The organism is Flavobacterium sp. NPDC079362 (assembly GCF_050267765.1).
Lineage (GTDB): Bacteria > Bacteroidota > Bacteroidia > Flavobacteriales > Flavobacteriaceae > Flavobacterium > Flavobacterium azizsancarii.
In genome coordinates this window covers 1-55,683 of the sequence record NZ_JBNNFM010000027.1, presented here as the reverse complement: position 1 = coordinate 55,683, position 55,683 = coordinate 1, and the positions used below count along the sequence as shown (strand labels likewise).

Annotated in this window: 58 protein-coding genes and 2 pseudogenes (1 of these 60 only partly in view); 33 read left to right on the top strand and 27 right to left on the bottom strand. The window is 40.5% G+C overall.

Going from position 1 to position 55,683, the window contains the following annotated elements; genetic code table 11:
• Positions 1-1,318, top strand: the 3' portion of a protein-coding gene (locus ACQKCJ_RS19200) for an ATP-dependent helicase (protein ID WP_427402716.1). The gene continues 110 nt to the left of window position 1, outside the view; 1,318 of the gene's 1,428 nt are visible here — the last part of the coding sequence; the start codon falls outside the window, past its left edge; the stop codon is at positions 1,316-1,318.
• A 209-nt stretch (positions 1,319-1,527) separates the two neighbouring features.
• On the opposite strand, the gene ACQKCJ_RS19195 is transcribed toward ACQKCJ_RS19200, so the two are convergent.
• The 3 genes from ACQKCJ_RS19195 to ACQKCJ_RS19185 form a co-directional block, all read right to left on the bottom strand.
• On the bottom strand, positions 1,528-1,776 hold the full coding sequence (locus ACQKCJ_RS19195; RefSeq protein WP_427402715.1) for a hypothetical protein: 249 nt from the start codon (positions 1,774-1,776) through the stop codon (positions 1,528-1,530).
• Positions 1,777-1,879: 103 nt separating this feature from the next.
• A complete protein-coding gene (gene xseB, locus ACQKCJ_RS19190) occupies positions 1,880-2,089 on the bottom strand; it encodes an exodeoxyribonuclease VII small subunit (RefSeq protein WP_427402714.1) in 210 nt (69 codons plus the stop codon).
• The gene (locus tag ACQKCJ_RS19185; protein ID WP_427402713.1) at positions 2,064-3,458 is read right to left on the bottom strand and encodes an exodeoxyribonuclease VII large subunit; all 1,395 of its coding nucleotides are present in this window, start codon (positions 3,456-3,458) and stop codon (positions 2,064-2,066) included. The genes xseB and ACQKCJ_RS19185 overlap by 26 nt, the downstream gene beginning before the upstream one ends.
• 465 nt (positions 3,459-3,923) lie before the next feature.
• Here ACQKCJ_RS19185 and ACQKCJ_RS19180 point away from each other — a divergent pair, with 465 nt between their 5' ends.
• Positions 3,924-4,340, top strand: a complete 417-nt coding sequence (locus ACQKCJ_RS19180) for a hypothetical protein (RefSeq protein ID WP_427402712.1) — start codon at positions 3,924-3,926, stop codon at positions 4,338-4,340.
• Positions 4,341-4,468: 128 nt separating this feature from the next.
• On the opposite strand, the gene ACQKCJ_RS19175 is transcribed toward ACQKCJ_RS19180, so the two are convergent.
• From ACQKCJ_RS19175 to ACQKCJ_RS19165, 3 genes are all read right to left on the bottom strand, one after another.
• The gene (locus tag ACQKCJ_RS19175) at positions 4,469-4,885 is read right to left on the bottom strand and encodes a hypothetical protein (protein ID WP_427402711.1); all 417 of its coding nucleotides are present in this window, start codon (positions 4,883-4,885) and stop codon (positions 4,469-4,471) included.
• Between the two features lie 205 nt (positions 4,886-5,090).
• Entirely contained in the window at positions 5,091-6,050 is a 960-nt protein-coding gene (locus tag ACQKCJ_RS19170) for a gluconolaconase (protein ID WP_427402710.1), read from the bottom strand.
• A 2-nt stretch (positions 6,051-6,052) separates the two neighbouring features.
• Positions 6,053-7,219: a PQQ-dependent sugar dehydrogenase gene (locus tag ACQKCJ_RS19165; RefSeq protein ID WP_427402709.1), complete on the bottom strand. Its 1,167-nt coding sequence runs from the start codon at positions 7,217-7,219 to the stop codon at positions 6,053-6,055.
• Positions 7,220-7,893: 674 nt separating this feature from the next.
• Between ACQKCJ_RS19165 and ACQKCJ_RS19160 the strand changes: the two genes are divergently transcribed.
• Both ACQKCJ_RS19160 and ACQKCJ_RS19155 read left to right on the top strand, forming a co-directional pair.
• Complete coding sequence (locus ACQKCJ_RS19160) at positions 7,894-8,274, top strand: response regulator (RefSeq protein ID WP_427402708.1); 381 nt, start codon at positions 7,894-7,896, stop codon at positions 8,272-8,274.
• Between the two features lie 5 nt (positions 8,275-8,279).
• Positions 8,280-10,274, top strand: coding sequence for a PAS domain-containing sensor histidine kinase (locus ACQKCJ_RS19155; protein ID WP_427402707.1), 1,995 nt, complete (start codon positions 8,280-8,282; stop codon positions 10,272-10,274).
• Positions 10,275-10,467: 193 nt separating this feature from the next.
• Here ACQKCJ_RS19155 and ACQKCJ_RS19150 read toward each other — a convergent pair whose 3' ends face one another.
• From ACQKCJ_RS19150 to ACQKCJ_RS19140, 3 genes are all read right to left on the bottom strand, one after another.
• Positions 10,468-11,052, bottom strand: coding sequence for a hypothetical protein (locus ACQKCJ_RS19150; RefSeq protein ID WP_427402706.1), 585 nt, complete (start codon positions 11,050-11,052; stop codon positions 10,468-10,470).
• 111 nt (positions 11,053-11,163) lie between these two features.
• Positions 11,164-11,631, bottom strand: coding sequence for a hypothetical protein (locus ACQKCJ_RS19145; protein WP_427402705.1), 468 nt, complete (start codon positions 11,629-11,631; stop codon positions 11,164-11,166).
• Positions 11,632-11,746: 115 nt separating this feature from the next.
• Complete coding sequence (locus ACQKCJ_RS19140) at positions 11,747-12,199, bottom strand: response regulator (RefSeq protein WP_427402704.1); 453 nt, start codon at positions 12,197-12,199, stop codon at positions 11,747-11,749.
• Between the two features lie 330 nt (positions 12,200-12,529).
• Between ACQKCJ_RS19140 and dinB the strand changes: the two genes are divergently transcribed.
• The 4 genes from dinB to ACQKCJ_RS19120 all read left to right on the top strand — a co-directional run bounded on the left by dinB (position 12,530) and on the right by ACQKCJ_RS19120 (position 17,952).
• Positions 12,530-13,711: a DNA polymerase IV gene (dinB, locus tag ACQKCJ_RS19135; protein WP_427402703.1), complete on the top strand. Its 1,182-nt coding sequence runs from the start codon at positions 12,530-12,532 to the stop codon at positions 13,709-13,711.
• A gap of 4 nt (positions 13,712-13,715) precedes the next feature.
• A complete protein-coding gene (locus ACQKCJ_RS19130) occupies positions 13,716-16,769 on the top strand; it encodes a DNA polymerase III subunit alpha (protein ID WP_427402702.1) in 3,054 nt (1,017 codons plus the stop codon).
• Between the two features lie 133 nt (positions 16,770-16,902).
• Positions 16,903-17,529 (top strand): SOS response-associated peptidase, encoded by a 627-nt coding sequence (locus ACQKCJ_RS19125; RefSeq protein WP_427402701.1) that lies wholly within the window; start codon positions 16,903-16,905, stop codon positions 17,527-17,529.
• A 9-nt stretch (positions 17,530-17,538) separates the two neighbouring features.
• Complete coding sequence (locus ACQKCJ_RS19120) at positions 17,539-17,952, top strand: hypothetical protein (protein WP_427402700.1); 414 nt, start codon at positions 17,539-17,541, stop codon at positions 17,950-17,952.
• Between the two features lie 39 nt (positions 17,953-17,991).
• Here ACQKCJ_RS19120 and ACQKCJ_RS19115 read toward each other — a convergent pair whose 3' ends face one another.
• The gene (locus ACQKCJ_RS19115; protein ID WP_427402699.1) at positions 17,992-18,321 is read right to left on the bottom strand and encodes a hypothetical protein; all 330 of its coding nucleotides are present in this window, start codon (positions 18,319-18,321) and stop codon (positions 17,992-17,994) included.
• Positions 18,322-18,526: 205 nt separating this feature from the next.
• Between ACQKCJ_RS19115 and ACQKCJ_RS19110 the strand changes: the two genes are divergently transcribed.
• From ACQKCJ_RS19110 to ACQKCJ_RS19095, 4 genes are all read left to right on the top strand, one after another.
• On the top strand, positions 18,527-18,748 hold the full coding sequence (locus ACQKCJ_RS19110; protein WP_427402698.1) for a hypothetical protein: 222 nt from the start codon (positions 18,527-18,529) through the stop codon (positions 18,746-18,748).
• Positions 18,749-18,786: 38 nt separating this feature from the next.
• Positions 18,787-18,969: a DUF3606 domain-containing protein gene (locus ACQKCJ_RS19105; RefSeq protein WP_427402697.1), complete on the top strand. Its 183-nt coding sequence runs from the start codon at positions 18,787-18,789 to the stop codon at positions 18,967-18,969.
• A gap of 167 nt (positions 18,970-19,136) precedes the next feature.
• Complete coding sequence (gene ligD / locus ACQKCJ_RS19100) at positions 19,137-21,176, top strand: DNA ligase D (RefSeq protein WP_427402696.1); 2,040 nt, start codon at positions 19,137-19,139, stop codon at positions 21,174-21,176.
• Between the two features lie 62 nt (positions 21,177-21,238).
• On the top strand, positions 21,239-21,547 hold the full coding sequence (locus ACQKCJ_RS19095; RefSeq protein ID WP_427402695.1) for a hypothetical protein: 309 nt from the start codon (positions 21,239-21,241) through the stop codon (positions 21,545-21,547).
• Positions 21,548-21,603: 56 nt separating this feature from the next.
• On the opposite strand, the gene ACQKCJ_RS19090 is transcribed toward ACQKCJ_RS19095, so the two are convergent.
• Positions 21,604-23,685: a PAS domain-containing protein gene (locus ACQKCJ_RS19090; protein ID WP_427402694.1), complete on the bottom strand. Its 2,082-nt coding sequence runs from the start codon at positions 23,683-23,685 to the stop codon at positions 21,604-21,606.
• A gap of 328 nt (positions 23,686-24,013) precedes the next feature.
• Here ACQKCJ_RS19090 and ACQKCJ_RS19085 point away from each other — a divergent pair, with 328 nt between their 5' ends.
• From ACQKCJ_RS19085 to ACQKCJ_RS19070, 4 genes are all read left to right on the top strand, one after another.
• Positions 24,014-24,193 (top strand): DUF3606 domain-containing protein, encoded by a 180-nt coding sequence (locus ACQKCJ_RS19085; RefSeq protein WP_078007641.1) that lies wholly within the window; start codon positions 24,014-24,016, stop codon positions 24,191-24,193.
• A 4-nt stretch (positions 24,194-24,197) separates the two neighbouring features.
• Entirely contained in the window at positions 24,198-24,404 is a 207-nt protein-coding gene (locus ACQKCJ_RS19080; RefSeq protein WP_427402693.1) for a hypothetical protein, read from the top strand.
• Positions 24,391-24,618 carry a hypothetical protein gene (locus ACQKCJ_RS19075; protein WP_427402692.1) on the top strand — a complete coding sequence of 76 codons (228 nt, stop codon included), beginning with the start codon at positions 24,391-24,393 and terminating at the stop codon, positions 24,616-24,618. Before ACQKCJ_RS19080 ends, ACQKCJ_RS19075 begins: the two co-directional genes overlap by 14 nt.
• A gap of 140 nt (positions 24,619-24,758) precedes the next feature.
• Positions 24,759-27,146 (top strand): ATP-dependent helicase, encoded by a 2,388-nt coding sequence (locus ACQKCJ_RS19070; protein ID WP_427402691.1) that lies wholly within the window; start codon positions 24,759-24,761, stop codon positions 27,144-27,146.
• A 305-nt stretch (positions 27,147-27,451) separates the two neighbouring features.
• On the opposite strand, the gene ACQKCJ_RS19065 is transcribed toward ACQKCJ_RS19070, so the two are convergent.
• On the bottom strand, positions 27,452-27,700 hold the full coding sequence (locus tag ACQKCJ_RS19065) for a hypothetical protein (RefSeq protein ID WP_427402690.1): 249 nt from the start codon (positions 27,698-27,700) through the stop codon (positions 27,452-27,454).
• 275 nt (positions 27,701-27,975) lie between these two features.
• On the opposite strand from ACQKCJ_RS19065, the gene ACQKCJ_RS19060 reads away from it, so the two are divergent.
• Together ACQKCJ_RS19060 and ACQKCJ_RS19055 are read left to right on the top strand one after the other, a co-directional pair.
• Positions 27,976-28,209, top strand: coding sequence for a hypothetical protein (locus tag ACQKCJ_RS19060; protein ID WP_427402689.1), 234 nt, complete (start codon positions 27,976-27,978; stop codon positions 28,207-28,209).
• A gap of 44 nt (positions 28,210-28,253) precedes the next feature.
• Positions 28,254-28,736 carry a CinA family protein gene (locus ACQKCJ_RS19055; protein WP_427402688.1) on the top strand — a complete coding sequence of 161 codons (483 nt, stop codon included), beginning with the start codon at positions 28,254-28,256 and terminating at the stop codon, positions 28,734-28,736.
• A gap of 89 nt (positions 28,737-28,825) precedes the next feature.
• Here the strand turns inward: ACQKCJ_RS19055 and ACQKCJ_RS19050 are convergent, their stop codons facing one another.
• Positions 28,826-29,989, bottom strand: coding sequence for a zinc-dependent alcohol dehydrogenase (locus ACQKCJ_RS19050; RefSeq protein WP_427402687.1), 1,164 nt, complete (start codon positions 29,987-29,989; stop codon positions 28,826-28,828).
• Between the two features lie 191 nt (positions 29,990-30,180).
• Positions 30,181-30,795: a ferritin-like domain-containing protein gene (locus tag ACQKCJ_RS19045; protein ID WP_427402686.1), complete on the bottom strand. Its 615-nt coding sequence runs from the start codon at positions 30,793-30,795 to the stop codon at positions 30,181-30,183.
• A gap of 246 nt (positions 30,796-31,041) precedes the next feature.
• On the opposite strand from ACQKCJ_RS19045, the gene ACQKCJ_RS19040 reads away from it, so the two are divergent.
• From ACQKCJ_RS19040 to ACQKCJ_RS19030, 3 genes are all read left to right on the top strand, one after another.
• A complete protein-coding gene (locus ACQKCJ_RS19040; protein WP_427402685.1) occupies positions 31,042-33,222 on the top strand; it encodes a hypothetical protein in 2,181 nt (726 codons plus the stop codon).
• 26 nt (positions 33,223-33,248) lie between these two features.
• A complete protein-coding gene (locus ACQKCJ_RS19035; RefSeq protein ID WP_395432406.1) occupies positions 33,249-34,007 on the top strand; it encodes an SDR family oxidoreductase in 759 nt (252 codons plus the stop codon).
• Between the two features lie 112 nt (positions 34,008-34,119).
• Positions 34,120-34,929, top strand: coding sequence for a mechanosensitive ion channel family protein (locus ACQKCJ_RS19030; RefSeq protein ID WP_427402684.1), 810 nt, complete (start codon positions 34,120-34,122; stop codon positions 34,927-34,929).
• A gap of 97 nt (positions 34,930-35,026) precedes the next feature.
• Here ACQKCJ_RS19030 and ACQKCJ_RS19025 read toward each other — a convergent pair whose 3' ends face one another.
• Together ACQKCJ_RS19025 and ACQKCJ_RS19020 are read right to left on the bottom strand one after the other, a co-directional pair.
• Positions 35,027-35,416, bottom strand: a complete 390-nt coding sequence (locus tag ACQKCJ_RS19025; RefSeq protein WP_395432404.1) for a VOC family protein — start codon at positions 35,414-35,416, stop codon at positions 35,027-35,029.
• Positions 35,417-35,448: 32 nt separating this feature from the next.
• Positions 35,449-36,198: a DUF6597 domain-containing transcriptional factor gene (locus ACQKCJ_RS19020; RefSeq protein WP_427402683.1), complete on the bottom strand. Its 750-nt coding sequence runs from the start codon at positions 36,196-36,198 to the stop codon at positions 35,449-35,451.
• 248 nt (positions 36,199-36,446) lie between these two features.
• Here ACQKCJ_RS19020 and ACQKCJ_RS19015 point away from each other — a divergent pair, with 248 nt between their 5' ends.
• On the top strand, positions 36,447-36,716 hold the full coding sequence (locus tag ACQKCJ_RS19015; protein WP_395432403.1) for a hypothetical protein: 270 nt from the start codon (positions 36,447-36,449) through the stop codon (positions 36,714-36,716).
• A gap of 88 nt (positions 36,717-36,804) precedes the next feature.
• Here ACQKCJ_RS19015 and ACQKCJ_RS19010 read toward each other — a convergent pair whose 3' ends face one another.
• On the bottom strand, positions 36,805-36,996 hold the full coding sequence (locus tag ACQKCJ_RS19010; RefSeq protein ID WP_395432402.1) for a cold-shock protein: 192 nt from the start codon (positions 36,994-36,996) through the stop codon (positions 36,805-36,807).
• Positions 36,997-37,776: 780 nt separating this feature from the next.
• Here ACQKCJ_RS19010 and ACQKCJ_RS19005 point away from each other — a divergent pair.
• A complete protein-coding gene (locus ACQKCJ_RS19005) occupies positions 37,777-38,589 on the top strand; it encodes an SDR family NAD(P)-dependent oxidoreductase (RefSeq protein WP_395432401.1) in 813 nt (270 codons plus the stop codon).
• Between the two features lie 107 nt (positions 38,590-38,696).
• Here the strand turns inward: ACQKCJ_RS19005 and ACQKCJ_RS19000 are convergent, their stop codons facing one another.
• Positions 38,697-39,089, bottom strand: a complete 393-nt coding sequence (locus tag ACQKCJ_RS19000; protein ID WP_395432400.1) for a response regulator — start codon at positions 39,087-39,089, stop codon at positions 38,697-38,699.
• A 195-nt stretch (positions 39,090-39,284) separates the two neighbouring features.
• Between ACQKCJ_RS19000 and ACQKCJ_RS18995 the strand changes: the two genes are divergently transcribed.
• From ACQKCJ_RS18995 to ACQKCJ_RS18985, 3 genes are read left to right on the top strand one after another with little or no spacing between them, the layout of a single operon-like run.
• Entirely contained in the window at positions 39,285-39,824 is a 540-nt protein-coding gene (locus tag ACQKCJ_RS18995; protein ID WP_427402682.1) for a hypothetical protein, read from the top strand.
• 38 nt (positions 39,825-39,862) lie between these two features.
• Positions 39,863-40,126 (top strand): helix-turn-helix domain-containing protein, encoded by a 264-nt coding sequence (locus ACQKCJ_RS18990; RefSeq protein WP_395432432.1) that lies wholly within the window; start codon positions 39,863-39,865, stop codon positions 40,124-40,126.
• A gap of 58 nt (positions 40,127-40,184) precedes the next feature.
• The gene (locus tag ACQKCJ_RS18985; protein ID WP_427402681.1) at positions 40,185-40,679 is read left to right on the top strand and encodes a DinB family protein; all 495 of its coding nucleotides are present in this window, start codon (positions 40,185-40,187) and stop codon (positions 40,677-40,679) included.
• A gap of 727 nt (positions 40,680-41,406) precedes the next feature.
• Here ACQKCJ_RS18985 and ACQKCJ_RS18980 read toward each other — a convergent pair.
• Together ACQKCJ_RS18980 and ACQKCJ_RS18975 are read right to left on the bottom strand one after the other, a co-directional pair.
• Entirely contained in the window at positions 41,407-41,811 is a 405-nt protein-coding gene (locus tag ACQKCJ_RS18980) for a DUF2141 domain-containing protein (RefSeq protein WP_427402680.1), read from the bottom strand.
• A 40-nt stretch (positions 41,812-41,851) separates the two neighbouring features.
• On the bottom strand, positions 41,852-42,910 hold the full coding sequence (locus tag ACQKCJ_RS18975; RefSeq protein WP_271336584.1) for an NAD-dependent epimerase/dehydratase family protein: 1,059 nt from the start codon (positions 42,908-42,910) through the stop codon (positions 41,852-41,854).
• 216 nt (positions 42,911-43,126) lie between these two features.
• Between ACQKCJ_RS18975 and ACQKCJ_RS18970 the strand changes: the two genes are divergently transcribed.
• Positions 43,127-43,675 (top strand): TetR/AcrR family transcriptional regulator, encoded by a 549-nt coding sequence (locus ACQKCJ_RS18970; protein ID WP_427402679.1) that lies wholly within the window; start codon positions 43,127-43,129, stop codon positions 43,673-43,675.
• A gap of 180 nt (positions 43,676-43,855) precedes the next feature.
• Here ACQKCJ_RS18970 and ACQKCJ_RS18965 read toward each other — a convergent pair whose 3' ends face one another.
• Positions 43,856-45,217 (bottom strand): HAMP domain-containing sensor histidine kinase, encoded by a 1,362-nt coding sequence (locus ACQKCJ_RS18965; protein ID WP_427402678.1) that lies wholly within the window; start codon positions 45,215-45,217, stop codon positions 43,856-43,858.
• The gene (locus ACQKCJ_RS18960) at positions 45,214-45,903 is read right to left on the bottom strand and encodes a response regulator transcription factor (RefSeq protein ID WP_427402677.1); all 690 of its coding nucleotides are present in this window, start codon (positions 45,901-45,903) and stop codon (positions 45,214-45,216) included. The genes ACQKCJ_RS18965 and ACQKCJ_RS18960 overlap by 4 nt, the downstream gene beginning before the upstream one ends.
• A 263-nt stretch (positions 45,904-46,166) precedes the next feature.
• Between ACQKCJ_RS18960 and ACQKCJ_RS18955 the strand changes: the two genes are divergently transcribed.
• From ACQKCJ_RS18955 to ACQKCJ_RS18945, 3 genes are read left to right on the top strand one after another with little or no spacing between them, the layout of a single operon-like run.
• The gene (locus ACQKCJ_RS18955) at positions 46,167-47,495 is read left to right on the top strand and encodes a hypothetical protein (RefSeq protein ID WP_271336581.1); all 1,329 of its coding nucleotides are present in this window, start codon (positions 46,167-46,169) and stop codon (positions 47,493-47,495) included.
• A gap of 12 nt (positions 47,496-47,507) precedes the next feature.
• Positions 47,508-47,939, top strand: coding sequence for a Dabb family protein (locus tag ACQKCJ_RS18950; RefSeq protein WP_427402676.1), 432 nt, complete (start codon positions 47,508-47,510; stop codon positions 47,937-47,939).
• Between the two features lie 26 nt (positions 47,940-47,965).
• Entirely contained in the window at positions 47,966-48,439 is a 474-nt protein-coding gene (locus ACQKCJ_RS18945) for a hypothetical protein (RefSeq protein WP_271336579.1), read from the top strand.
• A gap of 352 nt (positions 48,440-48,791) precedes the next feature.
• On the opposite strand, the pseudogene ACQKCJ_RS18940 reads toward ACQKCJ_RS18945, so the two are convergent.
• From ACQKCJ_RS18940 to ACQKCJ_RS18920, 5 genes and pseudogenes are all read right to left on the bottom strand, one after another.
• A pseudogene (locus ACQKCJ_RS18940) lies at positions 48,792-49,281 on the bottom strand (SDR family NAD(P)-dependent oxidoreductase); the annotation flags it as partial.
• Between the two features lie 451 nt (positions 49,282-49,732).
• Positions 49,733-50,815, bottom strand: a complete 1,083-nt coding sequence (locus ACQKCJ_RS18935; RefSeq protein WP_427402675.1) for an alpha/beta hydrolase — start codon at positions 50,813-50,815, stop codon at positions 49,733-49,735.
• Between the two features lie 7 nt (positions 50,816-50,822).
• Complete coding sequence (locus ACQKCJ_RS18930) at positions 50,823-51,278, bottom strand: cyclophilin-like fold protein (RefSeq protein ID WP_427402674.1); 456 nt, start codon at positions 51,276-51,278, stop codon at positions 50,823-50,825.
• A gap of 11 nt (positions 51,279-51,289) precedes the next feature.
• Complete coding sequence (locus ACQKCJ_RS18925) at positions 51,290-51,886, bottom strand: DapH/DapD/GlmU-related protein (protein ID WP_427402673.1); 597 nt, start codon at positions 51,884-51,886, stop codon at positions 51,290-51,292.
• Positions 51,887-51,970: 84 nt separating this feature from the next.
• Positions 51,971-52,849, bottom strand: coding sequence for a helix-turn-helix domain-containing protein (locus ACQKCJ_RS18920; RefSeq protein ID WP_271336575.1), 879 nt, complete (start codon positions 52,847-52,849; stop codon positions 51,971-51,973).
• A 303-nt stretch (positions 52,850-53,152) separates the two neighbouring features.
• Between ACQKCJ_RS18920 and ACQKCJ_RS18915 the strand changes: the two genes are divergently transcribed.
• The 3 genes and pseudogenes from ACQKCJ_RS18915 to ACQKCJ_RS18905 all read left to right on the top strand — a co-directional run.
• Entirely contained in the window at positions 53,153-54,601 is a 1,449-nt protein-coding gene (locus ACQKCJ_RS18915) for a serine hydrolase domain-containing protein (RefSeq protein ID WP_271336574.1), read from the top strand.
• A gap of 175 nt (positions 54,602-54,776) precedes the next feature.
• Positions 54,777-55,205 (top strand): hypothetical protein, encoded by a 429-nt coding sequence (locus tag ACQKCJ_RS18910; protein WP_427402672.1) that lies wholly within the window; start codon positions 54,777-54,779, stop codon positions 55,203-55,205.
• Positions 55,206-55,290: 85 nt separating this feature from the next.
• Positions 55,291-55,560: pseudogene (locus tag ACQKCJ_RS18905) on the top strand (XRE family transcriptional regulator); the annotation flags it as partial.
• Positions 55,561-55,683 lie beyond the last annotated feature (123 nt).

Genomic DNA, 55,683 nt, shown 5'->3' with positions numbered 1-55,683 from the left:
GTACCGTGCCAATCATATCTCCAGAAACATAGAGCAGTCCTTGATCAAGGAGAATATCCTCTATACGATTTTTGGAGGTGTTAAATTCTTTGAAAGAAAGGAAATTAAGGATGTTTTATCCCTTTTAAGGCTTATTGTGACCGGCGATAATATTTCATTTCTTCGCATGTTCAACCATCCCTCCCGCGGTCTTGGCAAGAAGTTTATAGAACGCCTGAGCTATCTGGGACGCGAGCAAAACCTTTCCCTTCTCAGTGCGCTTGAACAAAACATCGCCGATAAGGAATTGGCTAAAAAAGGGGCGGCTGAATTTTTGGATTTGATCGCCGAACTAAAAGAGATTGCCAAAACAAAATCCATATCGGATCTGGTCAAAGAGATTCTCGAGAGAAGCGGCCTGGCCGAGTTGTACCGCAAAGACGGTGATGAGGACCGATTGGAAAACATCAAGGAGCTGGTGAGTTCTATGCTCCTGCTTGAAAAAGAAAATAAAGAGCCCGTCAACGTAGAGGAATACCTGCAGGAAATTGCCCTGTACACGGATCTCGATACCCACAATGAAAATCAGGACAAGGTAAAACTGATGACCATACACATATCCAAAGGACTGGAATTTCCCTATGTTTTCCTTTGCGGTTTTACCGAAGGCGTGCTTCCAAGCGCACTGTCCATAAAAGAGCGAAGAAGCCGCGCGATTGAGGAAGAAAGAAGGCTTACCTATGTAGCGGTAACCCGGGCCGAGAAAAGATTTTACATCACCGATTCCGAAGGATATAATTTTACCACGGGGCTTAACAAATATCCATCGCGTTTTCTCTTTGAAATCAGCGAGGAGTTTTACATCCGTAAAGGAAAGCTTAGCCCTGAAATCCTGCAGGCCTATAAAGTGCCGTCTAGAAACTCCGATACTGAAAGTAAGGAACTTTTTGCTGTCGGGGATCTGGTCTTCCATGAGGTATTTAAAAAAGGAAGAATCAAGGCCCTCAACCTGGATAAAAACCAATATACAATTGACTTTTTTGAAATTGGCAAGGAAAAGCCAATAGACTTCAATTTCCGATTTATGAAGAGAATCACTGATGATTCCATTTTAGAATCGAATGAAGCAGATAATACTAATTCTGCCATTGATTTACAAACTCATTTGAAGTCCCAGAAAAATCCATTTGAAAAGGACTTCAATGAGTCTTCAGCTGAGGAATCTTTAGAGGATCAGCAATTCGGTAAAGATGAAAAAGCTGTTCCAGGCGAGAATTTAAGTTCAGGTATTGCTACCGATATAGCTAAGAACAAGAATAAAAAATGGTGGAAGTTCTAAAAGTAAAATTTCTATCGATAACTTGTTCCTTTAAAGCTCTGGCCAGCTGCGTCGGTTATTTGGTATACTTACAAAACGGGCTCCTCAGGAGCCCTAGCCCCGATAGAAGTGGAAATCCTTTTATGCCGGGTTTCGGCACAAAAGATTGGAACAAATAGCGGAAAAAGCTCCTGAAAAATAATATTAAATTAAAACTCAACTCAGCGCCATTAACTAAAAATAGATATACTGTCCTCAAGCTGCTCCCGGGCAATAAAAGCAGCAATAAATTCCTGCACCTCGCCGGCCGTTCCGCTCTCAATATCAAAGGAATTGATATGAAACTCCTCATCCTGATCCAAAATGTGTATGATCTGGGTGTAGCCCTTTGAGATCAGGCTCCCTTTTAATTTAATAATATTGGACTGCTGTTTGCCGTCAAGCTCTTTTCGAACCTTCAGTTTCATCCCCTTTTCCATTGCAATTAATTTAAATAATACAGATGCTGTTCAGCACCAAAAATAAAATTATTTACTGAATCCCAATTGAGGATCCTATAAAATAAATTGATAGCTCCATTATTTAGTTCTCAGTATTGTCCATCCTGCTGATGATTTTATTCACTTCCTCTTCTGTGTTTTTAAGCTTGGCCTGACAGAACTCGATAAGATCTGATGCCCTTTTGACTTTTGCAGCGAGCTGGTCCACTGATATTTCTTCGCTTTCTATTTCTTTTGAAATGGCTGTCAGCTCGGACTTTGCCGCCTCATAGGTCAGTTTCTCTTCCATCATATTGTGTTTTTTCTTTAACGGTACTTTTTAGTTTGGCGTCCCTGAGTATCACTTCTATCCCCTGGCCGGCCTCTATGTTCTGGGCGCTGCTGATAATTTTTCCACCCGACTTCACAATTGCATACCCTTTGCGAAGGATATTTTGCGGGGACATCATTTTAATGCTTTTCTGTTGGTAGTCCAACGTAAGCTTCTCATGGCGAAGATACTCACTCGCAGCGTTCTTTATGCTATTTTTTATATTCCCCAAGTCATTTTTCTGCTGCTGGAACAGCATTCTGGGCTCCTGCGCGAGTTGATGTGCAAGAAGGATAAGTTTTTTTTGGTGCCCGTACAGAACCGCCCTTGAACTGATTATAATCTGATGATAGGTGAGCGTGAGCTCTTCCCCGTGCAGCTGCATCAGTTCCCTTGCATTGCGGGAAATGGTGTTTTTAAGCTCATGCAATTCTTTGTGATGGACATGAAAAAGCTGCTGTGATTTGATGACAATATTTTGCTGGAGCGCGAGTATTGAAAGCTCAAAACTTCGGTTATGGGCAATGATAAACTCAGCGGCTTTGGTTGGGGTTTTGGTATGGGTATGGGCCATCAGGTCTGCTATACTGACATTTTTCTGGTGCCCTATCCCGGTGATAACCGGAATGGGAAACTTGGCCACTGCACGTCCGATATTGTAGTTGTCAAAAATCAAAAAATCAGACTGTGAGCCTCCGCCCCTGTTAATCACAACAGCATCGTATGGGATTCGAGTATTATAAATCTCAATGAGTTTATTCAAAAATAGTTTGGCGTTGTTATCTCCCTGTACAATGGTATAATAATCATCAATCTGGAAAACATACCCAAAATTATTATGCTGCATCGTATGGCGGAAATCCTCATTCCCTGCCGAGCTGCTCGAAGACAGCACCGCTACCCTCTGGATAACCGCCGCAAGCTGCAGACGACTGTTATAGGTCGAGTAACCATCTCCTGCTTTCTGGATATATTCATTTTCCCTTACCAGGCGCTCCAGGGTTGCATTTCGCTGCTGCTCGAGTATTCCAAGCATAAAATTGCTGTCGATATCCAGCACACTCACAGACAAACCGTACAAAGGATGATAATCAACACTCACCTGTACCAGCACATGCAGGTTATTGGTAAAGGCCTGCCCTGTGTTTTTTTCAAACTCTTCAATGCGAACGGCTCCCCCGCCCCATGATTTGCCCATCATTTTGGCGGTGATCGCATTGACGCTCTGCGCCTTTTCCACCAGCTCGAAATAATGGATCTTTTTATCAGCCTTATAGGAATGATTGGTGATATCGGCCAGTACCCAGAAACGCTCTCCCTCAAAACGCGCGTTTAGCGTATCTTGGATCATATCATTAAGGGTTGAGAGTCTGATATAGGGCCGGGGTTCCATTCTTGCGGATTTCTTTGTCTATGGCTAAGGTACTACTATTGCCCGGAATCTCAAAAAGGCTTTAAAAAAAGAGCGTCATTTTAAAGAAAAACCTAGACCGGATCCGATCCTTTGAAAATATACAGCAAGTGGATTCAAATACGCAGTAGTACAAGTACCAAACCTAGCCCGGCAGCCCTATCCCAGATAGAAGTGGAAATCCTTTTGTCCGGGCCGGGCACAAAAGATTGCTTAGCCAGTTCGCTAGCGCTAGGGTGGAACGCATAGCGGGAAGAGCTCGCAAAAAAAAATATTAAACCAAAAATAATTTATTTTATCCCAAAATATTAAATTGCAGTTTCTTAGTTTTACAAGTCGAATAATAGACCTCTCAAACCAAAATCATCTTAACATAATTACCAATTCAGTAAACTTCAATAAAGTATGGAAACTCAGACACCTTCCTATATAATCTACTTCCAGGAAAACATAAATGCTGTAGTGATGGAATGGAAAGGATATTCTACCAGCAGGGAATTCCGATCCGGTACCGAATTAATGCTAAACCTGCTTTTAAAGCACAATACATTTAAGGTTCTTGCCAATATTAAGGAAATGGTACTTATCGGGCTCGAGGACCAGGAGTGGCTCGACACGGAATTTCTACCGCGTGCTACCGAATTTGGATTTCATGTACTGGCCATTGTCACCCCCGATCACTATTTCAATAAAGTTGCCGTTGAAAGTATTTCGCAAAAAGCCGATAAGAATAAATTGGCCATTAAAACTTTTGAGAATTTAACTGATGCTGCGCATTGGCTGAGCCTGATTGATAATCCTGATAAAAACACGGCGCTTTAACAGCTTTAAAACTAAAAATTGCTGTAAATCAAGATGATTTCCATTGCTTGTTTTAATGGCATCACAAGTACTCTTTAGACAAAACATTAAAAGCACTTTACTGTTAACCAGGTCTATCCGTATAGGTTTTATCGTAAGCATAAAAAAAGAAACCCTCCGAGAAAATACAGCAGGACATCTATCGGGTCACCGGTATATCTGGCGTTAACCCCAGGCAGGTAATATTCAAAGTACACCGCATAATAGAGTGCCAGACCGGCGATAAAGGATTTGGAAAACTGAAAACTGCTGTCATTTTTCAGGTATCGAATTGTGGACAAAAGCAGACCTAAAACAAGCGGCATGCATAACAGGTCATTTAAATAATCATCAACGTACCAGGGCAGAAACAGCGTGGCGGACTGCCTGTAATATATGATTGCTGCCGTTATAACCATTAGCCAGTAAAGTATTCTGCCCTTGCAGAAAAGATTCCTTGCGATTAAATCTTTGAGCAGCACAGCAGCGGCGCTTTTTGGGATGTACCCGTTATTTAACGTTCCCATCTGTAGTAGTAGATTAAATGTTTTTAAAATCCTGAATATCCTTTCAACCTGCCGCAACAGCTATAACTGCTGCGTTAAGCGCTCCCACTACCATGGCACAAAAAAGCCATATGGCATTAAGAATACTGAAAAAATAACGTACAGCACTGTTTGGATGCCTTTCACCCCATCTCATAAATTTATTTCCAGCCGAGTGGATGATGATTTATTTCTTTACCGGACTAAATACCGCCTGCTGAAGCGAGAACTTTTTCGACGGCACATTGTTTCCTTCGGTAAGCTCGGAGAAATTCGCATTCATAATCCAGGTTTCACTGCCGGACACTGCTGCCGTTGACGGGAAAGCAAAACGGTCTTCAACCGATGTGGATTCCGATACCTCTGCCGTAGTCCAGTTATCTGTAGTTTTTAATCTGAATATTTTGTTCACCCCGCCATTCTGAACCAAGGTCAATGTACTAGTATCATTTAACAGCAGTCCGTCGGCGTTTGGAAAAAACTGGCCGATTTTAACCTTTGCCCCATTTTGCGGGCTCGCTAGGGGCAGTTTCACAAGAGCCCCTGTTCCATTGTTGGCCACAAGCAGAAACCCATCGGGATGATACACAATTCCGTTGGGCCCTACGCCTGCTGATTTCAACAGCTCGCTTTGGCTGAAAACCGAAGCTTTCCCTTCCGGGTCCACTTTATAGACCACATCGGCAAAACTGTCTGTAATGTACACATTGCCGTCCTTGTCAAAAGCCAGGTCATTGGGAAAATGTTCTCCGGCAACCACGCCCGACAAATCAACATCGGCCAGTTTTTTACCGGATTTGAGATCAATGGAAATAAGCCTTGCCATTTTCTTTTTGGTATCCGGCGTGCTGAATTTGCTGTAATTGGCATCGCCCGCGCAGACAAAAAGCCTTTTGCCATCGGGATGTACTTTCAGCCCGTAGGTGGACTTGAGGCTCTGGTCAGCGTATAATACGGAATACTTTCCATCCTTGGTTACTTTTCCAACAGTGCCGAGCCTGGCCGAGGATACATAAAATACATTGGCCGTTTTATCAAAAGCCACGCCTTCGGGATAGGCTTCGGGCGCTTCAAATTCAATTCTCTTGGTTGGTTCCTGTGCCCAGTTCAGCTGGGTTAACAGCAGCAATATGATATACTTTTTCATCTTTATTTTTCTTTAAGGGCATAAATAATTCCATTCGCATCGTCCGATACATACACTACGTCGCTGCCAATAGCCACGCCGGCTGGCCTTCCAAAGCGCTCGTTTCCAATCAGGAATCCGGTTAGAAAATCTTCGGATCCGGAAGGATTTCCTTTGCTGTCAAATTTGATGCGTTCTACTTTATATCCGCTGGGGTTCTGCCTGTTCCAGGATCCGTGCCAGCATACCAGCGCATCTCCTTTATTTTTTCCGCTGTCAAAAAAGGCAAAAGCTATCGGGGCGCTGTGCGCCGGAAATTCAAGTACCGAAGGCTGTGTGGGTTTAACCCATCCTTCCTTGGTATTGCCCACTGGGTCTTCCCTGCTCTGGTCCACGATGCGCTTGCCATAGGCAAAAGGAAACCCGTAATTGCCTCCCATGATAATTTTGTTTAATTCCTCAGGCGGCCAGTCGTCCCCTTTGGTATCCCCGCCATTGTCCACGCCCCACATTTCCTTGGTCCCGGGCTGCCAGTCAAATCCTATGGTGTTTCTAAGGCCCGAAGCAAACAGGGTCCTTTTCCAGGTCTGCGGATCGACCTGCAGCATCGTGGCGGTTTCCTTATCGCTTTCCTTGCAGTCATTGCAGACACTTCCCACGGAAATGTACAATTTGCCGTCAGGTCCGAAATCCATGGTTCGGTTGGCATGCTGTCCGCCGCTTGGCAGATCTTTGATTAAGGTGTCGGCAACCTTGCCCAAAGTTCCGTCGGCATTCAGCGCATAGCGCAGCACCTTATTGTTATTGCACAGGTACATATAATCATCTTTGGAAGTGATGCCGTGTACGCCGGGAAAATCCGCCACACGGATCATATCATCAAACTTGCCGTCTTTATCGGTATCGGTCAGCATCAGCACATCCCCTGCATCTCTGCGGGTCACGTACAGCTGGCCTTTTTTGCCGATGTACAGCATACGGGGTTTTCCAAGCCCGGTGGCCACTGGCGTGACTTTCCAGCCGTTGGCTGTTTTAAGTCCCGATGCAAGGGAGCTGCTGTATTCAAGATGGGTTGGGAAATTCGTGATGGTCACTTTTTTGGTATCCTCTTTTGGTGGGATGCCTTTTTGGCTGTAACCGTGCATTGCCAGAAAGCCCAGCAATGCCGATAGTGTGTATTTTGCCTTCATAGGAATGAATTTGTGGATTAATTTCAGTACAAAATCTTATTTCAATAACTATCAAATGTAGCTTTATACAGAAAAAATCCCTTACAAAATACGCGCTGATTTTTACAGGATTCTCAGCTGCATTTGTCACTTTGAATCGTTAAAAGCCTGCATTATAACTATATGGAAGAGATCCTGCACATGGGATTTTAAAAATTAATTCCGCAAAAACGAAAGGGTGCAAAACAGCTTCAATATTGCCTTATCTTTGCAGTGATTTCAGACCCGTTAAAACAGTTTGAACGTTATTTAAGGTGTACACAAAAATGTAATACTACTGCTGACAAGGGTATGAAAAAGTTTGACATAAAAAAAATAGACTCCGACAGCTGGCTGGTTTCCCATAATGAGCTCCCTAGGTTTACCTGCCGCTTTGAGGACAGGAAATTCAACTACAGCCGCACCATCACAGGACTTTCAGATCCTACAGCCGACCCGACAGAGATCCAGCTGCTCCAGAAAATGGAAAAATGGCTCGCCCGGTATCATATGGAGAAAATAAACGGCTGATTGCCTGATTAATAAATTTAGTTATGCCTGCGTTTTATAACTAATGGACCGAACCGCCCCCAGGCGTAAAATTTTTTTTTCTAGAAGGTATTTTTAAAATTGCGATAATTTATTAACTTGCTGTGATGGGACATATAAAAATTTTTCATATTGACGACGACAATGACGATATTGATTTCTTTGTGGAGGCTATCGGGTACCTATCAGAGCAGATAAGCTGTGTTTCGTTTACCAATGCCTCTACAGCACTTCAAAAACTTACAGGCGGTGAGCTGATTCCCGATGTTATTTTTCTGGACCTCAATATGCCCGTCATAAACGGACAGGAATTCCTTGGGATGTTAAAGGCAACGGCCGCCTTGAAGGATATTCCCGTAATTATTCTTTCCACATCCTCGGATTCGCTGACGGCGCGAAAGCTCAAAGCGGATGGGGCCAGTGCTTTTTTGACAAAACCCGCCAGTATCAAAGAACTTTCAAATCTTCTACGCCCCTATTTAATATAAATCGTATGAATATCGACAATCAGCAGGAACTCTATATATTGGTCATGAACGCTCCGGTGGGTATCTGTGTCCTGGACTCCCAGACCCTTAAGGCGGAAATTGTAAATGACAGCTTTACAGCCGTGGCCGGAAAACCCCGCGAGGCAATCCTCGGCAATTTTTACTGGGATACTTTCCCTGAGGCGCGCTCCACTTATGAAAATGCATTGGCGGCTGCTATTTCTGACGGGAACCCTTACACTGCCAGTGAAGCCGAACGCCAAGTGATCAGGCATGGTACGCAGCAAACTGTTTATATGACTTTAGTGTATGCCCCGCTGAAGGATACTGCCGGGGAGGTAAAAAAAGTAGCCGTATGGGTTATGGACCATACCATGAAGGTCAATCAAAGGCAGAAAGCGGAGGAAAGCGAAAAATTTGCGCGGACTATTTTTTATAATTCCCCTGTAGCCAAACTGGTCTATACAGGACCTGAAATGGTGCTGCGTGAGGCCAATGAGAAAATGCTTGAAATATTAGGCAGGGACCCTTCCATTATCGGCATGCCGATCATGGATGCTGTGCCCGAACTCAGAGAGACTCATCTGCCCGCGTGCTATCATAACGTTTTAACTTCCGGAGAAACCCATACCGAAAAGGCCTCGCGTATGATGTTTGTGAAGAATGGTTCGCCTTACTACGGTTACTATGATTTTACATATAAACCGTTGCATGATGCAAAAGGCAGTATTTATGGTGTCATATGTACGGCTATTGACGTTACGCAGGAGGTAATTGCGCGCAATATGCTGCAGGAGGCAGAGCAAAACATGAGAGGCGCTGTTGAGCTGGCACAGCTCGGCACCTGGAGCATTGATGTGGCTTCAAACGGGCTGACCTACTCGGACCGTCTAATTGAATGGTTTGGCTATGACCCTTCCGCCCAGCCTTACAATGAAGTTATACCGATCCTGCTGGAAGAAGACCGCCAGCGTGTAGCAAATGCCGTGGCATGGGGCCTTAATCCAGAATCAGGCGGTATCTATGATGAAATATATACTGTAATACATCCCACAACAGGAAAGAAAAGAATTCTGCATGCCCAGGGTAAAACTGTTTTTGATCACGAAGGCAATCCCGTACGTATGAACGGAACCGCCCAGGATATTACCATTCAGATGGAACTGCAGATTGAGCTGGAAGACCAGCTGCAGCAGCGTACCGAGGAGATCGCCGCTGTCATAGAGGAATTAACGGCCACAAATGAAGAACTGGAACAGACCAACGTGCAGCTGGTGCATTCCAATGGGGAACTGGAACAGTTTGCCTACATAGCCTCGCATGACCTGCAGGAACCGCTTCGCAAAATCAGCACCTTTGTGCAGCTGCTCGAGGGCAAAATATCAGAACATCTTGACCAAAAAGCACTGGGCTACATAGATAAAATAAAAGATGCCACAAGCCGTATGGCCAAACTTATACGCGATGTGCTGGCCTATTCTGCCCTGCCGAAAGATGATGCGAATTTTGTTGCGGTAAATCTTGAGGATACTGCCCGCAATGCGCTGGAAGATTATGATGTACTGATGGAGCGCACGGGGGCTAAAGTTAAATGGAACGAGCTGCCTGTTATCAAGGGCATTCCACTTCAGATGTCCCAGCTTTTTTTTAATCTCATTGGAAACGCGTTAAAATTTATACGCCCTGATGTGCAGCCTCAAATTCATATTCACTGCAGTACCGCCTCTCCCGAAGAAATTCGGTCAGCACATCTAAAGGAGGAGGTATCCTATTATAAAATTCAATTCAGCGATAACGGCATTGGCATGAAGCCAGAAGATACCCAGAAGATTTTCAACATATTCCAAAAGCTGCACGGTAAAAGTGAATTTGCAGGTACGGGAATCGGGCTGGCAATGTGCAAAAAAATTGTCCAGAACCATAATGGCGAAATCGATGCAGCTCAAAGCAATGAAAATGGGGCGGTATTTAATGTATACCTGCCAGTGAACAATTTATAATTTCTAGCGACAATAAATATACTTAATAGGAAACAAGGATACAAATTAGCCCTGCAGCTCCCCCTAGCCCGATTGCTTCGCCAGTTCGTGTGCCGTGAATTTTTTTTGCGAATGGGTCCGGAGCAAAAGTTGGAACCCATAACGGGAAGAGCTCCTAAAAAAGTAAAGTTTTCTGTGTTCTGGATATTTCTATCTACAGATCACTTTTTGCTTTTGTCTTGACAATACCGCTGTTTATTTTGTCTAAGTAGGACAGCAGGACATAACAGCGCGTTACGCTTTCGTGCTGGATGGATAACTGGATTTCTCCCTTGTCGGTTTTCCATAGAGAGAAATATTTGCAATTGTCAAACTTAACTTTGAACATCCTGGTATTATCGTCCCGCGGCGGTGAGGAAGAATCAAATTTTTCAACGACTTCTGACGGTCTGCCGTATTTTTCAGCCAGCATGTCTTTCAAATCGAAGTAATTTCCCGACAGCGCAGACCAGGTATCTTTCTCGGGAAATATAACGGCTATTTTGTATACCAGATCTTTCTGCTTCAAGGTTGAGACCCCGACAATACAGTCTTTGTAGCCTGCGAACTCTCCGTTGAGCACTGCAGTTCCATTTTCTGTTCCTTTATTTGTAAATCCCTCACGCTCCATTTTCAAAACATATTCACTAAGTGTGCCGTCTAGTGGAACGCCTTTAAAAACCAGATGTTCGGTCGACTGGCAGTAAGCAGCGCCGCCGAATGCCAGATAAGCCAGAAGCAGTAAAGTATTTTTTGTCATCCTATTTTAACTTTTAAATCGCTGTTGTTAATTTGCTCAGGTGCCGGTGATTATTCTTTGCAGCGTAAAGCAAAGCGACTTCGAAAGCCAATATAATTTGCGGCACTTTTACTATCGGTCCAGAATACCTTTCCCAAATATTTTCTCAACCTGAAATATATAGCTGTCTACTATCGGGGACGCTAAAAAAAAGCGGCTGACCGCGGCGGCATGCGCATCTGTTTTCTGATTGTCAAAGGAACGTTCCAGAAATGCCGCATAATCCCGAAGCTGGCCCTCATCTAATACTTTTCGCAGCTCCCTCTCGGTATTGACAAATGATTTTAACATGGGAAAATCATTATTGTTATCCTGCTCATACCGCTGCAGCCCCGATTTTATATCACGGAACTCCTTTTGGAATAAACTTTTTACTGCCGGTATATTTTGCGCATAAAAAATACCGGGAATCAGTCCGGCTTTATAATTTCCATAATGCTCTTCGGATGCTGCCGGACTCTGCAGGTACTTTTCAAAGGTTTGAATTCTGTACACATAATCTACATTAAAAAAATCAGCGTCTTGATAATCAATGTTCATAGTATAAAGTTATTGGAATTTAATAAAAAAGTATAGGCACAGTTAAAGGTAAATTTATATAAAAACAGCTGGATTTTTAAAATTGCAAGTAAAAAGTATGGCCTTCCGAAAAGAACTACTGCAGAAGGAATTTTCTCTTTTCTTCGATACTGCCCACAAGGTTCATGCTCAGCACATCTTCCAGCAGGGATTTGAGTTTTTCAAATGAACTGGGTTTGACAGCATAAAATGCAGCGCCTAGTTCCCTGGCCGTGCTGATATTATCCGGGTCGCTGCTCGTGGAGAGCATAATGACAGTAAGATCTTTTAAATTTTCATGACTGCTGATTTCTTCCAGACATTCCAGGCCTGTTTTGCGTGGCATGTTGATATCCAGAAAAATAAATTCAGGGAGCTCTGCCGGGTCAATTGCGAGGAGATCATCCATTAAATACATTCCGTCCTGAAATTGTTTCAGGACAACAGCAGGATCAGTTTCCAGCAGTGCGTCAGCAAAAAAGTCCCTGTCATCACTGTCGTCATCTGCCAGATAAATAAATTTCTGGGAATTGTGTTTTTCAAACGCCATTTTAATAAAATTTACATTTAACGATAAATACGAGACTGATTCGGTTTAACGAATTTAAGATTTACAATACATGTAAGTTCAAAACTGCAAAATGATATTTTAAATCGATCAAGGGAATGTAAAGATAAATCATAATTAGGAAAAAACACATTAAAAAATATTTTTTTACAATTTTAAATACAGAACCGGCTGACCATAATTTTCAGTATTTACAGGTACTGGCTCTGTTAGAAAATAATGCCTTAACAACTTTGTTAGTAATTATAACAATATATTTTTGAATTATGTTACAATCTGTAATAATTTTGTTCTGTATAAAATGAGAAGATTATGGAAAGGTCAGTTGTACACATCGACATGAATACGTTTTTTGTTTCCTGTGAGAGGCTCACGAATTCAGAATTAAACGGCATTCCGCTAATTATCGGCGGCGGTGAAAGAGGTGTCGTGGCTTCCTGCTCCTATGAAGCCAGAAGATTCGGCGTCCGCTCTGCCATGCCCATTCACATGGCAATGAAACTCTGCCCGCAGGCCAAAATTATGAAAGGCGACATGGAATTGTATTCGAGGCTCTCGCATGATATTACCGAGATTATTCAGGAAAGGGCGCCGGTGGTTGAAAAAGCCAGCATCGATGAATTTTATCTCGATATTACCGGGATGGATAAATTTTACGGCAGTTACAAGTGGACCACAGAGCTTGCCCAGAGAGTTACAAAGGAAACCGGCCTGCCCCTCACCTTTGCGCTGTCGATCAACAAAACGGTTTCCAAAATCGGGACCGGCGAGGGAAAGCAGAAACAGAACCTGTTAATCCCTGAAGCGCAGGTGCAGTCTTTTTTAAATCCGTTATCCATCCAGAAAATCCCCATGGTGGGCGAAAAAACTTTCCAGCTGCTCTCGCGCATCGGGATACGGACAATCGGCAAACTCTCTGAGATGCCATCCGATGCATTGGAGGACATGCTGGGCAAAAACGGCACCGAGCTGTGGAAAAAAGCAAACGGGATTGATAATAATCCCGTAGAGCCCTACAGGGAGAAAAAATCAATTTCCACCGAACATACTTTCCTTCAGGACACTATTGATTTTGAGCGTCTTAACAGGGTCCTGCTGGGCATGGTGGAAAAGCTCGCTTTCCAGCTGCGTTCCGAGGCATGGCTGACATCCACTGTAAGGGTAAAAATACGCTATGCCAATTTTGATACCGAAACCAAGCAGTGCCAGATACAGCATACTTCGGCCGACCACGTCCTGACCGAAACCGTACAGGCCCTTTTCGATAAATTATACCAGCGAAGAATGAGGCTCAGACTGATCGGTGTGACGTTCAGCGGACTTGTCCGAGGCACTTACCAGATCGATCTTTTTCAGGATACCGAGGAAATGCTGGCACTCTACCAGGCGATGGACAAAATGAAAAGCCGATATGGCTTTGATGCCGTGATGCGCTGCGCAGGCGCATCCTTCAAGCCCAACAACAAAAATGAAATTTTAAAACGCAAACCCTGATTCCATGTATCTCAACTGCCACTCCTTTCATTCCCTCCGCTATGGCACCATACCGCTGGAAGAACTGATACCGCAGGCGGTGTCCTGTGGTGTCAAAGCCATGGCACTTACCGACATCAATACGGTATCGGGCATTTATGACTTTATAAAAAACTGTGAGCAGGCAGATATAAAACCCCTTGTAGGCATGGAGTTCCGCTCAGATTACCGCCTGCGTTTTATCGGGCTGGCCAAAAACACATCGGGACTGGCGGAAATGAACCGCTATCTGACCCATCACAATTTCGAGAAAATACCCCTTCCACCGTTCGCTCCTGATTTTAAGGATGTTTTTACCATTTATCCACTGGAGAATTCTCCTGATGAGCTCAAAGAAAATGAATATATCGGCATACGGCCCGACCAGCTGCAAAAACTCGTTTTGTCCGCCTGGAGAGAAAGGCAGCATAAAATGGTGATCCTGCAGCCGGTTACCTTTCGCAGCGAGGAGGAGCATAAACTGCACCGTATTCTCTGCGCGGTTGACAGAAATATAGTGCTGACAAGGCTTAAGGAGGATGACTGCTGCGCCATTACTGATAAAATGATTCCTGTCGAATCGCTTCTTGCAAACTACCAGCATTATCCGCATATTATTTCCAATACTGAGAAAATAATTGAGGACTGCCATTTTGTGTATGATTTTGAATCACCTAAAAATAAAAAATATTATACGTCAAGCCGCAAAAGCGATATGAAGCTCCTCTGTTCCTTAGCCCGGCAGGGCTTGGTGTGGCGCTATGGTACCAAAAACATTCCCGCAAAAGAACGTATGGAAAAGGAGCTCAAGGTAATCGACCAGCTTGAATTCAGCGGCTATTTCCTGATTACGGCCGATATCATCCGCTTCAGCAACAGCCAGGGCTTCCTGCATATTGGCCGCGGAAGCGGCGCCAACAGCATCGTTGCGTACTGCCTGGGCATTACCGACATCTGCCCTTTGGAACTGGATCTTTATTTCGAGCGGTTTTTGAACGTCAACCGCAAAAGCCCTCCGGACTTCGATATTGACTGGAGCTGGCGCGACCGCGATGTGATACTCGAATATATCTTTAACCGGTATACCTATGAGCATGTGGCGTTCTGCGGGACAAATGTCGAGTTCAAGTACAAATCTATTTTCAGGGAGGTCGGCAAAGTATTCGGCCTTCCGAAGGAAGAACTTGACATGCTGGCCAAAAATCCGATGAAGTTTCATACCACAAATGATGTGGTCCGCGAAGTGCAGCACTACGGAATGATGCTCGAGAAATATCCCAACCAGAGAAGCATGCACTCCTGCGGCGTACTGATTTCCGAGGAGCCTATTACCAACTACACGCCGCTGGAAATGCCTCCCAAGGGTTTTCCTATTGCGCTTTTTGATATGCATGTGGCCGAATCCATCGGGTTTGAGAAATTCGATATCCTGAGCCAGCGCGGTATTGCCACTATTGATGAAAGTGTCAGGCTCATTGAAAGGAACCGCGGGATCAGGATCAATATCCGCGACACATCGATTTCAAAAAATGAGCACGCCGCAAACGGCTACCTTGCCCAGGGAAAGACAATCGGCTGTTTCTACATTGAGAGTCCCGCCATGCGCGGACTGCTGCGGCGTCTGAAATGCGACAACTATAAAACGTTAGTTGCCGCCTCCTCCATTATCCGTCCCGGCGTGGCACAGTCAGGAATGATGAAGGAATATATTTTCCGCCATAACCATCCCTCGAAATTCGAGTACTTTCATCCTGTGTTCCAGGAGCAGCTTGGAGAAACCTACGGCATTATGGTGTATCAGGAAGATGTGATCAAAATTGCGCTGCACTATGGCGGACTGCCGGCTGCTGACGGTGATGTGCTGCGACGCGCCATGTCCGGAAAAGGACGTTCGAAATCCGCGCTTCAGAAGGTTAAGGACAACTTTTTTGCCTGCGCCGCCCAGAAAGGACATCCAGCAGCACTCAGCGAGGAAATTTACCGCCAGATCGAATCATTTGCAGGATACTCCTTCTGTAAGGCGCACTCGGCTTCTTATGCCGTGGAAAGTTATCAGAGCCTTTATCTAAAGGTTCATTTTCCCATTGAATTTATGGTCGCGGCCATTAATAATGAAGGAGGGTTTTACAGGATTGAGGTCTATATACACGAAGCCAGGATGGCAGGCGCGGTTATCCACAATCCGTGCGTGAACAGCAGCCTTCCTTCGGCTGCACTCTACGGCTCTGATCTTTATCTTGGCTTTATGCATATCAAGGGCATGAAAATCGAGATGGCACAGTTTATCGTAACGGACAGAAAAAGGGCCGGTGAATACCGATCACTGGAGGATTTTATCAACCGTGTCCCGATGGGGATCGAAAGTGTGAAGAGCCTGATTTTTACGGGCGCTTTCCGCTTTACTGGCAAAGGCAAAAATCAGCTTCTGGTTATCGCAAGCATCCTTTTAAATAAGGTGAAGCCCGAAAACAGGGCGCCAATGCTGATCCAGGAGCCTGCCCGTGAATACAAGCTGCCCACTCTTGAAAGGTCTATTTTTGAAGATGCCTTTGATGAAATCGAGCTTCTGAGCTTCCCTGTTTCGTGCACTGTATTTGACCTGCTGCAGACCACGCACCGGGGCGATATCAAGGTCAGGGACCTGCCTTCGTGCCATAAAAAACAGGTACGCATGCTCGCCTATCTGGTTTCAACCAAGCAGGTGCCGACAAAAAGGGGCAATATGTATTTCGGAACCTGGATTGATAATGAAGGGGCGTATTTTGACACCGCGCATTTCCCAGACAGCCTTGCCTCTTATCCTTTTCAGGGAGGCGGCTGCTACCTTTTGAGGGGCATTGTAGAGATAGACTATCACTTTCCCACCATTACTATTCACAAAATGGCTAAAATGCCTTTTATGAAAGACCCCCGTTATATGGATGCTAAAGACCAGTATAAAACCCAGGCGCTCATCCGTGAGGACGTCAGTACCACGGAGCGCCAGCCTTATCCGCAGGAACATGAAATCAACCTGCCGAGGCACAAAATGAAAACATAAGACTGTAACATTTTTTTAGCAGACTCTTTTTTAGCGCTTTGAGAATAATTTATTAAATTTGGTAGGAGACCGCTTTTCACATTCTCAGTGGGGCTTATCATTAAATAAAAAACAGATACTAAATATACCGCCTATGTGCTATTACACACAGCAGATGTCTACCATTGACCAGGTAAAGAAACGTTTCCACATGGAAGTCGACAACGAGGCCACTTTCCTGCAGACCGACTTTATAAGCGGATTTGCCCACCCGAACCTGCCGATAATCTTAGATACCAGACCGGATCTGATCACGACCAATTATACGTGGGGTTTTCTTCCCAGCTGGGCAAAAGACAGGGATTTCCGAAAAAATACATTAAATGCGAGAATAGAAACCATTGATGAAAAGCCCTCCTTTAAAAACAGCACCGAACACAGATGCCTGATTATTGCAACGGCGTATTACGAATGGCACTGGCACGATGAAAAGGGAAAGTCCAAACAAAAATACCAGATCAATTCACAGCACGATGAAATATTTACCTTCGCCGGGCTTTATTCCACCTGGACAGATCCTGCAAACGGCGAGGAACTAAATACCTATACCATGCTGACAACCCAGGCAAATGAAATAATGCAGTATGTGCACAACCATAAAATGAGAATGCCCATTGTTCTGAACAAGGCCGACGAGGCGGCGTGGCTAGACCATTCAGTGGCTGTTTCCGAATTTGCCTATCCGTATGAAAGCAAAATTATTGCGCTCCCTTCCCTGTAAAATCCCAGTATGGACTTATTTAAAGAGGTTTCGATAGAAGATTTCAACACGCGGTTTTTCAATGAACTGAATGCCGTGCAGGAATTTGTACAGTATAACGACCCTGATGATTTTTTTGATCCCGAGAAGGAATATGGTGACCATATTATGCGCTGTCAGAAAAGTGAGCTGGATTTTATACGCAGTACGATGAAAGCCAATATGGCTTCCCGCGGAATTACATTAACCAGTGAAGAATTCACAGCGATTTTCCAATCCAAAAGGGAAGAAATAATCCGGTCCAGACCAGATGGAATTGAAAAGTATATTCAGGGCATTACTGTTAACTACATTGATCCTGAGGTCAATGAATGCCGGCACAAATATCTGCCGCTTTGCTGGCTGTGCAGGTTTTGGAAGTACTTGCAGTCTTTTAAAAAATAGGTACGGGAAGGCTTCCTTAATTTTTTTTCCTTGTCCTTCTTACAGATAAATGGTTATATCCTTTGAATCTGTCCTGATCTCCGCACGGCACTCCTGCAGCATATTTACCGTCAGGCTGTCCACCTCTGTTTCATTGAGCGAGTCGTACGCAATGCGCTGCTCGGAATCAAAGTGGATGTCAATATAGGTAATTTCACTGCTTACCTGCTGCATGTCATCGCTAATAATATCGCAGTGATTATCTATTTCAACCCCGAAATATTCTACCTGTGTCAGTCCGCGGTTTATCAAACCCGTGACAAATTCAACTGTAGTCACCTCAGGAAGGGCAACTTTTGCAGTTGACAGTACCATAGTATGAGCTTCCATATCAAATTATTTATAATGAAACCCTAATTTACAAATAATTAAGATCACTGCCGTATAAATTTTAATTCTCTGTGCAAAAGCCATTCAGTGCTTCCGGTAAAGGTAAATTGACATGAAAATTTAATAAAAGCCGGGCATTTTCCTGTAAGGCAAATGATCATCTATGTGGTTAATTTTAAACGTTTAACAATAAAATAAAAATGTCATGGAAAATTCAAACCAATACACATCAGAAGAACTGCAAAAATGTCCTTACCATAACAACCAGGCTGCCGCCGGACATGATGATCCAAGCGAGAATACAGGGGACTGGGGCGACCTTGATGAGAACGATGAGGCAGGAACCGATCCTGACCGCCACGAAGATGGAGGAAATGATAATTCAGGCGGCGCTGGAAGCAGCGGAAGCGCCGCAACAAACAGTTAAATACATTACAGCTTTACTAACCACACAATTTTATTATTATGAGCGACGATCTAAACAAAAAAGGATTTCAGGACAGAACCAGAATTAATATGAATGAAGCCCATGAAGTGGCTTACTGGACAGAAAAATTTGGTGTTTCAAAAGAGCAGCTTCACGCTGCTGTTGACAAAGCAGGCACGAGTTCTGCCGATGCCGTTGAAAAAGCATTAAAATCTTCTTAGGAAGGTTTTAATGCTTTTTTTATTAGTCCGACCTACATTATTTCATACAGCTACGGCATCTACAACTATAGCCTCACCCCAGCAATTTTACAGCGTGATAAGCAGGAATCAATCCTCACGGAAGATCTCAAAGCGAAATCAGTTGAACTGTTTTAATGAAAAAGATTATGAAGAAAAAAAAACTATCAGCAGCCGAAAAGAAAAATATTGCGGCCCTGCTGCAAAAAGGAAAACCCTCCAAAATACCGGTGAATATAAAACCAATGCTGGCAACACTTGTAAACGAGCCCTTCGACGATCCAGACTGGAGCTATGAAGTAAAGTGGGACGGTTACCGCGCACTCTGCTATCTCGATAGGGGAGAGGTTTCAATAGCGTCACGAAACAACAAGTCCTTTGCCGAGAAATACTACACGATAACCAATGCCCTTAAAAAATGGCCCATCGATGCGGTGCTCGACGGCGAGCTTGTCGTGGTAGGCACAGACGGCAAAGCCAATTTCAGTGCGCTGCAGAACTGGCGCAGCGAGGCTGACGGTGATCTTGTTTACTATGCTTTTGACCTTCTCTGGTACGACGGGGTTGATATTATGGGCCTGCCCTTATCCGAGAGACAGTCCATCCTTGATGCTGTGCTTCCCGCAGACGACGACCGCATCCGCCTCTCACAGGTATTTGCCAGCGGCGGGATCGATTTTTTTCAGGCGGCAAAAAAAATGGGACTGGAAGGAATTATGGCCAAAAGGATGACCTCGCTCTATACGCCCGATGCGCGTAACAGGGAATGGCTGAAAATCAAGGTCAACCTGAGACAGGAAGTGGTCATTGGCGGTTTTACAAGAAATGAAGGCTCTTCCAAACTGTTCAGCTCCCTATTGCTGGGTGTTTATGAAAATGGACGTTTTGAGTATGTGGGCAAAGTCGGCACGGGTTTCAGTGACAAACTGCAGAAAGAGATGATGAAAGAGTTTACGCCTATAATTACCAAAAAGATTCCCTTTGCATCGGAACCCGACATCAACAAACCCTCACGCTTTCGTCCGAACCCTCCCAATGCAGCTGCAACGTGGCTTAAGCCGTCCCTGGTCTGCGAGGTAAGTTTCGCGGAAGTTACCACCGACGGTGTTTTCCGCCATCCTTCTTTTGAAGGAATGCGCTCCGATAAAAAAGCGGCCGATGTAGTACGGGAGACTGCCTCGCCCGCGGCAGAAACCGTTTTAATAGCCGAAAAAAACAACGGTCTTGTAAAAGGTGCCGAACATTCCGGCAGCAAAACACTGCTAAACCCGACAGAGGAAACACAGACCAAGAAGATAAAAGGCCACAGCCTCACTTTCTCCCATCTGAGCAAAGTGTACTGGCCAGAGGACGGCTACACCAAACGCGATATGTTCAATTACTATTACCAGGCAGCGGAATTTATACTTCCTTACCTTAAAGACCGCCCCCTTTCGCTCAACCGTTTTCCAGGGGGCATACATGGAAAGAGTTTCTACCAGAAGGATGTGAAGGGAAAAGCGCCGGACTGGGCCAAAACCTTCCCCTACACCACAAGCGACGGGGAGGACAAGGAATTTCTGGTTGGGGGCGACGAGGCGACACTGCTGTATATGGCATCACTTGGATGTATTGAAATGAATCCGTGGTTCAGCACCATAAAACATCCCGATAACCCCGATTACTGTGTCATTGACCTTGACCCTGACAAAAGCAACACTTTCGAGCAGGTAATTACAGCCGCCCAGGAGGTTAAAAAAATTCTCGATGCCATGGAGATAACCGGGTATGTCAAGACATCAGGGTCAACGGGTATTCATATTTACATTCCCCTTGGCGCGAAATATTCGTATGACCAGTCCCAGATGTTTGGCAGGCTCATCGTAACGATCGTACAGGACCAGCTACCGGACTTCACCAGTACAGAGCGCCAGATAAAAAACAGAAACGGCAAAATGTATCTGGATTTTCTTCAAAACCGACCGGGGGCAACCATTGCCTGCCCTTACTCATTACGTCCAAAAATTGGAGCCACTGTTTCCATGCCGCTCCACTGGGAAGAAATTAAAAAAGGACTATCGATGAAAGATTTTAATATTGAGAATTCCATCGCCCGCATGAAGGCAGAAGGAGACCTGTTCAAAGGCGCACTTCAGAAAGGCATAGATATGAAAAAAGCCCTCGCCAAAGCCCAGAGCATTTTCTTCTGACAATCCTTTTAGTCATATCCCAGCAGTGTTGTATACAGCAATCTTTACCCTAAATGAAATCTATGACTTTAGCATACTTTCTTACCGGCTCTTACAAGGATCAGGACAATGATTTTGAACTTACCATTTCGATCCCTGAACAATCTTCAGGGAAATCGCAGTTTGTTTTAGAACTAAATGATCTGTCCTCTCTAGATACGTTATCATGGCAGACCGAAAAGCCAACTTTTTTGCTGGGCCTTGATGCGCTTGACGAATTTTTAATGGAAAATAATATAATACTCTACAGCAAAATCCTCACCACGGAATTTCGTGACCAGTCCGTTGACAAGGAACTTGAAGGATTTATATTAAACAGGCTGGAATATTGAGCAGTGTTGACGGCTTAATGACAAATCCAGAGGACCAGTTTACAGCTGTATCGGCATTACTTCGCGCTTTTCAGCGGCAGGTAAATATTAAACCGTGCTCCATTCTCCGAACTGCCCTGTGCGGAGATCAGTCCGTGGTGGTTTTCAACAATTTTCATGCAGATTGAAAGGCCTATACCGGTACCTTCAAATTCCGTCTTGCTGTGCAGCCTCTGGAACAGTTCAAAAATTTTATCGGCCTGTTCTTCTTTAAAGCCAATCCCCTTATCACTCACTATAATCCTGACAAAATCCACTGCAGTGTCAAGGCTTAGTGCTGTTTTTTCCTCATCAGGGACCTCGAACGCTTCCACGCTTATCTGCGGGACGGACCCCGGACGATGAAACTTCAGCGAATTGCCGATAAGGTTGCTCAGCAGCTGGGTGAGCTGATGGGGCTGTCCCGGAACTGTGGGAAGTCTGGCGACAGTTATAACAGCATCTTTCTGTTCGATGAGCAGTTCCATATCTGATAAAATTCCTTCAACGATTTGGTTAAGATCTACACTGACAATTTCTCCTGCTGCATTGTTCAGCTGGGAATACGCAAGGACATCTTTTACCAGGGCCTGCATCCTCTCTGAGGATTCCTTTATTTTTTTGAGCTGTCCCTGCGATTTTGCATCAAGGGAACCGCCAACATTGGCTTCGAGCATCTGTGAAAAAATGCTGATTTTTCGCAGCGGCTCCTGCAGGTCATGCGACGCGATATAGGCAAATTCAGCCAGCTGGGAATTAGATCGGCTCAGGCTCTCATTGGCCGATTCAAGCTGCTGGGTTCTCTGCTGAACAATTTCTTCAATTCTTCTCATTGCCAGCACCTGTTTTGTGACATCGTTTGATATCGCAATAACACCTAAAATTGCACCGCTTGCATCCCTGTAGGGTTCATAAATAAAATTCTGATAGACAATATCAGGATTTCCGAAGCGGATCAGGTGTACCGGCATCTCATTGGCTGTAAAGGTCTCGCCTGTTTTGTATACATGGTCCAGAAGCGCTTCGAGTCCCTGCTCCTTTGCGTCGGGCAGAGCCTCAAAAATCGGCCTGTTCATCACATCCCGCTCTTCCTTTCCCCAAAGGTTAATCATACATTCATTTACTACCTCCACTCTATGGGAAGGTCCAAGCAGCAGACACATACAGACAGGCGCCTGAAGTATGAGGTTTTTGAAATCCTGCTGTGTCTGTTCCACTTTGACCTTTGCAAGGTTAAGGTCCGTAACATCCGCAGCTGTGTTCAATACGCCGTATACCTGGCCTTCCTTGTCAAATAACGGAGTAAAACTGTAGTTGAAGTAGAATGGCTGAAGATTTCCCTGCACCATAAGGTCCACTCGCTGATTACGTGCGCTAAAGGGCCTGCCTTCAGTAAACACTTCGAGCAGTCTTGGGTAAATATCCTGAGTTTCCAGTTCGGGAAGCGCATCAAAATAAGTTTTACCTACCATGTTACTGCCCTTCCCCCAGACATCGATGATAGCCTGATTGGCCATAGCGATGCGCATTTCCCTGCCTTCGTAGACACCGATTGGAAAAGGTGCGCTGTCCACAAGTGATCTGATTTGCTGCTCGTTATGCTTTACAGCGCTAATATCGGCGCAAATGCCCAGCACTCCCTCAACTTCTCCCGTATCCCCAAATAGAGGACTATAGGAGAAACAGAAAAACTGCTGCGCTTCCTTTTCATTTTCAGCTTCCGTAAAGCTGACCGGCTGGTCCTGGAAATTAACTGCTTCCCCGCTCTGCATTACTTTTTGTATAACTGGACCCGTGAGATGCCAGGTGCCCGACCAGTTATCATCTGCCGGTTTTCCCGCCGCCTGCATTTTTCCGATACCGGAGAGAAGCGGCACCGAGGCATCATTATGAAATTGAATCAGTTCGCTTCCCCACCAGAGAATCATTGGGAATTTTGATGACAGGACCATTGCCACGGCATTTCGCAGGCTGATGGACCAATTTTCCGGAACGCCCAAAACATGCTGCGACCAGTTGGTTTGACGCAGGGTCGTGCTCATTTGATCAGAACCGTTTAGAAAATAATGATTATTTCCTGATTCAGAATTATAATTATTATTATTATTATGAAAGTTCATACCTGAAAGAATGCTAAAATTTTAAATATTTAAACGCCACTGCATGGCGTTCTCTCAAAGATAATTTTTTTTCAGTAAAAAATAAAGCAATTGCAGATCAAAATATCAGTTTAATATTATAAAATTATATGGAGCTTTTCATTAAAAATAAGAGCTAAAACTATAAGCTTCTGCGGTTTGTAATTTTTTCCAAACAAACCTGACAGCCGTTCATAGGGCTCATAAATCACTAGTAATCATAACAATCCTATAACAATCGTACATTATGATATAACAAAAAAAGTCATCTGATAAAGTAACTTTGGGTAAACTATTAAATTTAAAAATCATGGATGATAAAACGAAAACCGGAAAAGCAGATGATTCGCAGATTAATATAAACGAATCCTATGAGGTGCAGTATTGGTCTGAAAAGTTCAATGTGCCGCAGGAAACATTAAAAACCGCTGTAAGGGCCGCCGGCACCAGAGTGGATGACGTCAGGGATTATCTGGCAGAAAATAATTAATATCATGCCGTGGTACGACGGGGATTATCCCCCATCCTATAAAAACCAGCCCGCAGAACTCGGCGAAAAGGCTGTCGAGATCGCCAATGCCCTGCTTCAGGACGGCGCGGAAGAAGGAATTGCCATAGCTACCGGACTCAAACAGGCCCGTGAGCTGCTCAAAAATCATAAAGAGAAAACCCATAAAACTGAAAATCATGGAAACAAATAAAAACACACAACAGGAAGAGGAAAACACAAACGAAAATGCCAACAGCGCCTACAGCGGTTCGGGAAGCATGCAGCCCGGAGCCAGTACTGGAGAAGCCGGCCGCCTGAATGATTATGAGGAGGACGCACCCCAAGACGGGTCAGACAAAAAAAACAATCCTGAGGGTAAAAGCATCTCCGAGGCCACCGACCCTTCCAAACTCTCGGATATTTAACAGTAAGAGAGTATAGGGACATCCAGGATCTTGAAAAGAATTTACTAATTTTATGGTAAATTCTTTTCAGGATTTTTTGATTTTAACCAGGCTTACACGATCCCAACAAAAAATACTAAACCAAAACATACAAAAACGAAATGACTGATCCCATCCTAGAGAACCTTAATCAAAACCAGCTTCAGGCAGTGGAAACTACCGAAGGGTATGTTCGCGTGATTGCCGGTGCCGGATCAGGAAAGACCAAAGCACTGACCTCCAGATTTGCCTATATCGTGGACAGGCTCGGGATCAATTCCTCCAATATCCTTTGCGTGACCTTTACCAACAAGGCGGCGCAGGAAATGAAAAAAAGGGTCAAAATGCTCATAGGCGATACTTATGATGTGAGCCTTATCACCACCTACCATGGTTTTTGCGTCCGGTTCCTGCGCGAAGAAATAAACAAGATCCAGTATCCCAAAAATTTTATCATCCTCGACGCGGAAGATCAAAAGACAATCCTGCGTGAAGTCTTTAACGAGCTGGATATCAGCTCCAAGAACCTGACTTTCAAGCAGGCCCTTCAGTTCATTTCCAAATCAAAAGGCAACTCTGACTATTTAAGCTACATTCTGGCCAATAAAAGCTTTGAGGACGAAAATACCGAGAATCTGTCGTTAAAAATATTTCACAAATACCTCGATAAACAAAAGCGGAATTATGCCCTTGACTTCGATGATCTAATACACTTCACCGTATACATCCTAAATACTTTTAATGAAGTGCTTGTAAAATGGCAGGAAAACATGCATTACATACAGGTAGATGAGGCCCAGGACAGCTCTGACAGCCAGTTTGAGCTGGTGGAAATGCTCTCGCGTATTCATCAGAACTTATTTGTGGTGGGCGATCCTGACCAGACCATATACGAATGGCGCGGCGCCAAACCCGAATACCTGGTAGATTTTGACAAGATGTTCCCGAACTGTGAAACGATTATCATGAACCAGAACTACCGCTCTACGCCCAACATCCTGAAAGTGGGAAACCACATTATTAAAAACAACAAAATAAGGGTCGACAAGGATATGGTTACCGAGAAACCCGAAGGAGTTGAAGTGGTCCATTTTCACGGCAAAAATGATTTTGAGGAATCCCTTTGGGTAGCCTCGGAAATCAAGGAAATCCTTAAAACCGAAAAGGCGAATTATTCCGATATCACCATACTTTACCGCGCCAATCATATTTCCCGAAACATTGAGCAGTCCCTCATCAAGGAAAATATTCCCTATACGATTTTTGGAGGTGTTAAATTCTTTGAGAGAAAAGAAATAAAGGATGTCCTGTCGCTTTTAAGGCTGATTGTAACAGGCGATAATATATCGTTCCTTCGTATGTTTAACCATCCCTCAAGGGGGCTCGGCAAGAAGTTTATCGAGCGCCTGAGTTATCTGGGACGCGAACAGAACCTATCGCTTCTCAGAGCGCTAGAGCAAAACATCACCGATAACGAGCTGTCCAAAAAAGGGGCCGCTGAATTTCTGGATCTGATCGCTCAGCTAAAAGAGCTTGCCAAAACAAAATCCATATCGGATCTGGTCAAAGAGATACTCGAGCGAAGCGGACTGGCCGCGTTGTACCGCAAGGACGGAGATGAAAACCGGCTGGAAAACATCAAGGAGCTGGTTAGTTCCATGCTGCTTTTGGAACAAGAAAACAATGAGCCTGTCAATGTCGAGGAATACCTGCAGGAAATTGCGCTCTACACCGATTTGGATACCCAGAATGAAAATCAGGATAAGGTAAAACTGATGACGATCCACATATCAAAAGGATTGGAATTTCCTTATGTCTTCCTCTGCGGATTCACTGAAGGCGTGCTGCCAAGTGCGCTCTCGATCAAAGAGAGAAGAAGCCGCGCCATTGAGGAAGAAAGAAGGCTTACCTATGTAGCGGTGACGCGCGCCGAGAAAAGATTTTACATCACCGATTCGGAAGGCTATAATTTTACCACAGGGCTCAATAAACATCCCTCGCGTTTTCTCTTTGAAATCAGCGAGGAGTTTTACATCCGTAAAGGAAAACTCAGCCCTGAGATCCTGCAGGCTGCTAAAGTACCTGCTAGAAATTCAAATGCCGAGAACAAGAAACTTTTTGGCGTCGGGGATCTGGTTCTGCATCAGGTATTTAAGAAAGGGAGCATCAAGGCCGTCAACCTGGATAAAAACCAGTATACAATCGACTTTTTTGAAATCGGCAAGGAAAAACCAATAGATTTCAGTTTCCGATTCCTTAAAAAAATAGATGACGATTCCAATTCAGAAGCCAATGAGAATGATGCTGCTGATTCTGCCATTGATTTGCAATCTCATTTGAAGTCACAGAAGAATCCATTTACATGCGACCTTAACGAGCCTTCAGACGAAAAGTTTTCAGAAGATCAGCAATTCGGTCCAGATGCAGAAGGTGTTCCAGGCGAGAATTTAAATACAGACACTGCAGCGGAGACCGCTAACAGCAAGGATAAAAAATGGTGGAAGTTCTGAAAAATAGAATTTCTATCGAAAACTTGTTCCTTTACAGCACGGGTCAGCTGCGCCGATTATCGCTATGCTGACAAAGCAGGGCTCTTCAGAAGCCCTAGCCCCGATAGCAGTGGAAATCCTTTTGTGCCGTTGTCCGGCACAAAAGATTGGAACATATAGCGGGAAAAGCTCCTGAAAAATAATATTAAATATCCTCTCCCTGCTATTTTACTATCACCTATAAAATCAAAAAGCGCCACTTTCATTGAAAAGGACGCTTTTTATAATTTTTTTTTAAAGGTTACTTAAAATTAAGCAGAAAATAATTAACTAAAAATAGATATACTGTCCTCCAGCTGCTCCCGGGCAATAAATGCCGTAATGAACTCTCGCACTTCACTGGCCGTTCCGCTCTCAATGTCAAAAGTATTGATATGGAACTCCTGGTCCTGATCCAAAATGTGTATGATCTCTGTATAGCCTTTTGAGATCAGACTGCCTTTTAATTTAATAATATTTGACTGCTGTCTGCCGTCCAGTTCTTTTCGGATCTTCAGCCTGATCCCCTTTTCCATCGCCGGTAATTTAAAATAATATGTTTCTGGTATTTCATATCAAATATAAAACATTATTAAATGATACCTGGTTTCAACACTTGAATTTAACATCCATTATCTTTGATCAAATACCAGGCAGGATCCGAATGTAAATTTGATAAAAATTGCCCATTTGCATATAAAAAAATATCGAAGCTAAAGTATTACTTTTAAGTGCCTTAACAGCCTAAATTTTCTTCGGTTATTAAATATAGTACATGACGAACAATTTCTTTAACCATAAATAAAAAACAATGGAAGACCTTATAAAACAGTTCGAAAAAGACCTTAGGCAGCACCTTGAAAATGTATATAGTGCTTCGGTGGAGCCCGATGACATCAAGAGGCTTGACCAAGCCGAAAAAACCGTTTTTGATTTTGTGGACGATTATCTGCTGGAATCCGCCCTGATCGCCAGGGACGTGGAACGCCCCACCCAGGAGGTACTGGACCAGTTTGCCAGATCTAAAATAAACTACATCGAATAGTTAAAAATGTAACCAGAAGAACAGTTTAATAAATATTGAAGGTTATGACATCAGAAATTATAATCCAATGCAGCGAGGCCATTGCGGCCAAAGGCTGGAATATTGCTTTTGCAGAAAGCGCATCAGCGGGAAAACTAAGCGCTGAATTTTCCCTAACCCCGCTGTCGGGAAAAATTTTAAGGGGCGGTATTGTCTGTTATGAAGTTTTTGTTAAAGAGCAGATCCTGCTGGTACCCCGCGAACTAATAGAGCAGTTTACCCCCGAATCTCAAGAGGTCACCAGTGCCCTTGCCCAGCGCACAGCGGTCATATTCAATGCCGACATAACAGTGGCCCTGACAGGGCTTACCACTGCGGGAGGAAGCGAGACCGCGGAAAAACCAGTCGGTACCATCTTTTTGTCCATCATTACGCCTTCTGGAACAATAGACCACAGGGAGGTTTTTGCAGGCGGTCCCGAGCAGATCATACAGCAGGCAGCCGATAAGGCCGCAGCATTGATCATTGAAAAAATAAAACCCGAGTAAATCGGATTTCATTGGCATATTTAAATCAATGTATAAAAAAATCTGCACCAGGTGCAGATTTTTTTTTAATGAATGTTTATAATCGATGTTTATTTCCAGGGATCAAGCACTACCTTAACGCAGCCATCCTCTTTTTTATTAAAAATATTATAGGCATGCGAAATCTCAGATAACGGAAGCCTGTGGGTAATGATATCATCGAGCTGCACTTTTCCCTGCACTACATATTCCAGGAGTTTATCGATATGTTTATGCGCCGGCGCCTGCCCGCCTTTGAGTATTATCCCTTTGTCAAAAAACTGTCCAAGCGGAAAATTATCGTAATTCACGGGATATACCCCGAGAACCGAAACAATACCGCTTCTTCTCACCGCGCTCATGCAGGCTTCAAGCACTTTAATAGAGCCTTTTTCAAAATTGACGGTCGCTTTAATTTTGTCAGCCAGGCTTCTTTCGGGCTCAAAGCCGACAGCATCAATACATACATCCGCGCCGCGCCCATTGGTAAGGGATCTGATATGCTCTACAACGTCTTTGGGATCTTCCCATAAAATAGTAGTAGATCCTGTAGAAACCCTCGCCTTGTCCAGACGGTACTGCAGCGTGTCCACGATAATTACCTGCGCAGCTCCCCTTAGCCAGGCACTTTTGGCTGCCATAATCCCGACAGGGCCCGATCCGAAAATAGCAACGGTCTCTCCCCCTTTCACTTCTCCCCAGTCCACTCCTGTATATCCGGTCGGAAAGATATCGGTAAGGAAAAGCACCTGCTCATCGGTTAGGTTATCCGGAACCACGCGCGGTCCGTAATTGGCATAAGGAACCCGTACATACTGCGCCTGCCCGCCGTCATATCCTCCATAAAGATCCGTATACCCAAAAAGCGCTCCTCCTTTTTCGGTCAGGATTCCGCCCTCCGGGCCATAATGCTCGGGATTACTGTGCTCGCAGTTTCCCGGAACGTCATGATTGCAGAAAAAACAATTCCCGCAAGCGACCGGAAACGGAACAACCACACGGTCACCTCTTTTAAGATGGGTAACAGCCGATCCTGTTTCCTCTACAATTCCCATAAATTCATGGCCAAGAACCATTGGTGATGTCGGCATTGCGCCTGAATAGATGTGCAGGTCCGATCCGCAGATGGCCGTGGAAGTAACTTTCAAAATAATATCGTCCTGTGCATTGATTTTTGGATCCTCTACCGTATCGTATTTAACCGAACCAGGTCCGTGAATAACTGCTGCTTTCATGATGGTCTTTTTTAAAATTAATAGACAGCTAAGTAACTATAATTTAGGCCATTAATTTTACAGGATAATTTCAATTTCTTACAAATAAAACACAATTGAGCACTCTTGATTTATCAAAAAAAACCTGCACCATTAAAAAATGATACAGGTTTCTTAAAAATCAAATCTAATCTTGGAATTGCAATTTGAAATTATTCCTGATCCTCTTCTTTTGCGTCGAAGTTGATCGTATTATAAGCAGCTTCTGTTAGCGTAACATCAGCCTGTTTTTCTTCAGCCAGCGTTTTCTCAAGAAGCAGTACGGCGTCATCCTCGCCCAGGGTTGTAGCAAAGGCTGCCAGTGTCCCGTAGGTAGCAATTTCATAATGCTCAATTTTTTGTGAGGCCGCAATAATTCCGGCATCTCTTACAGGTCCCGCTTCAGTCTCCTCCATAATACTCTCGCCCTCTTTTATAAGTCCTTCCATCGCGTCGCATTTTTTGGCAGCAGCCTTCTCTCCTACCGATTTAAAAACTTCTTCAAGTCTGGCTACCTGCTCCTGGGTTACTGAAAGATGCTCATTAATAGCAGTAATAAGATTTTCAGACGTTGCATTTTTGGCCATTTTTGGAAGTGCCTTAACCAGTGCTTTTTCAGCCCAGTAGATATCTTTTAGCGAATCTACAAATAATTCTCGAAGTCCTTCAGCAGCAGAAGGTTTTGCCTTCACCGTCCCTTTTGGAGCTGTTTTGGACGCTGTTGGTTTGGCAGCAGCAGTTCCCGTTTTACTTTTTGTATCAGCTGTTTTTTTTATCGCAGTTTTCATAATGATATTTTTAAAGGTTATAAATCAAAATTACAGTACGCTGTCTTATAATTCCTTACAGTTTTTCCGCGGATCTTTACAGTATTTTAAGATGGCCAGCATTAACTGAAAAAAGAAAAATTTATAAAAACACGGAAAAATTATATAAGACAAAATACGTCTGTTTTATTGAAATTTGTCATTATGAAGATCCTATAATCCATTAGGCAGTACATACCACATTTTTATAAACTAAAACTTATCATTATGCATACGAGAACACCATGGAGCGCACCTGCTCAGGCAGATATTGAAAATAGTGACATACTTTTAGAAAGAAAAATTCTTGATTATACGTATCAATTTTATAATACAGGCGATTCTCTCTGGATTGTCGCCCTTATGCCCAATAACGGAAAAATAGCGTTTCGCGCCGCATTTGCAATGAACGGCTGTTTTGAAGTGTCCAATATTTTTGATGATCAAGACAGTATCGTCATTATTTTAAATTCCAAACTTGGAAGTTATGAACTTCGTGTTACTTTTCCCGATGAAACTTCGCCTTTGCTGCATTATACAACCAGCTTTAAGGCAAACATCCCGTTAATGATTCCGTTTTGGCCCCGGGATATACTTCCGCTTACACAAAACGGAAGTGTAGAAAATACCAGCGGCAAAATCCATATGGAGCAGTTCGGTTCCCGATCAGGATTACTATTTGCAAGCATTACAAAACCGCAAACGGGGTCCTTTTTTTATTTTCAAAACCTTACGTCCCTATCAGAATATTGCGAAGTGACCCAAACAGAATCAAAAAGTACCGTTGGGGGAAGCTGGCCCGAAATTGGATTTCAGCTTCCAGCTACAGATAAACTGCCCCTTCCTGCAGATAAAGCCTTTACAATATCAGATGCTTATGTAGTGTTTACAACCGAAATATTTGAGCAGACATCGGCTATCTGCGAAAATTTCTTAAATAATCTTGTAAAAATATACAAGGTACTGGAGCAGCCCAGAATTGAATATAATCACTGGCCTGATATTGCGCAGAAAGTCATTACAGACTTAACCTATAACAAAGGTGCATGGACACAAAATAACGGAAGTCCGTACCTGAATGCCTATTTGTGCGATTATGAAACCCCTGCCGAGAGTATGGTTCAGCTTGCCGTACTCACTCCATTTAAGGAATATGAAAAATGGAGCGGCGAAAAACAGCCGCTTTGTGAAGATTTAATTAAAGGGCTGCCCGCTTTTTATGATCCAAAAATTAAATGCATAAACAGATGGCTTCCCGCACTTGTTGAGAAACTTGACCAGTCCGAAGAACAAAAAAAAGAAATGGTGATGGACTCCTGGTACCTGCATCATCCGTTGATGAATTTGGCAAGACTGGCTTTGCAGGGCGACAAAACAGCAGAGAAACTCCTTTTAGATTCCATTGATTATGTCATAAAAGTGGCGCACCATTTTAAATATTCATGGCCGGTATTTTATAATATGGAAACCCTGGAAATAATCAAAGCAGAAACCGCTCCGGGCGAAGGAGGAGAAAATGATGTTCCGGGTTCCTACGCTCATTTAATGTTATTGGTTTATAAGCTGACCAAAGAAAAACGCTATTTAAACGAGGCGGAAAAAGCTGCAAAAAAACTGGAAGATCTGGGAATCAATATTTTATATCAGGCCAATAATACCGCTTTTTCGGCGGGAGCATTATTAGAATTGTATAAAATTACCAATAAAAAACTGTATCTGGATTTAAGTTATACCTGCCTTAGCGGGTTATTTAAAAATGTACAGCTTTACGACTGCAGATATGGCTTTGGAAAAAATTACACGAATTTCTTTTCCATCTTTCCACTAAATGATGCTCCGTATACTGCGGCTTATGAAGAATTAGAAGTCTATGCCGCGTTATCGGAATATTTCGTTCAGGCAAAGGACGTCGCTATTTTACCAGCGTTAAAAACGCTGATTCCCGAATTCATAAAATTTGCCGTCAGCAGAATTGCCTACTATTATCCCACAATGCTGCCTAAAGAAATGCTCTCGGAAGAAGTGAAAACCGGAGAAATACAGGCTGATTTGTGGGTTCCGTTAGAGGATTTATACAACGGCTGGGAGAAAAGCGGTCAGGTTGGTCAGGAAGTTTACGGCGCCGGAATGGCATTTGGTGTAGTGCCAAGACAATACATCAAAGCCGATAAAGACTTTTTAATTTTTATAGATTATCCTAATCAATTTACCAAAAGGGGAAAATCTGTCACTATACACCTTGACGGGGATAAAGATATGTCCTGCAATTTAAAAATTATAAAATTAGGCGATCGAAGTATTAAAATGAAAGTATTTCAGAATAAGGAGCTACTAAAGGCCTTTCACCAAAGTGCAAAACTGCATGAATATGAGATTTCAGGTCAGGCTTTAATTAAGATTGAATGGTAATATTTACTAATAAATAAAAACACATAATGGAAAAATTAACAAATTACTTTGGACAAAACATCAATGGAAGACGAATTGTAATCACGGGCGGAACAACCGGAATAGGAAAAGCAATTGCCGATGTATTAGTATCTCTTGGCGGGCGCGTTCTTATTTTTGGAAGAGATCAGGAAGATTTCGATAATGCCGTTGCCGATATCAAACAACAATTTCCGGGCAGCGAAGTGTATGGCACCCCGGCAGATGTAACCAAAAAAGAAGACATTGATAAAATCTTTGATATAGTAGATAATGAGTTGGGCGGAATTGATATTTTAATAAACAACGCAGCGCTCGCAGCGCCCGGACTCACCAAGGAAACGTATGAAGATTACAAGTATGTTATTGATACAAATATTACAGGTTATCTAGCCTTCGCTCAGCAAGCCGCATCAAGAATGAAAGAGCAAAAATCGGGACATATTATCAATATTGGATCAATGAGCGCAGAAAGCCGTACTGCGGAAAGTACTATTTATGTGGCAACTAAAACAGCGATTAGAGGTTTTAGCACATCCTTGCGTAAAGAATTAAATCCGCTTGGAATAAAAGTTTCCCTGATTGAACCCGGCGCGGTAACCAGCGACATGCAGACCGACCCCAAAGAAGTGCAGCACGAGAAAGTAGAAAAACTGGAAATGCTGGAGGCTTACGATATTGCAATGAGTACTTTATTTTGCCTGTCACAGCCAAAAAGATGCGATATTGTAACTATGCAGATCCGTCCGCATCTGCAGATCATTTAATTGGCTAGCTACGGGTAATACCTAATAAGTTAGTCCGTTCAGCCCATCAGGTACAACTCCAAAAAATAATGAATCAGTCCTTCACTGGACCTTAATTTATAAAATACGTATTATGGAAGAATTTCTGCATGATATCGCACAGCATATAGAAGGATACTACCAAAGTATCGTGGACATTACCCCTAAACTGCTACTGGCAGTCGTAGTGGTATTAATCTCCTGGTTCATTGCCTCACGGGTGAGAATCTTTGCAGACACAAGGTTAAAACGCAGAATGCATGATCCGCTTCTGGCAACATTTATAGCCAATCTAATCAAGGCAGTACTGATCGTGATCGGATTTCTTTTTATGTTCCGTGTAATTGGTCTTACCGGTGTTGCACAAAGCGTACTTGCCGGCGCGGGAATATCGGCCTTTATTATTGGTTTTGCACTCAAAGATATCGGGGAAAATTTCCTGGCAGGTATACTGCTGGCCTTTAAAAGGCCGTTTTCTGTGGGGGACATAATTGAAAGCAACGCCGTAAAAGGAAAAGTGGTCGCCTTGAACCTTCGCGACACGCAGATTAAAAGTGACAGTAAGAATATTTATATTCCAAATGCACTGCTGATCAAAAACACGCTGATCAACTATAACAGCGGCGGATTTCTGCTGCAGGACTTTACCATTGGAATAGAATACGGATCGGATTACAGAAAGGCGCTCAGCCTTATAACCGAGGTTATGAAAGCGGACAGCGAGGTCGCCGAAAAGGGATACTCCAACTCCGCTGTTGTATCGGGCATTACAGGCAGCACTATACAGATTATTATCCGTTACTGGGTAAAGACAGACCTTACGGTCACCGACGGAAAACACCGTTCAGAGATCGTGATGAAGGTGGCCGAAACGCTTAAAGAAGCCGGTTTTGTGCTTAAATAAGGTAAAAATCCAGGAGCAAAAAGCGGCACCCTGACCGCTTTTTGCTGTACTTCAGCCCACCTGAATTTTTTAAATTTGTATATTTTAGCTGCTCCTTTCACAGGTCGGAATATAACTCAAACAAATTGTTTTCAGGATCCCTGAAGTGTACGGTCCTGATTCCCCAGACAGCGATATTCTTGGGTTCATTAATGAACGCTACACCTCGCGACTTTAATTCCGTGAAACTTTCATCCACACTCTCCACCTGTAGGATAATCGCAGTTTTATCCTCTGCCGCTGTGTCTTTCGCCGGCTGAAAATCATCTACCGCCATAGCCATAAGCTCAGCCTTAAATATGGAGATACCCGAGGCAATTCCAATATTGAAACTGGCAAAGTTCTCTCCGGGCTTGCCCCATGAACATTCCAGCCCCAAAACTTCATTGTAATAATCATACATTTGGTCGAAGTCATTTACCAAAATCCTTATACTGCTGAATTTCATTTCTTGTGCTTTTTTAAATTATATGCGCAAAATTACTTATCCTTCAGGGTATGCAATTGTAAAAATCGGTCGTTTTTGTCAGACGAAAGCTCACCTGGACTGCTACCAGTATGTTTTTTTAGCGCCTTGATAAAATGGGACTGGTCAAAATAATTTTCCTCCGGATAAAGTCTTCCCTGCTGCAGATTTGGATAAGACGCAGCGCATTTTAAAATATTGCAATATACCTTTAAGGACAGTCCGAAACGCTGCGAGAAATAGCGGTTAATCTGCCGGGCCGACCAGAAGACCTGCTGTGAATAATCTTCAATGGTAAGTCCACCGTTGCTCTGGTATAAAAGGCTAAAGAGTTTCTGTTTCTTTTCGTCAAATGCTTTACTGCGCTCTAAAATTCGGATCATTGTATTATTAAAAAAACCAACTGTGGAATGAAGCTCGCTAAAATTGTTGCGCTGCACCTGCCAGTAATCATTTTCGAGTTTTAGCTCGCTGTCACAGACGGATGCTATACTGTGCCTGAAAATATTATCAACGGCCAGCAGCTTAAAGCGTACTCCAAAAATTTGAGTATTGGAATCTATGGTTACCTCTACCTGTTTTGTCCAGAGTCCGGTGAGTGAAACTTCATTCAAAGCGCCATTTTTAAAGTGAACAAGAAGGTCAAAACAGCCGTCAGGCAGAATGGTATAGTGATGATGCTCTGCACCGGAATGATCAAACCACCAGTAGCATTTGACTAAATCAATTAGGCGTATATCTGGCTGGAATTCTTGATAGATCATGTTTTAATTTTTTAAACCCTTACAATGCAGAGGCCAAATTAAACAAATTTATTGAGACACGATGCCAAACCAGGCGCCTGGAAACATGAAACTGGCGGCGGTCCGGATCAAACGAAGAGGAAGTTACTTGCAGGCACTCTGCTGTTAATTATATAATCCGGATTTTCAATTCTGTAAATCAAGGCGCCTTATTTACGCGTAATTTTAAATTACAAAAAAAAAACGTCAATTCACTAAATAAAGCATTTATGGAAAATTTAATCACTCAGGAAAACCTTGAAGAAATCAGAACATTGATAGAAAGCAAAATTGCCGATGTACCAGGTGAACTGATACTACTGGGCGCAGTGGGAACATTACTTGTATCTTCCTATCTGAACAAAAAAGGCAATGTGCAGGCTGCAGCTGCAATAGGATCACTGGCTGTGCCTATAGTGGGTATTGGTCTGTCAAAATATAAAGATGTACTAAAATCGCAGATGGAAAATTTTCAGCAGCCCGAAAAGAAAATTGCCTGAAAATTTCCTGCAGCATCCTATAATAAAATTGATATCAAAAAAAAAGCACCTCTCAAAAGACAGGTGCTTTTACATTTTCTTTTGAAAATTAAGCCACTACGACGTTTACCGCATTAGGGCCTTTTTTACCCTCAGCGATATCATAGCGAACTTCATCGTTCTCACGGATACTCTCCGATAGACCAGTGGCGTGGACAAATATTTCACTCCCGCCGTTTTTCGGTGTTATAAATCCAAAACCTTTTTCTTCATTGTAGAATTTCACTGTACCTTCCTGCATCTTTTTAATTGTTATAATTTTGAAATAAATGTAGGTTATTAAAATCACAATAAGTAAAGCACACTTCACTAATTATGGATGTTATGAAAATTATATAACAAGGTATGGGAATTATATAAACATAGCCATCATCCATTTTGCATTTTTGAAACGTGTTATTTCTTACGTTTCACTACTAATTTTGAGAAAGAGAAATCTTCTGATAATCTATAATTATAATTTTTTGACAGATGAAATTATTAAATTTCAAGAAGCAGAAAAATTATCCTGTAGCTGCTATCCACCTCTTCGGCACTATTTCATTTACAGGTTCAAAAGCCTACACCTAAAGTTATGTTTGATTTATTTTTTGCACTGCTGTAAATTAGAAATACAACAATGGCGTTAAAATTTACATTTACCTAAAATATAAAATTGGACCCGATGCCCAATAGCCCCGATAGCAGTGGAAATTCTTTTGCGCCGGGGTTCGGCACAAAAGATTGGAACGTATAGTGGGAAAAGCTCCTAAAAAATATATCCTTACAAATCAACCATTTACACACAACTCCGGCTTCTAGAAACCATCTTAGTCAAATTTTGTAAATCCTAATTAAAATGTTGTAAAATAAATTTTACCAATCCCATTAAATTTATATTAAACCAAAAAACGGATTCTAATGCGAATTTGCTTTATTATGAATCACTAAATTATTTGCGATCAAAAAGTTAGAAAAAAATTGCAGACTAAATAATGAATTACTGACTCGATAAAATAATTAACTTTTAATAAAAAATATCATGGGAGATACTAAAAATTATGCGCTGATTACCGGAGCAACCGAAGGGATCGGTTACGAGCTTGCTAAGCTTTTTGCCAGCGATGGATATAACCTTGTTATTGTGGCAAGGCACGAAGATGAATTAAAAAACAAAGCTGCCGAGCTGAGCAAACACAATGTAGATGTAATTGCCATTGCAAAAGACCTGTTTAACAGAGAAGATGCCTTTGCCCTATGCGCGGAAGTCCAGTCAAGGAATATAACAGTTGACGTGCTTGTCAATAATGCAGGACAGGGGGTTTACGGGCTTTTTAAAGATACTGAGATTCAGCGTGAACTTGAAATTATTGACCTGAACATTGCCTCCACGGTGATATTGACAAAACATTTTGCAAAGCAGATGATAGCGCGCAACTATGGTAAAATACTCAATCTAGCCTCCATAGCCAGCAAGACCCCGGGACCATGGCAGTCGGTTTACCACGCGACTAAAGCTTTTGTTTACTCTTTTTCCGAAGCGATTAGGCATGAACTGAAAGAACATAATATTACTGTCACTGCCCTTTTACCCGGCGCGACCAATACCGACTTTTTTAATAAGGCCGACATGCTGCAAAGCGCAATAGTGCAGGACAAATCCTCACTGGCCGATCCGGCCGATGTGGCAAAGGACGGGTATGACGCGCTGATGTCCGGGGAGGATAAAATTATTTCGGGCTTTAAGAATAAGGCCATGATCGGTATGAGCAATATTTTGCCAGATACTACCGTTGCTGCAATGATGGACAGACAGCAAAAACCTGTTGATGAGCAGTCTGATTCTAAAACGTAAAAATGCTCGAAAAAAGAGCATTTTATCCGCGGATTCAACTAAGCCGTTGGGCGCCACTTGTAAACAATTGGCGCTTTTTTTAACGGGAAAAATTATCTGATAAATAGTTAAACCTTTTCAGCCAAAATTATATTTTTCAGGGACTTAAAAAGCTTTGTGTAATTTGCGCTCTTCTTCAAAAACTGCACTCGTTTAAATTCGGTCAATACTTCCTTTATAATATGTCCTGAATTTCGGGAATAAAGTACAACTGGAATTCTTTTTAGACCTTTAATATCGCGAAGCAATTTAAGAAATACGCTTCCATCAAGATGCAGCATGTTATAATCCAGGAAAATTATATCGGGTGTTATTTTTGAATGTTGTAACTTTTTTAAAGCTTCAAGTGCACTACTTTCGACTGTTGATCTAATTTTATTATTAATTGCATTCAGAACTAATACAAAAGTCTCTGCATCCTCATTTATATCGTTGACAAGTAATATATTTTTGTATTTCATTGCATAACTAAATTTTAATAAAAAAAGTTTTGATTTAAAACCGTTATATGTAATTTCACTGCAATTTTATAACAAAACAAAAAGATATCAAAGGGCAATAATGCTGATTTGTAATAACACGGAGAAACTTTGTAATAACTTGCATTCTGTATTTTAAAATGGCATGAAGAATACGCAAGCACATGGAAATTTAAAATGGACACATTTAGCACATACGACTATATTTCAAATCAGGAAACTCCGAGAAATAAAATTTTTCTTTCGCAAAATCTTGTTTCGTTTTTAGAGCACGGCGAGAAAGTTGTGTACTATGCTGACAGCAAATTAACTATTACCAATAACCAATTTGCACTTCTTTCTTCAGGCAATTGTTTAATGACCCAAAAACTTCCGGTAAACAACAATTATCAAAGCACTATGTTATTTTTTGACAACACGGCACTTAATAATTTTTTCGTAAAATATGCTTCTGTAATAAGTAAAATTTCACCCAGACCTAACCAGCTAAGTAAACCATTTGTAGTATTTGTGAAAGATCCATTCATTAGAAATTTCATCTCTTCACTTAAACTTATTCAGGCCAAGCCTGCAATGTTTTCCAATAAAATGCTGGAATTGAAATTCGAGGAACTGCTGCTTCATCTTCTTGAAAATATCCCAATGAAATTTGTTCATTCCACAGTAATAATCTACAAGAATATTCTGATTTTGAAATCAGAAAAGCCGTCGAACTAAATATTAACAACAATCTCACCATAGAATAACTTGCTTTCCTGTGCCACACAAGTGTTTCTACTTTTAAGCGAAAATTTGTTAAAATCTACAATCTGGCACCAAGCCAGTATTTTTTGCTGCAAAAAATAAAGATGGCAGAACTATTATTATTACAAAATGAAAATCCAAGTGAGGTATTCTACAAAGTCGGATATGAGAGTCATTCCAGTTTTTCGCAGTCCTTTAAACGTGTGCAAGGTATCACCCCTAAAGAGTTTCAGCAGAGAAATGTGACTGTTCTACAACAGCTTTTGGACGATTAGCAATAGCTGTCTATTATGCATACCTTCTAGTTTTGCGTTAAATTTTAAACTCAAAAAAATGAATAGAAGGTATCTTATAGAAATTACTAATTACAGCAATTGGGTTGATAACATTATTATCAAATGGCTTGAGCATATTACCGACCAGCAATGGGATAAAGAAATTGCAAGCAGTTTTAATTCTGTTGCAAAAACGGCCCTGCACATTGTTAGCGCCAAAAAGGTCTGGATTGACTTTTGGAAAAACACACCAAACCCTTGCTACCTTTCATCGGAATTTGCCGGCACAAAAAATGAACTAATTGAAATTTGGAAAAAAACAATGGACGATTACAAAGAGTTCATTGAGAATTATCCCGTAGAAAATTACCCCAAAACAATTTCTTTCAAAGTACGGGAAGAAGAATGGCACATGGAATTTGCTCAAACAGTACTGCATCAAAATAACCATGCCGATTATCATCGAGGACAATTAGTTACAATGCTTCGACAAGCAGGATTTACTGGTTTTTCCAACACTGATTTTGCAACTTACGTATCGATAAAAACATAGAGGGAAAATGACAAGCGAGAACTAAAATCCTACTTTCTTTATGACGTCGAGGCGCAAAAGTTTATAATTGTTGGATTTTCTATAAGTGGTAGTGCATTAAAGAATCCAACCAGCTTGTCAGCTGGCGGGATCAAATTGTAAACACATTGGAAGTTGATTTTCCCAAAGATAATTATTTCTTCAAAGTCTTCCCCATCGATGGCGAAAATAATTACCGAAGCACGGCTACTGCTAGTCACTCTAATCATGTCTATTAATCACAATTTTATGTTGATTAGGATGCCTAATTTAACGTGCTTTTATATGAAAAATTGACTTTGGACTTACATCCAATTTTGTCGCAAAAAGTGAGGGCTTTATAATAAAAAGTAGTTCTCTGTTTTTCTTTGCTACCTTTTTATTCAATCCCCAACAGTACATCCAAACCAAATTCATAAAGCCACTAAAAGACAGCCTCTACTTCCAGTAAGCCAATCTCTTCAAATCCTCCATAAAATGGTGCGTAATTTGTCCTTTATGGGTCACAAAAACCAGAAGGCGCCAATTGAAGACAATTGGCGCCTTTTTTTTACACTTAATCACGTAACTAAAAACTTACGTTTATGCGACGGGGCTCACCCTTTGCAATTCCTAAAAGAAAATTTAAAGCTCGCCTGTATAGATATTAATGTAGTCATGAGCAGCAGAGTATAACAATATGTAATTCCCATAACTAAGCAACGGTCTTCTATTTTACAATCAATGCAATACTGGTTTTAGCATACTGGTTAATTGCAATTTTTACTTCATCAAAATTAGGTGCTGAGAGTTTTGGTTTATAATTTTTAGAAAATCCAAATCCTTCTATCGGATAACCAATCATATTTCTATCACATTTTCCGTTATTATTCAAGTCTTGATAAACAGCAATAGCATAATCGCCATCCGGTAGGTTTTTGAACGTGTAGACCACTTTATTTTCTGTAGCTTTTACTTTTGCGGTGGCAATCTGTGACTCATTATCAAGAAAGCCTTTCTCTTTATCATACAATCCAAAAAAAACAGATCCTTTGCCGGGTTCTATGCCTGACACTTCAACGCTGAAATTATGTTGTGCAAACAGTGCTGAATTAACTATTAAAAGTACTATCAAGCTTATCATTTTAATTATCATAAGTAATATTATTTAGGATTTACAATAGAACCTTTTCTAACTTCTCTTTCTCTAATTGGTTAAAAAAGTGATTCATTTTTTTAACGCTCCCTTTTTTAAACGCCTGATAGGGTTCTGATTGTGAGAGCAGCCATTTTTTTATAATACTTTTAAATATAAAGGTGATCTTTTTTTGGAGAGGATGAATTTTCTGGCGTACCATCTCGAAATAATCATTCAAATTTTGCTGTCGAAAACCTAGAATATTATCTAAATCTTCACCATCTTTTAAAATCCCGCAGTGAAAATTTTTCTCTGCAAACGCCTTTTCAGGAAAATCAGCTTCGCCTAAGCCAAATTCAGCAAACATTTTGTCCAGAAAAGATCTATAAGTAATAACACAATCCTCTCCCCCTCCTAAGTTGAATATTTGCTTCTCTAGTTTTTTTTGGTTTTCAATTGCTTTAGCAAAAGCTCTTCCCGTATCTTTTGGCGTGCAGATTTCCATTGGTGTATCTAGCGGCATATGAAACATCAATTTCGATATCTTATGGTTCCCCATAATTGCAGCCAGACGAAAAATACTCCATGATAGTTTGGATTTCACAATCAACGACTCACACAACACCTTTGTTTCTCCATACTGATCACCGGGACTGGGCTGCAAAATATCAGTGCTACTTATCTGGGGATTCTTCATCCGGTCACCATAAACTGAAATACTGGAACTAAAAATCAGATAACAATCCGGTGAATTCTTCTCTAAGGCGTAAATAAGATTTTCGGTCCCTTTCACATTGACACTGTAAGCCATCTCTGGATCTATATCTGCAAGAGGTGGAATGACTGCTGCCAAATGGATCGCTACATCCTTATTTTTTGCAACTTTTAGCACTTCATCTCTATTGCTGATGTCGCCATACATAATCTCTACCCGAGATCGAAAGGGAGCCAGTTTTTTTACCGAATTTTGGGTTTTTACATCAAAAACCGTTATTTCATAATCCGTATGCTGAACCAGATGCTGCAAGGTTTCAAATCCTACAGTTCCAGATGCACCGGTCAGCAGTATTTTTTTTCGTGATATCTTATTTTCCATTTTTTTTAAATTTAACATTGTCCTTTTCAATCCGCTTAAATTTTGATGAAAAAGCTATATTTGTTATACAATATGTTCAATATTTAACGTTGTGTTCTTTTTAATTACTACGTAAAACTATTAAAGAAGAATGTATTTGTTGTTTCAAAAAAGGATGCAACTGTACATTAGCGAACAAAGACTAATGCTTTTGTAGCGTATATAAAATAATTTGTGATGGATTTAAGAAAAGACAGAAGGGTTCAGTATACTAAAAAAATATTGCGCGAGGCATTATTTAGTTTGCTGCACGAGAGGGAATTGAGCGAAATTACCATAACCGAACTGTGTAAAACAGCCGATGTCAACCGCAATACATTTTATAGGCATTATAATATTCCGCTGGATATACTGCTTGAAATAGAAGATGATGTTTTTGAAAAACTCTCAGCGGTTTTGCGTACAAGCACCAATATGGATGATGTGATACTGCTCAGCTGCCAGTTACTGGAAAGCGATAAGCAGATGAGTAAAATTGTGTTTACCAAAGCGGATGGAAGCGGAATTCTGTCGCGGATCCTGAGAAGTGTTCGCAATAATTTTCCAGTTGAAAATCAAATAGAACTTACTGCCGAAGTAAAGCCTTTTACTGAAATGGTATACCAATTTGGCGAAAAAGGAAGTATTGCTGTCATCAAAAATTGGATCGAAAATGATTTCTCTATTCCTGCTGAAAGTATTGCACAAATGATAAGTTATCTGGTAAATAAACTCAATAAATTATAGCAATTTTTATAAGTCACCAATTCCTAGTCGAATCTCTCAAAGCAAAGTAAACAATTATCATGGATTTTAAAAACGAATTGGTTAATCTTTCTTTAATGAGATACATTACAGTAGTGCTCAAAGTAAATTAATTCAAAAGTAGAAACATGATAACTATAAATGTCACTCTTGTTATCATAACTATATAGGAAGCGTAACTGTAAATTTTGTTCCTTTTCCAACAGTTGAACTCACATCGATTGAACCGTTATGTAGGTTAATAATTTGTTTAACAATAGAGAGCCCCACGCCATAACCGTTTTCATAACTTTTGTTTTTTCCCCTGTAAAACAAATCATAGATCTGTTCTAAATCTCCCTCAGGAATACCAATTCCGTTATCAGAAAAAGTCAGGACAATTTCATCTGCAGCACCGCTAATGTCTACGTGGCAGGAATGATCTGCAGAATATTTACATCCATTTTCCATTATATTCGAAAAGGCTGATTGCAACAAGTATGGATTACCGAAATAGTTGTAAAAATTCTCATCAGTATAGTCTAAGGTGCTATAACTTATGCTTATTTTGTATTTGACATCTTTCTTATTTAAAAGATTAAGCTTGGCATCAACCAGGATTTCATCTATTCTGATATCCGACATTTTTATTTGAGACCTGTCATAGTTAGCACGTGCAAAATCAAGAAGGGCAGTTGAAAGCTGAGAAACATGATTTGCTTCTTCTAAAGCATTATCTAATGATATTTTGTAGTCCTCAACAGTTTGATTGAGTTCTTTTCCAAGTTCAATTTCTGCTATCAAAATAGACAGAGGTGTACGGAATTCGTGCGATATTGTGGTTACAAAATTTCGATGGTTATTAAAGGATTTCTCTAACCGGTTAAAAGTCGCATTAAAAGTCTGAGTGAGCTCATAAAGTTCATCTTTTGCTTTTGGTACTACGATGCGTTTATTCAGATTATGCTCTGATATATCTCTAATTTGGAAAATAATATCTTTTAAAGGTTTTAAGGTATAGTAAGAAAACCCAAAACCAATTATAAAGATCAGGATTATAGAGGTAAAATAGACATAAAGCAGGTTCTCTTTGAAAGCATTGATATGATTGAGACCAGAAATATCTACCGCCCTGCCTATTACATAAAATTCCCTATTATTATCTATATATAAAACACCTCGATATTGGTATTTATCATCCGACCAGTTTAAAGACTGCTTCTTTTTTATAGATTCTAATATCTTTTGATTACCAAGCGGCGGCATATTATCTGAAAAATAAAGATGAAAGTAGCTGTCGTACACGCTTATATCTGCCTCATTAAGCACTTTCTTGTTTTTAATGTGCAAAAACTTTATCAGGTTTTTATTGATTTGGGCGTCAAATATAAACTCTGCGCGCCAGATGATTTTATAATCAAGCCGGTCAAAAAATTCATCTTTTCTGTTTTTTTCAGATACAAAATACACGCTGTAGGCAAAAACAAAAAGTATAAAAGCCGTTAGAATAGCATAAGCAAGAGCGGTACGGGTTACTAATTTCATATTTTATTGCTTAAAATAAATCCCATCCCTACTTTGGTATGAATTAGTTTTTGATCAAAACCTTTGTCGATTTTTTTTCTGAGATAGGCTATATAAACGTCGATGTAGTTGGTTCCGGTATCAAAATTATTGCCCCAGACATTATCTGCTATTTCATCACGCGTGAGAAGTCTTTCCGGATTTTGCATCATAAAATGCAGGAGATTGAACTCTTTTGGAGTAAGATTGATAGTCTGTCCTTCTCTATAGATAACCTTGGTCCGTTTATCCATAACAAGATCATTATAAATTAGTTGTGATGCTTCTTCTAAAGTATTTCCTGAATCGTGCTTGCGATGCAGTAAAGCCTTAACTCTTGCATAAAGTTCACGTATTTCAAAAGGCTTAACGAGATAATCATCCGCGCCCGCATCAAATCCTTCAATCTTTTCGTCAATGGTTCCGAGTGCCGTAAGCATGATTATTGGGACTTTTTTTCCTGAATTACGTATTTTTTTACAAAACGTTATCCCATCCATTATTCCCAGCATAATATCTGTGATAATCAATTCAAAATCAATCTTTTCTAAAAGTACAAAACCTTCCTCTGCTTCTTCTGCAATATATACCTGATAACCCTGACTTTCGAGCCCTCGTTTAAGAAGGGCAGAAACCCGACTGTTATCTTCAACTATCAATATCTTCATCTGTATTCGTTGATTTTAAAATCGAGATCAAATTTACGACAATATTTTCTTTTTCTAAAAGACTACTAACTGCAAGCCCTGTAAACCACAAACTTAAACGCTTGAATTTAAACAACTTAATATCAAATCAACTAATTTTCTAATAACATTCTATAGCCTTTCTAATACTTTTCTAATAACCCAAAGACTATGCTGAATCTACCTTTGTCATGTCAAAAACAAGTAGTGATCACTACCAAACAAAATGTAAATTTTAACGATACATGAAAACAAGTTATTTAAAAATTGGGATCTGTTTCTCTCTGCTTGCAGGGGCAATCAATACGGTAAGTGCCCAAAAAAAGAACGATTTTGGAAACCCTACACTTACACATTATCTAAACGACGAAAAAACACGATCGATCTCCTTTAGCGGTTACGCAGAGATATGGGCGCGTTACGCAGAGCTTAACCCCGGAAGTTTGGTAAATGGTGAACAGGTCAATAGTATTTCAGATTTATCACTAAGAAGGGTAAGGGTAAAAATGGCTTACCAGCCTACTGAGAATTTTACCTTTGTATTGCAGGGTGGTTTAACTAACGTAAATGTTGCCTCTAAAACAACACCTGCATTTGAGCTTCTGGATGCTTATGCAGAATACAAATTCAGCGATATAATTGCTGCCGGTGCAGGTAGGTCTACCTGGAGAGGATTATCAAGATTTACTACCGGCCCTTTGAATACTTTATTATACGATCTACCGTCTTATGCTACGGGAAATGCCGGAATATCTGATGAAACAGTTCGGGAATTAAGTATTTATGCAAAAGGACAAATAGGCAAATTAGATTACCGTTTGGTAATCGCAGATCCGTATACTAATGTAAGTACAGATCCGCAATACAATGTTGCCGCATTTAGTAAAACGAGTCCTAATAAAGATTATTCAGGGTATTTTAAATATGAATTCTTTGAATCAGAAAACAATTCTTCACCATTTCACTCCGGAACCTACAGCGGTAAAAAGAAAGTACTTGCACTGGGTACAGGATTTGAATACATGCACAATGCACTATGGCATTTAGACCAAACGAAAAGCACCATCAATGATGACGAAAAAAGTTTTGCCGTTGACCTTTTCTACGATACGCCTATCAACAAAGACCGAGGTACCTCTTTTAGTGCTTACGCCATGGCTATGAATAATAATTATGGTCCAAATTATGTACGTTACTCGGGTGTAAGTAATCCTGCAAGCGGCGTAAATACAGCTGCAAGCAGTCTTAATGGTGCAGGAAATAATTCGCCTGTGATAGGAACCGGTAATACGTATTACGTACAAATTGGCGGTACACTCCCCTACTTCAACAAAGACAAAAACAATCTGCAGCTGCAGCCGGCTGCAAGTGTGATGCTTTCAGATCTTGACGGTCTTCACGACAAAGCATTGACTTATGATGCTGGTGTATCATTATTAATGAATGGCATGTCATCACGACTTACGGTTGATGCTCAGAACCGTCCCATTTATACTTTGAACAATGCCGGTCTAGCCGATGTATCAGACCGAAAATGGCAGTTTGTTTTGAAATACAGAATCGATTTTAATTAAAAGCTAAATAGTATGCAACGAAGAAATTTTATTATCACATCAGCGAGTGCCGGAGCACTTTCGCTTATAGGAGGAAAAGTATTGGCAAATAACACAAATGAAACAGAGCCTCAGCCTAAGACAATTTATTTTCATTACCTCCTATTTTGGCTTAAGCCAGAACTTACAGAGGCGCAGGTAAAAGAGTTTCAAAACTTTTTTGAAGGGCTTAAAAAACTGCCTTATGTAAAAAACGTACGTTATGGCGGACCTGCAAACTCGACTCCCAGACCTGTCATGGACAATTCATTTACCTACAATGCCTCAATGGAATTTGACTCTCTTGAAGACTTAGAAACGTATGGTAAGCTTGACGGACATCTTGCTCTGGTGGCAAAATACAAACCATTCTTTAATAAAATGGTGGTTCACGATTCTGTATACAATCAATCAATAACAAAATAATTATTACTTTTAAATTTAATATCAAAATGAAAAACTTATTAAAAGGATTTATCCTAACTGTAGCCTTTATGTCAGCAAACAGCAATTATGCACAAGATCACAAAAAAGTTCAGGTAAAAGCTCTTGAAGAAGCGTCGGAAATTCCTGCTTACCGCCTTATCAATAATCCTGATGGCACCTGTTCCTTCGAAAAAGGTTCTATACCATCATTAAAGCATATGAATACTGCTTCATTCTGGTACAGTAATAAAACCGAAGCGTGGGAAAAAAATGCACATCCAGCACCAAGAAAACAATATGTAATAACTGTAAAAGGTAAAATTAAATTTAAGGTATCAGATGGAAGTACTTTTATAATAGAACCTGGTGTAGTGCTGCTCGCGGAAGACATTAAAGGAAAAGGCCATAGCTGGGATATGGTCGATAGTGATGTTTGGGAACGATTATATATTCCTATTACAGATAATTCAGATGATCTTTTTCAGGCTGAAAAAAAATAAGTATCAAAGTTTTTTATGATCTTCAATGCACTCACTGAGTTAAACCGAGCGTCTGTTAAAGCATAAAATAGTTTAATTAAATGCAAAAAGTAGGTGTTTGTCCTTCAAACACCTACTTTTTGCATTTCTGAGTGTTTGAATAAAAAATTTAAATGCTGTCCATTTCAAATGAATTCTAATTTATTAAAATGGCACCAAAAAATCTGAAAAAAGATCGAGTAAGAAATCAAATTTCAAAAATACTGACTTACAGGTAAAACCTATAAAAATTAAAAAAGTCATTCTAAAATTTATTTATATTTAAAAGAGCTGTCGGCAAACAGCTCTTTTTAGTCTTAGCTAAATTGCTTACTAATTCAAAGGACATTTCCTCATACCATCCTTCAACAGCAAATTTGGATGCATGATAAATAGAATGCAATGGAAATGCCAAAAAACCACCCATTGAAGTTGTGCTGATAAACAAGCCGCTTTTCTTTTCTCTAAAATTAGGAATAAATGCCTTAGTAACCCGGATTACACCCAGAAGATTTGTATTGAGCTGTTTTAAGATCTGCTCATCGGTAAAAGCTTCCAGTGCGCCCATTAATCCGTACCCCGCATTATTAAACACAACATCGACATTATATACAGCGTTAATTTTATTTATTGTGGTTTGAATTTGTTCAGGATTGGTAACATCAAGGGCAACCAGTTGTAATATTTTGCAATTGATTGAGTCCTGTTTCTTTTTCCGGATTACGCATAGTAGCGATTACATTCCATCCTTTTGACTGAAATAATTTAGCAGCAGCTTTTCCTAAACCTGAAGAAGCTCCTGTAATGAAAATTGTTTTTTGCATTTTTATAGTATTTTAAATTACACTGCAAATTTCCATAAACTAAGCCATACGATCTGTTTCCAAATTGGGGTAAGATGTTTCCAAACTGGTCGTTAGTAAAAATTAAACCAGCTTACAAAAAATTAATATTATTTATCTTCAATCGTCTTTGTAATAATTATACGAGCTTCAAAAATTATTTTATCTTCATTTCGTAAAACTTCGAATAGATAATTATAGTTTTTTGTCACCACAGACAAAAGATGCCAATTGAAGACAATTGTTGCCTTTTTTTCACCCAAATAATAAAGTTAGTTTGAATCAAGACGAGAACTAAAGGAAGCAGAAATCTGTCCCGTAATTTTTTTTTTTTGAATGCAAAAAAACCTCCAAAATCAAAAATGGCTTTTAGAGGTTATCAATTTGCTTTATCCACCCTGTTTGAGTTTGTGTCAAATCGCCATCGGATATATTACTTCAAATTATCATTAAAGAAACTTTTTAACTTATCGAAAGGGATTACATTTACTTTGTCATATAAATCAATGTGAACTGCATTTGGGATAATTATTAATTCTTTTGGTTCATTTGCTACTTTAAAAATATCTTCGCTAAAATATCTTGAGTGCGCACTTTCTCCTGCGATTAAAAGTATTGGTCTTGGCGAAATTTCTTTTACATAAGCCAATATTGGCATATTCATAAAAGATATCGCATTGGTTAAGAGCCAAGCTCCATTTGAATTTACAGAATTAACTTGAAAACCACGCGGAGTTCTGTAATAATCAAAATATTCTTTTACGAATTGTGGTTCGTCGCCTTTCAATTTTTCCGGTAAATTTCTTGGACCATCTGCCGGTTTTCCTTTTGCAGTATCTTTCCAACGCTGCTCACCCAAAGCTTCCAGTGTCTGGGTTCTTTGTTCTAATGTTACTGAATCATTGTATCCTTTTGATATCACTCTGGTCATATCATATAAACTTGTCGCAGCAACGGCTTTTACTCGTTTATCAATAGCTGTTGCGTTTAAAGCAAAACCTCCAAAACCACAAATCCCTATGATTCCAATTTTATTTCTATCCACCATTTTTTGTAATCCTAAAAAATCAATCGCAGCACTGAAATCTTCTGTATTGATTTCCGGAGATGCTAAATTTCGTGGTTCCCCTTCACTTTCACCTGTATAGGATGGGTCAAAAGCCAAAGCTATAAAACCACGTTCTGCCATTTGGTTAGCATATAGTCCAGATGATTGTTGTTTCACAGCTCCAAACGGTCCGCTGATTGCTAATGCAAACAATTTTTCGTCTCCTGCATTTTTCGGAAGGTACAAATCGCCGCTTAATGTAATTCCGTAACGGTTTTTGAAGTTCACTTTTTGACGTGTTACTTTGTCACTAAGCCGGAATGTATAATGTTCTTTTGATGTATCCATTTTTTCTGAATTTGATTTTTCTTTTTGTGCCAATAATTGCCCTGATATCAGGAATAATATTGCGATGGCGAATGTTTTTTTTATTTTATTCTGAATTGTTTTCAATTTTATATTTTTCATAATGATTTTAATTATTTTCAAATTTCACAACTACATTTCCGGCACCCAATGCAGAAGCTAGTCCTGCAGGATTGTCTATAGATCCGAGTTTTGTATAACTGTAGGAAGTGTTGAAACTTTTATAAAAAAGCACCAGTACATTGTTTCCGTAAAGCATTAGATCACCCACTTTTATATCTCCTCCAACTGAAGCATTTATTGGAAGCCGACCAGGTAAATCGCAATAGATTTCATTACCATTCAGTTCAGTCATATCTACGGTAATGGGAAGCATTAGTTTCAATGCAGCTGCACTTGGTTTTTTGTACAATGTTGCTGTAAAAACTGCTGTACCAATTGTAATTTTCATTTTACTATTATTATTCTGTCTAGGTGTTCTTTCATTGTTACTTTTGCAGCTCGCATTACAAAAAGAAAAAGCAAAAAGAATAGCGATAACTGTCAATAAAAATTTCAGTTTCATAATTATATCTTTTAAAGTTGAATATTTTTAATGAATCTTGCAGGAATCCCACCAACGACAGTATTATCAGGAACATCTTTAGACACGACTGCTCCTGCTGCAACAACTGCATTTTCTCCAATTGTTACGCCGGATAAAATCGTAGCATTGGCACCAATCCATGCATTTTTTTTAATTAGAATTGGTTTACCTGTTAGTCCTTTTCTTTCCTCAGGATTTAATGGATGATTTTCGGTAATAAGACTGACTTTAGGACCAATTAAAACATCGTCTTCAATAATAATTCCACCCAATGCTAAAAAGGTACAGTCAAAATTGATAAATACATTTTTACCAATTGTAATATGTTTTCCGTAATTGATATAAAGAGGTGTAAATACGGAAACATCCTGAACTTCTTTATCTATAATTCTGCTTAGTATCTGCGTGATTTCTTCAGGATTTACAGCATTATTCATCTGATTAAGCAGCGCTTTCAAAGCAAATGCTTCATCTCTCAATCTGCCTATTTGCGAATCGTCGGGAAATATGGTTTCACCAGCTAAAAGTCTCTCAAAAATATCTTTTTGAAATGGTGCGGCATTGGAAATTGGGTTTGTATCTGACATAATATTTGAATTAAATAATCAATACAAAGGTAAGACCGCCTTTAAGCAAGGCGGTAATGATTATCAAACCAAAGATTAAGAAATTCAAACTTCTGACAAACGAAATGTAGAGGGATTAGTGCCGGTATTTTTTTTGAAGTAATTATTGAAGTAAGTTGGATAATCAAACCCAAGTGCGTAACCGATTTCCGAAACACTCCAATCAGTATGGAGCAAGAGCGCTTTGGCTTCTGTAATAATCCGCTCGGCAATGTGAGTCGTTGTCGGTTTTCCTGTAACTTCTTTTACAGCCCTGTTCAGGTAATTGACATGCACATTCAAATGTTGTGCATAATGTTGTGCTGTTCTTAATTGAAGTGGATCCGAAGTGGTTTCAATTGGAAATTGTCTTTCTAATAATTCCAAAAACACAGATGACAATCTGGAAGATGCATTCTTATTTTGTTCGAAATTTTCAGAAGGTTCCATCTTTAGAGATTCGTGTATAATGAGGCTGATGTAATTGCGAATCAATTCATCTTTAAATTGATAATCACTTTCTTGTTCCGTAATCATTTTATGAAAAATAGTATTAAGAAAGCCTCTTTGCTCTTCTGTTATTTTCAAAACAGGTGTTCCTCCAATTTTAAAAAAAGACGATTGCTGCAGACTTTCAGAACGCTCGGAGTTTTTAAAAAACTCTTCCGAGAATAAAATAGTGTAACCAATATAAGTCGTGGAGATTGTTTCCCAGGAATATGGAATGTGTGGATTCCCAAAGAAGAGAATCGTACCCTCCTGCTCATAGGTCTTATCCGAATAATGAATCTTACTTTTCCCTGTAGTTAAGCAGATCTTATAGAATTCTTTTCTGCTGTAAGTTCTGGTTTCAGCACCATCATCTTCTATCTGGAATGCTTTAAACCCCTGCAGTTTCAGTTCATTATTAAACTTGGAAACTTCTCTTATTATCTTCTGTTTCATTATGTAAAGTTAAGAAATTCAAACTTGTTTAAGATCTTATAATCTAACTCTCAAATCAGCGTCTAATTTTGACGCGGATAAAAACGGGTTTGAGTTACAATAATTTTACTTTTAAAAACTTAACTTAATGATATTGCCTAACAGGGTATCCAAACCAAATTGTAAAACTCCAAAATCAAATAACTTCGGAGTTTTATTTTTTTTTGACCTTAGAACCTACTTATAAATCATTTTGATGTAACAAAAACAGTATTTAACTGTCTTATTAATAACTTCAATCATCATTAACGGAAAAATATAATTATGAAAACTCGATTTTTAGCATCATTAATATTGTGTGTTTTATTTTGGACTGCAAAAGCCCAGAATAATGTGTCCGGAAAAGAAACAGATCTTAAGCATTTTAAAAATATAGAAAACAATCTGATTCCAATTTATTCCATTAAAGGACAGACTAAAAAAATGTCAATCTCTGATTTTTTAAAGCGCGACAACATCCCCGGGTTAAGAATTATTTTTATTGATAAGGGCAAAATGGCGTGGTCTGCAGATTATGGATATGCCGATATTGAAAAAAAAATAAAGGTAAATGTCAACACGGTATTTGCGGGAGCCTCTCTGGCCAAACCTGTTGCAGCAGTTGCTGCTTTAAATCTTGTGGAAAAAGGTAAACTGGATTTAGATAAAAATATAAATGAAAAACTGGTCGAATGGAAGATGCCCGAAAACGAGTTTACAAAAACACAAAAAGTAACCTTAAGAAGATTACTGTCACACACTTCTGGTCTGGACCGACAACTTTGGTCAGAATATATGGAAAAGGACTCTATTCCAACCTTTGAACAGATGCTGAATGGTAAAAACCCCTCTGTTGATCCGGGACTTCGTTTTTTTAATGAGCCAGGAAAGACCCGTAAATATTCTAACACCGGTTACTTAATTGTTGGAGAACTGATTGCAGATGCAAGTGGCCAATCCTTTGCCAATGCTGTAGATCAGCTTGTGTTTAACGCGTGCGGGATGAAAAACAGTACTTTTCAGCAGTCACTTCCTGAGCAGTTAAGAAACAGGGTAGCAACTGGATATTCCGGAAATCTACGTCCGTTCCCGCGTAAAATATATCCGTTTGGAGCGGCAGGCGCAATCTGGACAACACCCGATGATCTGGGAAAATTCGTTATTTCTTTAATAAAAGACTATAAAACAGAGTCGCACATCCTATTATCTGAGGAAATGAGCAAAAACGTTTTTAACAAAGGAGAAGATAAAGATAAACTTGCATTTTCACTTTGGACCTATAAAAATGATATCGTATTCAGGCATAATGGACACAGTCATGGCTTTACTTCCTTTATATTTGGATCAGTTGATAATGATCAGGCTGTTATCGTGATGAGCAATGGTGAAAATACTCAGGATCTATTTGATTGTATCCAGCGTGCAGTAGCCGAGGAATATAAATGGGATTATTTCCGTCCCGAATTCTATGATGCAGTCTCAATTGATATTAAGTCATTAAAGCAATTTACAGGTCAGTTTGACTGGGAAGGAAATTTTTTGATAATTACAAAAGAGGATGATAAGCTTTTTGTACTGATCAACTCAGACAGATACCAGCTAATCCCCATTGCCGAAAATCAATTTTTAATTCCTGAAAAGTCTTTGAAACTCATCTTTCCTAAAGGAGAAGGTAAATCGATTGAAATTTGGAAAGCAAACGGTGACAGTTCTCAGGCAAATAAAATAAATTAAAGCATTGTAAAAACACCACGACAAAAATTGTCTTATGCTTTTTTATAATCAAAAATGTTTACGTTTGTTAAGAAATTTTATCTTTACAAAACATAATAGGCTCCGTACTTACTGGCCTCGCTAAGATACTGAATGGTATTCGCGATTAATGAAGAGCGTAACGTAAGTTTAAAACATGGAGCTAAATAATAATCGAATAAATAGAAATGACGATATGAATAAAATGCTATTTTCTCTAATTATTAGTTTGACCGCAATGACTGTCTTTGCACAAAATCAAACAACCACAACTCCTATCGTTTCGCCTGATAACGATATTGTGTATCGCCTTTTTTCAACCTATAATATTGGGACATTTATTAAGTTAAACACAAGAAATGGGCAAATGTGGCAGGTGCAATGGGATGCGGGAAAAGGAAAATTTGAATCTCCTTTATTTTTAACACCTCGTGTTTCAGCCGAAGAAGAAAAAAATGGAAGATTCTTTCTTTATCCAACAACGAATATATATAATTTCATTTTGATTGATCAGCTTGATGGACGTATGTGGCAGGTTCAATGGTCATCTAAAATTAAGGACAGGATAGTTTTGCCACTGGATTAAAAGATTGTCACAATTGTTAATTTTAGAATTCAGACCTTAAAGACACTTTAGAAACTAAAAAAATCGGAATACTTAATACTAGTGTATACTTAATAAAATCTCTGATGCATTAAAAATTCCTGTTGAAGCTATTTAGAATTTTGATGAATAACAAGCGGTGAATGTAATTGCAAATACTTATTCATTCCAAGATTTTAAGGATAACGCTGTCGCCTCTGGATTTAGCTACCAACCCTCTTTCAATCCTGTTGACAAAATTGTTCAATTATATGATGAAAAAATTGAGTTATACGAGCGTATGCTGAAAGAAAAAGATGAGATGATGGTGAGGCTTGAAAAATTGATTAATAAATAATTATTTGTCAATATATATTAATTCTATTGAGGCTGTCCGAAAAGTAATTTCGGGCAGTTTTTTTTTGTTTTACACATTGATTTTTCTTATATTTAAGTACTAAAATCAATGATTATGCAGCCA

Excerpts from the sequence above, each read along its gene's own strand:
- ACQKCJ_RS19005 (WP_395432401.1), top strand. The coding sequence starts at position 37,777 with ATGGGAGATACTAAAAATTATGCGCTGATTACCGGAGCAACCGAAGGG.
- ACQKCJ_RS19080 (WP_427402693.1), top strand. The coding sequence starts at position 24,198 with ATGCCGTGGTACGACGGGGATTATCCCCCATCCTATAAAAACCAGCCC.
- ACQKCJ_RS19180 (WP_427402712.1), top strand. The coding sequence starts at position 3,924 with ATGGAAACTCAGACACCTTCCTATATAATCTACTTCCAGGAAAACATA.
- ACQKCJ_RS19085 (WP_078007641.1), top strand. The coding sequence starts at position 24,014 with ATGGATGATAAAACGAAAACCGGAAAAGCAGATGATTCGCAGATTAAT.
- ACQKCJ_RS19195 (WP_427402715.1), bottom strand. The coding sequence starts at position 1,776 with ATGGAAAAGGGGATGAAACTGAAGGTTCGAAAAGAGCTTGACGGCAAA.
- ACQKCJ_RS19040 (WP_427402685.1), top strand. The coding sequence starts at position 31,042 with ATGCATACGAGAACACCATGGAGCGCACCTGCTCAGGCAGATATTGAA.
- ACQKCJ_RS18985 (WP_427402681.1), top strand. The coding sequence starts at position 40,185 with ATGAATAGAAGGTATCTTATAGAAATTACTAATTACAGCAATTGGGTT.
- ACQKCJ_RS19095 (WP_427402695.1), top strand. The coding sequence starts at position 21,239 with ATGACTTTAGCATACTTTCTTACCGGCTCTTACAAGGATCAGGACAAT.
- ACQKCJ_RS19185 (WP_427402713.1), bottom strand. The coding sequence starts at position 3,458 with ATGATCCAAGATACGCTAAACGCGCGTTTTGAGGGAGAGCGTTTCTGG.
- ACQKCJ_RS19110 (WP_427402698.1), top strand. The coding sequence starts at position 18,527 with ATGGAAAATTCAAACCAATACACATCAGAAGAACTGCAAAAATGTCCT.
- ACQKCJ_RS18935 (WP_427402675.1), bottom strand. The coding sequence starts at position 50,815 with ATGAAAAATATAAAATTGAAAACAATTCAGAATAAAATAAAAAAAACA.
- ACQKCJ_RS19165 (WP_427402709.1), bottom strand. The coding sequence starts at position 7,219 with ATGAAGGCAAAATACACACTATCGGCATTGCTGGGCTTTCTGGCAATG.
- ACQKCJ_RS18960 (WP_427402677.1), bottom strand. The coding sequence starts at position 45,903 with ATGAAGATATTGATAGTTGAAGATAACAGTCGGGTTTCTGCCCTTCTT.
- ACQKCJ_RS19140 (WP_427402704.1), bottom strand. The coding sequence starts at position 12,199 with ATGGCGTTTGAAAAACACAATTCCCAGAAATTTATTTATCTGGCAGAT.
- ACQKCJ_RS19150 (WP_427402706.1), bottom strand. The coding sequence starts at position 11,052 with ATGACAAAAAATACTTTACTGCTTCTGGCTTATCTGGCATTCGGCGGC.
- ACQKCJ_RS19025 (WP_395432404.1), bottom strand. The coding sequence starts at position 35,416 with ATGAAATTCAGCAGTATAAGGATTTTGGTAAATGACTTCGACCAAATG.
- ACQKCJ_RS19015 (WP_395432403.1), top strand. The coding sequence starts at position 36,447 with ATGGAAAATTTAATCACTCAGGAAAACCTTGAAGAAATCAGAACATTG.
- ACQKCJ_RS19090 (WP_427402694.1), bottom strand. The coding sequence starts at position 23,685 with ATGAACTTTCATAATAATAATAATAATTATAATTCTGAATCAGGAAAT.
- ACQKCJ_RS19030 (WP_427402684.1), top strand. The coding sequence starts at position 34,120 with ATGGAAGAATTTCTGCATGATATCGCACAGCATATAGAAGGATACTAC.
- ligD (WP_427402696.1), top strand. The coding sequence starts at position 19,137 with ATGAAGAAAAAAAAACTATCAGCAGCCGAAAAGAAAAATATTGCGGCC.
- ACQKCJ_RS19050 (WP_427402687.1), bottom strand. The coding sequence starts at position 29,989 with ATGAAAGCAGCAGTTATTCACGGACCTGGTTCGGTTAAATACGATACG.
- ACQKCJ_RS18955 (WP_271336581.1), top strand. The coding sequence starts at position 46,167 with ATGAAAACAAGTTATTTAAAAATTGGGATCTGTTTCTCTCTGCTTGCA.
- ACQKCJ_RS19145 (WP_427402705.1), bottom strand. The coding sequence starts at position 11,631 with ATGAACATTGATTATCAAGACGCTGATTTTTTTAATGTAGATTATGTG.
- ACQKCJ_RS19175 (WP_427402711.1), bottom strand. The coding sequence starts at position 4,885 with ATGGGAACGTTAAATAACGGGTACATCCCAAAAAGCGCCGCTGCTGTG.
- ACQKCJ_RS19000 (WP_395432400.1), bottom strand. The coding sequence starts at position 39,089 with ATGAAATACAAAAATATATTACTTGTCAACGATATAAATGAGGATGCA.
- ACQKCJ_RS18920 (WP_271336575.1), bottom strand. The coding sequence starts at position 52,849 with ATGAAACAGAAGATAATAAGAGAAGTTTCCAAGTTTAATAATGAACTG.
- xseB (WP_427402714.1), bottom strand. The coding sequence starts at position 2,089 with ATGATGGAAGAGAAACTGACCTATGAGGCGGCAAAGTCCGAGCTGACA.
- ACQKCJ_RS19045 (WP_427402686.1), bottom strand. The coding sequence starts at position 30,795 with ATGAAAACTGCGATAAAAAAAACAGCTGATACAAAAAGTAAAACGGGA.
- ACQKCJ_RS18965 (WP_427402678.1), bottom strand. The coding sequence starts at position 45,217 with ATGAAATTAGTAACCCGTACCGCTCTTGCTTATGCTATTCTAACGGCT.
- ACQKCJ_RS19130 (WP_427402702.1), top strand. The coding sequence starts at position 13,716 with ATGTATCTCAACTGCCACTCCTTTCATTCCCTCCGCTATGGCACCATA.
- ACQKCJ_RS18925 (WP_427402673.1), bottom strand. The coding sequence starts at position 51,886 with ATGTCAGATACAAACCCAATTTCCAATGCCGCACCATTTCAAAAAGAT.
- ACQKCJ_RS19155 (WP_427402707.1), top strand. The coding sequence starts at position 8,280 with ATGAATATCGACAATCAGCAGGAACTCTATATATTGGTCATGAACGCT.
- ACQKCJ_RS19115 (WP_427402699.1), bottom strand. The coding sequence starts at position 18,321 with ATGGAAGCTCATACTATGGTACTGTCAACTGCAAAAGTTGCCCTTCCT.
- ACQKCJ_RS19060 (WP_427402689.1), top strand. The coding sequence starts at position 27,976 with ATGGAAGACCTTATAAAACAGTTCGAAAAAGACCTTAGGCAGCACCTT.
- ACQKCJ_RS19065 (WP_427402690.1), bottom strand. The coding sequence starts at position 27,700 with ATGGAAAAGGGGATCAGGCTGAAGATCCGAAAAGAACTGGACGGCAGA.
- ACQKCJ_RS18945 (WP_271336579.1), top strand. The coding sequence starts at position 47,966 with ATGAAAAACTTATTAAAAGGATTTATCCTAACTGTAGCCTTTATGTCA.
- ACQKCJ_RS19170 (WP_427402710.1), bottom strand. The coding sequence starts at position 6,050 with ATGAAAAAGTATATCATATTGCTGCTGTTAACCCAGCTGAACTGGGCA.
- dinB (WP_427402703.1), top strand. The coding sequence starts at position 12,530 with ATGGAAAGGTCAGTTGTACACATCGACATGAATACGTTTTTTGTTTCC.
- ACQKCJ_RS18915 (WP_271336574.1), top strand. The coding sequence starts at position 53,153 with ATGAAAACTCGATTTTTAGCATCATTAATATTGTGTGTTTTATTTTGG.
- ACQKCJ_RS19160 (WP_427402708.1), top strand. The coding sequence starts at position 7,894 with ATGGGACATATAAAAATTTTTCATATTGACGACGACAATGACGATATT.
- ACQKCJ_RS18970 (WP_427402679.1), top strand. The coding sequence starts at position 43,127 with ATGGATTTAAGAAAAGACAGAAGGGTTCAGTATACTAAAAAAATATTG.
- ACQKCJ_RS18975 (WP_271336584.1), bottom strand. The coding sequence starts at position 42,910 with ATGGAAAATAAGATATCACGAAAAAAAATACTGCTGACCGGTGCATCT.
- ACQKCJ_RS19055 (WP_427402688.1), top strand. The coding sequence starts at position 28,254 with ATGACATCAGAAATTATAATCCAATGCAGCGAGGCCATTGCGGCCAAA.
- ACQKCJ_RS18930 (WP_427402674.1), bottom strand. The coding sequence starts at position 51,278 with ATGAAACTGAAATTTTTATTGACAGTTATCGCTATTCTTTTTGCTTTT.
- ACQKCJ_RS19075 (WP_427402692.1), top strand. The coding sequence starts at position 24,391 with ATGGAAACAAATAAAAACACACAACAGGAAGAGGAAAACACAAACGAA.
- ACQKCJ_RS18995 (WP_427402682.1), top strand. The coding sequence starts at position 39,285 with ATGGACACATTTAGCACATACGACTATATTTCAAATCAGGAAACTCCG.
- ACQKCJ_RS19105 (WP_427402697.1), top strand. The coding sequence starts at position 18,787 with ATGAGCGACGATCTAAACAAAAAAGGATTTCAGGACAGAACCAGAATT.
- ACQKCJ_RS19020 (WP_427402683.1), bottom strand. The coding sequence starts at position 36,198 with ATGATCTATCAAGAATTCCAGCCAGATATACGCCTAATTGATTTAGTC.
- ACQKCJ_RS18950 (WP_427402676.1), top strand. The coding sequence starts at position 47,508 with ATGCAACGAAGAAATTTTATTATCACATCAGCGAGTGCCGGAGCACTT.
- ACQKCJ_RS19120 (WP_427402700.1), top strand. The coding sequence starts at position 17,539 with ATGGACTTATTTAAAGAGGTTTCGATAGAAGATTTCAACACGCGGTTT.
- ACQKCJ_RS18910 (WP_427402672.1), top strand. The coding sequence starts at position 54,777 with ATGGAGCTAAATAATAATCGAATAAATAGAAATGACGATATGAATAAA.
- ACQKCJ_RS19010 (WP_395432402.1), bottom strand. The coding sequence starts at position 36,996 with ATGCAGGAAGGTACAGTGAAATTCTACAATGAAGAAAAAGGTTTTGGA.
- ACQKCJ_RS19070 (WP_427402691.1), top strand. The coding sequence starts at position 24,759 with ATGACTGATCCCATCCTAGAGAACCTTAATCAAAACCAGCTTCAGGCA.
- ACQKCJ_RS19125 (WP_427402701.1), top strand. The coding sequence starts at position 16,903 with ATGTGCTATTACACACAGCAGATGTCTACCATTGACCAGGTAAAGAAA.
- ACQKCJ_RS19035 (WP_395432406.1), top strand. The coding sequence starts at position 33,249 with ATGGAAAAATTAACAAATTACTTTGGACAAAACATCAATGGAAGACGA.